The 57,671-nt window shown below is 69.3% G+C and carries 54 protein-coding genes and 1 tRNA gene (2 of these 55 only partly in view); 52 read left to right on the top strand and 3 right to left on the bottom strand.

All coding sequences use genetic code 11. The features are described 5' to 3' along the window. The 48 genes from BN2660_RS14210 to BN2660_RS13980 form a co-directional block, all read left to right on the top strand. Positions 1-1,121, top strand: the 3' portion of a protein-coding gene (locus BN2660_RS14210) for a replication-associated recombination protein A (RefSeq protein WP_091233392.1). It extends 211 nt beyond the left edge of the window; only the last 1,121 of its 1,332 coding nucleotides appear in the window; its start codon lies off the left edge, out of view; it ends in the stop codon at positions 1,119-1,121. Positions 1,122-1,282: 161 nt separating this feature from the next. Next, entirely contained in the window at positions 1,283-1,912 is a 630-nt protein-coding gene (rpsD, locus tag BN2660_RS14205; RefSeq protein ID WP_091233389.1) for a 30S ribosomal protein S4, read from the top strand. A 106-nt stretch (positions 1,913-2,018) separates the two neighbouring features. Continuing rightward, positions 2,019-2,207, top strand: coding sequence for a hypothetical protein (locus BN2660_RS14200; RefSeq protein WP_091233385.1), 189 nt, complete (start codon positions 2,019-2,021; stop codon positions 2,205-2,207). Between the two features lie 61 nt (positions 2,208-2,268). Further along, a complete protein-coding gene (alaS, locus tag BN2660_RS14195) occupies positions 2,269-4,929 on the top strand; it encodes an alanine--tRNA ligase (protein ID WP_091233381.1) in 2,661 nt (886 codons plus the stop codon). Then, positions 4,926-5,399, top strand: coding sequence for a Holliday junction resolvase RuvX (ruvX, locus tag BN2660_RS14190; protein ID WP_091233378.1), 474 nt, complete (start codon positions 4,926-4,928; stop codon positions 5,397-5,399). The genes alaS and ruvX overlap by 4 nt, the downstream gene beginning before the upstream one ends. A gap of 2 nt (positions 5,400-5,401) precedes the next feature. Then, positions 5,402-6,922 (top strand): endolytic transglycosylase MltG, encoded by a 1,521-nt coding sequence (gene mltG, locus BN2660_RS14185; protein ID WP_091233375.1) that lies wholly within the window; start codon positions 5,402-5,404, stop codon positions 6,920-6,922. Next, on the top strand, positions 6,919-7,737 hold the full coding sequence (locus BN2660_RS14180; protein WP_091233372.1) for a shikimate dehydrogenase family protein: 819 nt from the start codon (positions 6,919-6,921) through the stop codon (positions 7,735-7,737). The genes mltG and BN2660_RS14180 overlap by 4 nt, the downstream gene beginning before the upstream one ends. Positions 7,738-7,785: 48 nt before the next feature. Further along, positions 7,786-9,015 carry a chorismate synthase gene (gene aroC, locus BN2660_RS14175; protein WP_091233369.1) on the top strand — a complete coding sequence of 410 codons (1,230 nt, stop codon included), beginning with the start codon at positions 7,786-7,788 and terminating at the stop codon, positions 9,013-9,015. Continuing rightward, positions 8,999-9,517 carry a shikimate kinase gene (locus tag BN2660_RS14170; protein ID WP_091233367.1) on the top strand — a complete coding sequence of 173 codons (519 nt, stop codon included), beginning with the start codon at positions 8,999-9,001 and terminating at the stop codon, positions 9,515-9,517. The genes aroC and BN2660_RS14170 overlap by 17 nt, the downstream gene beginning before the upstream one ends. Beyond that, entirely contained in the window at positions 9,514-10,602 is a 1,089-nt protein-coding gene (aroB, locus tag BN2660_RS14165; protein ID WP_091233363.1) for a 3-dehydroquinate synthase, read from the top strand. Before BN2660_RS14170 ends, aroB begins: the two co-directional genes overlap by 4 nt. Continuing rightward, positions 10,599-11,039 carry a type II 3-dehydroquinate dehydratase gene (aroQ, locus tag BN2660_RS14160; protein WP_091233360.1) on the top strand — a complete coding sequence of 147 codons (441 nt, stop codon included), beginning with the start codon at positions 10,599-10,601 and terminating at the stop codon, positions 11,037-11,039. The genes aroB and aroQ overlap by 4 nt, the downstream gene beginning before the upstream one ends. Positions 11,040-11,112: 73 nt before the next feature. Then, positions 11,113-11,673 carry an elongation factor P gene (gene efp / locus BN2660_RS14155; RefSeq protein WP_091233358.1) on the top strand — a complete coding sequence of 187 codons (561 nt, stop codon included), beginning with the start codon at positions 11,113-11,115 and terminating at the stop codon, positions 11,671-11,673. 3 nt (positions 11,674-11,676) lie between these two features. Beyond that, complete coding sequence (nusB, locus tag BN2660_RS14150) at positions 11,677-12,087, top strand: transcription antitermination factor NusB (RefSeq protein ID WP_091233355.1); 411 nt, start codon at positions 11,677-11,679, stop codon at positions 12,085-12,087. Between the two features lie 55 nt (positions 12,088-12,142). Then, positions 12,143-15,439, top strand: a complete 3,297-nt coding sequence (locus BN2660_RS14145; protein WP_255305176.1) for a DEAD/DEAH box helicase — start codon at positions 12,143-12,145, stop codon at positions 15,437-15,439. A 76-nt stretch (positions 15,440-15,515) separates the two neighbouring features. Then, the gene (locus BN2660_RS14140; protein WP_091233352.1) at positions 15,516-17,111 is read left to right on the top strand and encodes a Rieske 2Fe-2S domain-containing protein; all 1,596 of its coding nucleotides are present in this window, start codon (positions 15,516-15,518) and stop codon (positions 17,109-17,111) included. A 41-nt stretch (positions 17,112-17,152) separates the two neighbouring features. Further along, positions 17,153-18,349 (top strand): hypothetical protein, encoded by a 1,197-nt coding sequence (locus BN2660_RS14135; protein ID WP_091233349.1) that lies wholly within the window; start codon positions 17,153-17,155, stop codon positions 18,347-18,349. A gap of 1 nt (position 18,350) precedes the next feature. Next, complete coding sequence (locus tag BN2660_RS16665; RefSeq protein ID WP_176697202.1) at positions 18,351-18,836, top strand: hypothetical protein; 486 nt, start codon at positions 18,351-18,353, stop codon at positions 18,834-18,836. Next, the gene (locus BN2660_RS16660) at positions 18,833-19,123 is read left to right on the top strand and encodes a WXG100 family type VII secretion target (RefSeq protein WP_176697201.1); all 291 of its coding nucleotides are present in this window, start codon (positions 18,833-18,835) and stop codon (positions 19,121-19,123) included. Before BN2660_RS16665 ends, BN2660_RS16660 begins: the two co-directional genes overlap by 4 nt. After that, a complete protein-coding gene (locus BN2660_RS14125) occupies positions 19,123-19,704 on the top strand; it encodes a hypothetical protein (protein ID WP_091233343.1) in 582 nt (193 codons plus the stop codon). Before BN2660_RS16660 ends, BN2660_RS14125 begins: the two co-directional genes overlap by 1 nt. An 87-nt stretch (positions 19,705-19,791) precedes the next feature. After that, complete coding sequence (gene pyrR / locus BN2660_RS14120; RefSeq protein WP_091233340.1) at positions 19,792-20,322, top strand: bifunctional pyr operon transcriptional regulator/uracil phosphoribosyltransferase PyrR; 531 nt, start codon at positions 19,792-19,794, stop codon at positions 20,320-20,322. Then, positions 20,319-21,284 (top strand): aspartate carbamoyltransferase catalytic subunit, encoded by a 966-nt coding sequence (locus BN2660_RS14115; protein ID WP_091233337.1) that lies wholly within the window; start codon positions 20,319-20,321, stop codon positions 21,282-21,284. Before pyrR ends, BN2660_RS14115 begins: the two co-directional genes overlap by 4 nt. After that, positions 21,281-22,585, top strand: coding sequence for a dihydroorotase (locus BN2660_RS14110; protein ID WP_091233335.1), 1,305 nt, complete (start codon positions 21,281-21,283; stop codon positions 22,583-22,585). Before BN2660_RS14115 ends, BN2660_RS14110 begins: the two co-directional genes overlap by 4 nt. Beyond that, on the top strand, positions 22,582-23,118 hold the full coding sequence (locus tag BN2660_RS14105) for a PH-like domain-containing protein (RefSeq protein ID WP_091233332.1): 537 nt from the start codon (positions 22,582-22,584) through the stop codon (positions 23,116-23,118). Before BN2660_RS14110 ends, BN2660_RS14105 begins: the two co-directional genes overlap by 4 nt. Next, on the top strand, positions 23,115-24,281 hold the full coding sequence (carA, locus tag BN2660_RS14100; RefSeq protein ID WP_091233329.1) for a glutamine-hydrolyzing carbamoyl-phosphate synthase small subunit: 1,167 nt from the start codon (positions 23,115-23,117) through the stop codon (positions 24,279-24,281). Before BN2660_RS14105 ends, carA begins: the two co-directional genes overlap by 4 nt. Beyond that, positions 24,281-27,568, top strand: coding sequence for a carbamoyl-phosphate synthase large subunit (gene carB / locus BN2660_RS14095; protein ID WP_091233326.1), 3,288 nt, complete (start codon positions 24,281-24,283; stop codon positions 27,566-27,568). Before carA ends, carB begins: the two co-directional genes overlap by 1 nt. Next, a complete protein-coding gene (gene pyrF / locus BN2660_RS14090) occupies positions 27,565-28,410 on the top strand; it encodes an orotidine-5'-phosphate decarboxylase (RefSeq protein WP_091233323.1) in 846 nt (281 codons plus the stop codon). The genes carB and pyrF overlap by 4 nt, the downstream gene beginning before the upstream one ends. After that, positions 28,403-29,311, top strand: coding sequence for a guanylate kinase (gene gmk / locus BN2660_RS14085; protein ID WP_091233320.1), 909 nt, complete (start codon positions 28,403-28,405; stop codon positions 29,309-29,311). The genes pyrF and gmk overlap by 8 nt, the downstream gene beginning before the upstream one ends. A 109-nt stretch (positions 29,312-29,420) precedes the next feature. Next, complete coding sequence (rpoZ, locus tag BN2660_RS14080; RefSeq protein WP_091233318.1) at positions 29,421-29,678, top strand: DNA-directed RNA polymerase subunit omega; 258 nt, start codon at positions 29,421-29,423, stop codon at positions 29,676-29,678. A gap of 92 nt (positions 29,679-29,770) precedes the next feature. After that, complete coding sequence (gene metK / locus BN2660_RS14075; protein ID WP_091233315.1) at positions 29,771-30,964, top strand: methionine adenosyltransferase; 1,194 nt, start codon at positions 29,771-29,773, stop codon at positions 30,962-30,964. A gap of 13 nt (positions 30,965-30,977) precedes the next feature. Next, complete coding sequence (locus BN2660_RS14070) at positions 30,978-32,933, top strand: primosomal protein N' family DNA-binding protein (RefSeq protein ID WP_091233312.1); 1,956 nt, start codon at positions 30,978-30,980, stop codon at positions 32,931-32,933. 54 nt (positions 32,934-32,987) lie between these two features. Further along, complete coding sequence (gene fmt, locus BN2660_RS14065; RefSeq protein WP_091233309.1) at positions 32,988-33,908, top strand: methionyl-tRNA formyltransferase; 921 nt, start codon at positions 32,988-32,990, stop codon at positions 33,906-33,908. Between the two features lie 128 nt (positions 33,909-34,036). Further along, on the top strand, positions 34,037-35,422 hold the full coding sequence (locus BN2660_RS14060) for an RsmB/NOP family class I SAM-dependent RNA methyltransferase (protein WP_091233306.1): 1,386 nt from the start codon (positions 34,037-34,039) through the stop codon (positions 35,420-35,422). Between the two features lie 4 nt (positions 35,423-35,426). Then, positions 35,427-36,107, top strand: a complete 681-nt coding sequence (gene rpe, locus BN2660_RS14055) for a ribulose-phosphate 3-epimerase (RefSeq protein WP_091233303.1) — start codon at positions 35,427-35,429, stop codon at positions 36,105-36,107. After that, positions 36,104-36,367, top strand: coding sequence for a phosphoribosyl-ATP diphosphatase (locus tag BN2660_RS14050; protein WP_091233300.1), 264 nt, complete (start codon positions 36,104-36,106; stop codon positions 36,365-36,367). The genes rpe and BN2660_RS14050 overlap by 4 nt, the downstream gene beginning before the upstream one ends. Positions 36,368-36,405: 38 nt before the next feature. After that, positions 36,406-37,245, top strand: coding sequence for an ATP phosphoribosyltransferase (gene hisG / locus BN2660_RS14045; protein ID WP_091233298.1), 840 nt, complete (start codon positions 36,406-36,408; stop codon positions 37,243-37,245). Next, positions 37,245-38,006: an imidazole glycerol phosphate synthase subunit HisF gene (gene hisF, locus BN2660_RS14040; protein WP_091233293.1), complete on the top strand. Its 762-nt coding sequence runs from the start codon at positions 37,245-37,247 to the stop codon at positions 38,004-38,006. The genes hisG and hisF overlap by 1 nt, the downstream gene beginning before the upstream one ends. Beyond that, on the top strand, positions 38,003-38,395 hold the full coding sequence (gene hisI / locus BN2660_RS14035; RefSeq protein WP_091233289.1) for a phosphoribosyl-AMP cyclohydrolase: 393 nt from the start codon (positions 38,003-38,005) through the stop codon (positions 38,393-38,395). Before hisF ends, hisI begins: the two co-directional genes overlap by 4 nt. After that, on the top strand, positions 38,392-38,982 hold the full coding sequence (locus tag BN2660_RS14030) for a Trp biosynthesis-associated membrane protein (protein ID WP_091233286.1): 591 nt from the start codon (positions 38,392-38,394) through the stop codon (positions 38,980-38,982). Before hisI ends, BN2660_RS14030 begins: the two co-directional genes overlap by 4 nt. A gap of 47 nt (positions 38,983-39,029) precedes the next feature. Continuing rightward, positions 39,030-39,275, top strand: coding sequence for an HGxxPAAW family protein (locus BN2660_RS14025; RefSeq protein WP_091233283.1), 246 nt, complete (start codon positions 39,030-39,032; stop codon positions 39,273-39,275). 2 nt (positions 39,276-39,277) lie between these two features. Next, positions 39,278-40,051 carry an indole-3-glycerol phosphate synthase TrpC gene (gene trpC, locus BN2660_RS14020; RefSeq protein ID WP_176697219.1) on the top strand — a complete coding sequence of 258 codons (774 nt, stop codon included), beginning with the start codon at positions 39,278-39,280 and terminating at the stop codon, positions 40,049-40,051. Next, a complete protein-coding gene (trpB, locus tag BN2660_RS14015; RefSeq protein WP_091233275.1) occupies positions 40,048-41,316 on the top strand; it encodes a tryptophan synthase subunit beta in 1,269 nt (422 codons plus the stop codon). Before trpC ends, trpB begins: the two co-directional genes overlap by 4 nt. Then, complete coding sequence (gene trpA, locus BN2660_RS14010) at positions 41,313-42,116, top strand: tryptophan synthase subunit alpha (protein WP_091233271.1); 804 nt, start codon at positions 41,313-41,315, stop codon at positions 42,114-42,116. The genes trpB and trpA overlap by 4 nt, the downstream gene beginning before the upstream one ends. 10 nt (positions 42,117-42,126) lie before the next feature. Further along, entirely contained in the window at positions 42,127-43,155 is a 1,029-nt protein-coding gene (lgt, locus tag BN2660_RS14005; protein WP_091233268.1) for a prolipoprotein diacylglyceryl transferase, read from the top strand. Positions 43,156-43,290: 135 nt separating this feature from the next. Then, the gene (gene gltB / locus BN2660_RS14000) at positions 43,291-47,814 is read left to right on the top strand and encodes a glutamate synthase large subunit (RefSeq protein ID WP_091233264.1); all 4,524 of its coding nucleotides are present in this window, start codon (positions 43,291-43,293) and stop codon (positions 47,812-47,814) included. Continuing rightward, positions 47,807-49,273 (top strand): glutamate synthase subunit beta, encoded by a 1,467-nt coding sequence (locus tag BN2660_RS13995; RefSeq protein ID WP_091233261.1) that lies wholly within the window; start codon positions 47,807-47,809, stop codon positions 49,271-49,273. The genes gltB and BN2660_RS13995 overlap by 8 nt, the downstream gene beginning before the upstream one ends. A 55-nt stretch (positions 49,274-49,328) precedes the next feature. Then, on the top strand, positions 49,329-50,780 hold the full coding sequence (gene pyk, locus BN2660_RS13990; RefSeq protein ID WP_091233258.1) for a pyruvate kinase: 1,452 nt from the start codon (positions 49,329-49,331) through the stop codon (positions 50,778-50,780). Between the two features lie 148 nt (positions 50,781-50,928). Beyond that, a complete protein-coding gene (locus BN2660_RS13985; RefSeq protein ID WP_091233727.1) occupies positions 50,929-51,732 on the top strand; it encodes an alpha/beta fold hydrolase in 804 nt (267 codons plus the stop codon). Continuing rightward, a complete protein-coding gene (locus BN2660_RS13980; protein WP_176697218.1) occupies positions 51,726-52,388 on the top strand; it encodes an esterase/lipase family protein in 663 nt (220 codons plus the stop codon). Before BN2660_RS13985 ends, BN2660_RS13980 begins: the two co-directional genes overlap by 7 nt. A 4-nt stretch (positions 52,389-52,392) precedes the next feature. Here the strand turns inward: BN2660_RS13980 and BN2660_RS13975 are convergent, their stop codons facing one another. Together BN2660_RS13975 and BN2660_RS13970 are read right to left on the bottom strand one after the other, a co-directional pair. After that, positions 52,393-52,605 carry a hypervirulence associated TUDOR domain-containing protein gene (locus BN2660_RS13975; protein WP_091233255.1) on the bottom strand — a complete coding sequence of 71 codons (213 nt, stop codon included), beginning with the start codon at positions 52,603-52,605 and terminating at the stop codon, positions 52,393-52,395. A gap of 61 nt (positions 52,606-52,666) precedes the next feature. Then, a tRNA-Leu gene (locus BN2660_RS13970) sits at positions 52,667-52,752 on the bottom strand. A gap of 102 nt (positions 52,753-52,854) precedes the next feature. On the opposite strand from BN2660_RS13970, the gene BN2660_RS13965 reads away from it, so the two are divergent. Together BN2660_RS13965 and BN2660_RS13960 are read left to right on the top strand one after the other, a co-directional pair. Next, positions 52,855-53,472: an ANTAR domain-containing response regulator gene (locus BN2660_RS13965; RefSeq protein ID WP_025103469.1), complete on the top strand. Its 618-nt coding sequence runs from the start codon at positions 52,855-52,857 to the stop codon at positions 53,470-53,472. A 3-nt stretch (positions 53,473-53,475) separates the two neighbouring features. Further along, complete coding sequence (locus tag BN2660_RS13960) at positions 53,476-54,039, top strand: GNAT family N-acetyltransferase (RefSeq protein WP_091233252.1); 564 nt, start codon at positions 53,476-53,478, stop codon at positions 54,037-54,039. On the opposite strand, the gene BN2660_RS13955 is transcribed toward BN2660_RS13960, so the two are convergent. Further along, complete coding sequence (locus BN2660_RS13955; protein ID WP_091233249.1) at positions 54,014-54,442, bottom strand: hotdog fold thioesterase; 429 nt, start codon at positions 54,440-54,442, stop codon at positions 54,014-54,016. The two genes, BN2660_RS13960 and BN2660_RS13955, sit on opposite strands and share 26 nt — an antisense overlap. A 44-nt stretch (positions 54,443-54,486) precedes the next feature. On the opposite strand from BN2660_RS13955, the gene polA reads away from it, so the two are divergent. Together polA and BN2660_RS13945 are read left to right on the top strand one after the other, a co-directional pair. Then, a complete protein-coding gene (gene polA, locus BN2660_RS13950) occupies positions 54,487-57,120 on the top strand; it encodes a DNA polymerase I (protein ID WP_176697200.1) in 2,634 nt (877 codons plus the stop codon). Between the two features lie 57 nt (positions 57,121-57,177). Further along, positions 57,178-57,671 carry the 5' portion of a DUF885 domain-containing protein gene (locus BN2660_RS13945; protein ID WP_091233243.1) on the top strand. The gene runs 1,183 nt beyond the window's last position, so 494 of the gene's 1,677 nt are visible here — the first part of the coding sequence; the start codon lies at positions 57,178-57,180; its stop codon lies beyond the right edge, outside the window.

Raw genomic sequence — 57,671 nt, 5'->3', positions numbered from 1 at the left:
CCATCGCCCGTTCGTCCGGACGCCGCTTCGTCGAGCTCTCGGCGATCACCGCCGGCGTCAAGGACGTCCGGGAGGTGATGCAGGAGGCGATCACGCAGCGCGACCTCTACGGTCAGACGACGATCCTCTTCCTCGATGAGATCCATCGATTCACCAAGGCCCAGCAGGACGCACTGCTGCCGGGCGTGGAGAACGGATGGGTGATCCTCATCGCAGCGACGACCGAGAACCCGTCGTTCTCGGTGATCTCCCCGCTGCTGTCGCGGTCGCTGCTGCTGACTCTCCAGCCGCTCACCGACGAGGACATCGCCGTGCTCGTCGATCGCGCGGTCGAGGACGCCCGCGGACTCAACGGCGCCGTCTCGTTGGCCGACGACGCGCGCTCCGCACTGATCCGTCTCGCCTCCGGCGACGCCCGCCGGGCGCTCACCGGACTCGAGGCCGCGGCCGCCGTGGCGCTGTCGAACGCGAAGGACGGCACGACGCCCGAGGCCACGGCCGACGACGTGGCGCAGGCGGTGGACAAGGCCCTGCTGCGCTACGACAGGCAGGGCGACGAGCACTACGACGTGATCAGCGCCTTCATCAAGTCGATCCGCGGATCCGACCCCGACGCGGCTCTCCACTACCTCGCGCGGATGATCGAAGCCGGAGAGGACCCGCGTTTCATCGCGCGTCGGCTCGTCATCTCCGCGTCGGAGGACGTCGGTCTCGCCGACCCGCAGGCGCTCTCGATCGCCGTCGCGGCCGCCGACGCCGTCGCCTTCATCGGCATGCCGGAGGGACGCATCCCGCTCGCCGAGGCGACCGTCTATCTCGCGACGACCGCGAAGTCGAACGCCGCATACGCGGGGATCAACGCCGCCATCGCCGACATCAGGGCCGGAGGCTTCGGACGGGTGCCCCTGCACCTGCGCGACGCCCACTACCCGGGTGCGAAGCGGTTGGGGCACGGACGAGGGTACGCGTACCCGCATGACAGCGAGTTCGGCATCCTGCCGCAGCAGTACCTTCCCGACGAACTGCAGGGCAAGCGCTATTACGAGCCGAAGAGCCTCGGTGCGGAACGCGACATCTCCGCGCGCCTGGAGCGCATCCGCCGCATCCTCGACGGCAGCTGATCCGTATCTGTTAGACTGGATCGGCTCGAAACCGAGTTTTCGGGCATCTCCTCGTTCACACCCCACCTTGCTGGCGCCCCGGCGTGCGCTCCAAGGCAGAACGCGGGTGATACGTCCGCGAGTCGCGAAAGCCGCGACCGCGTCATCGGAAGGATAACTTCGTGACCACGAAGTCCCAGGACCGCCGCAAGGTGCGCCTCAGCCGCGCACTCGGCATCCCGCTCACCCCGAAGGCCGCCCGCTACCTCGAGAAGCGTCCCTACGCTCCGGGTGAGCACGGCCGCACGAAGCGCAAGGCAGACAGCGACTACGCCGTCCGTCTGCGTGAGAAGCAGCGTCTGCGCGAGCAGTACGGCATTCGCGAGAAGCAGATGCGCAACACGTTCAACGAGGCTCGCCGCACCGAGGGCCTGACCGGTGAGAACCTGGTCGAGCTCCTCGAGATGCGTCTCGACGCCCTCGTGGTGCGTTCGGGCTTCGCCCGCACCACGGCACAGGCTCGTCAGCTCGTCGTGCACCGTCACATCCTCGTCGACGGCCAGCTCGTCGACCGCCCGTCCTTCCGCGTGAAGCCGGGTCAGCTCGTCCACGTCAAGGCCAAGAGCGAGGGCACCGAGCCCTTCCAGGTCGCAGCGGCCGGCGGTCACGCCGAGGTCCTGCCTCCCGTTCCGGGCTACCTCGAGGTCGAGCTCGACAAGCTCCAGGCTCGCCTGGTCCGTCGCCCGAAGCGCGCCGAGGTCCCCGTGACCTGTGAAGTGCAGCTCGTCGTCGAGTACTACGCAGCTCGCTGAGTTCAGCTTTTCCGCAGAAGGCGTCGGGGTCACCCCGACGCCTTCTGTCGTTTCCGCATACGATGGAGGCACCGCGCCCTCGCGGGTCCAAGGCAAGGATGACGACATGAAGAACGTGCTGTGGTTCCTGATCGGTGTGATCGGCGGCTTCGTCGCGGCGCATTTCATGAACAAGGACCCGCGCGGTCACGACATCCTCGCCGAGGTCGACGCCCGGTTCAACGAGTTCACCGCCATCATCGGCGACGCATACCGCGAGGAGCAGGCGCGGCTCACCGAGCCTGCCGACGACTGACCCTCGCGCCGCTCGCGCGACCCTCTTCCACACCCTGCACGCAAGGACACCTGGCACCCCTATGAACACTGCGGAGATCGCGCAGCGCTACCTCGACTACTTCGAGAAGAACGACCACCTCATCGTCCCGTCCGCATCGCTGGTGAGCGACGACCCGTCGCTGCTGTTCACCGTCGCGGGCATGGTGCCGATGATCCCGTACCTGACGGGTGTCGTCCCCGCGCCGCATCCGCGTATCGCCGATCTGCAGAAGTGCATCCGCACCAACGACATCGAGGAGGTGGGGCGCACCGCGCGCCACGGCACTTTCTTCCAGATGCTCGGCAACTGGTCGTTCGGCGACTACTTCAAAGAGGGAGCGATCCGCTACGCGTGGGAGCTGCTGACGAGTGCGGAGTCCGACGGCGGTCTCGGCTTCGACGAGAAGGACCTCTGGGTCACGGTCTACGAGACCGATGACGAGGCGGAATCCATCTGGCGCGACATCATCGGGTTGAAGCCCGAGCGCATCCAGCGGCTCGGTCGCGCGGACAACTACTGGAACACCGGCCAGCCCGGCCCCGGAGGACCCGACTCGGAGATCTTCTTCGACCGCGGCCCGGCGTACGGCAAGGACGGCGGTCCTGCGGCGGACGACTCGCGGTTCCTCGAGATCTGGAACCTCGTGTTCATGCAGGACTTCATCGAGAACATCCGCGGCAAGACGGAGTTCGACATCGTCGGCGAGCTCCCGATGAAGAACATCGACACCGGCATGGGGCTCGAGCGCGTCGCGTTCCTCAAGCAGGGCGTCGAGAACATGTACGAGACCGACCAGGTGCGCCCGGTGCTCGACCGCGCCGTCGAGCTCTCCGGACGCCGATACGGAGCCGTGCACGAGGACGACGTGCGATTCCGCGTGATCGCCGATCACGTGCGGTCCTCCCTCATGCTGCTCTCCGACGGGGTCCGCCCGTCGAACGAGGGGCGCGGGTACATCCTTCGCCGTCTCATGCGTCGGACGGTCCGCTCGATGCGTCTGCTCGGCGTCGACGAGCCCGTCTTCCCCGAGCTGTTCGCGACCTCGCGCGACGCGATGAAGTCCGCGTACCCGGAGCTCGAGACCGAGTGGTCGACGCTGTCCGCCTCCGCCTTCGCCGAGGAGGAGACCTTCCGCCGCACGCTCGCGCAGGGATCGACCATCCTCGACCTCGCTCTCGATGAGACGAAGAAGAAGGGCGACCAGGCGCTGAGCGGTCGCGAGGCGTTCCTCCTGCACGACACGTACGGCTTCCCGATCGACCTCACGCTCGAGGTCGCCGAGGAGGCGGGCCTGAACGTCGACCGCGCCGCGTTCGACTCCCTGATGCAGGAGCAGCGTTCCCGCGCCAAGGCCGACGCCCGCAACCGCAAGCGCCAGCTCGCCGACGTCTCGGTCTACCGCGACCTCCGCGCTCTCGGCGAGACCGGTTTCGACGGCTACACCGAGCTCGAGGTGGACTCGCGCATCCTGGGCATCCTCGTCGACGGACAGGTCGTGACGAGTGCGGCCGAGGGCCAGATCGCCGAGGTCGTGCTGGCCGAGACGACGCTCTACGCCGAGTCGGGCGGCCAAGTGGCCGACAAGGGCGTGATCGTCGGACCGGGCTTCGAACTCGAGGTCCTCGACGTGCAGCGTCCCGTGCCGGGGCTCATCAGCCACACGGTGGAGGTCGCGCGGGGTGTCGTCGCGGTCGACGACGCCGCGACGACGGTCGTCGATGCGGCCAACCGCCGCGCCGCGCGACAGGCGCACTCCGCGACCCACCTGGTGCATGCGGCACTGCGTGACACCCTGGGCCCGACGGCGACCCAGGCGGGCTCGCTGAACCGCGCCGGGTACATGCGTTTCGACTTCTCGTGGTCTCAGGCGCTGTCCACCGACACGCGCACCGAGATCGAGGAGATCGCGAACCGCGCGGTGCAGGACGCCCTCGAGGTGACCACGCGCATCGTGACGCTCGACGAGGCCAAGGAAGCCGGCGCGATGGCGCTCTTCGGCGAGAAGTACGGCGATGTCGTGCGCATGGTCGACATCGGCGGCCCGTGGTCTCGCGAGCTCTGCGCCGGCACGCATGTGAACACGAGCGCAGAGATCGGGCTCGTCAGCGTCGTGGGGGAGTCGTCAGTCGGAGCATCGAACCGCCGCATCGAGGCTCTCGTCGGGCAGGATGCCTTCCGGGAGCTCGCGGCGGAGCGCGCGCTCGTCTCCCAGCTCACCGCGTCGCTCAAGACCCCGCGTGACCAGCTCGTGGAGCGGATCACCGATCTCTCCGCGAGCCTCAAGGCCGCCGAGAAGCGCATCGCGCAGTTCGAATCCAAGGAACGGGCCGGGCAGGTCCCGGCCATCGCCGACGCCGCCGCCCGGGTGGGCGCTTTCCGGGTGGCCTCGCAGTCGCTCGGCGACGCGGCATCCGCCGACGACGTGCGGGAACTGGTCCTCGGCGTGCGCGATCGGCTCGGCTCCGATGCGGCCGTCGTCGCTCTCGGCGCGGTGGTGAACGGGCGCCCTGTGGTGGTCGTCGCCACCAACGACGCCGCGCGGCTCGCCGGAGCGAAGGCCGGAGCGCTCGCGAAGCGCGCGGCATCCGTCCTGGGCGGTGGCGGCGGAGGTCGAGACGACGTGGCGCAGGGCGGCGGCACCGAATCGGCCGCGCTCCCGGCTGCGCTCGAGGCCGTCGCGCAGGAGCTGCAGTCAGCGTGAGTGGTTTCCGTCGCGGCGTGCGGCTCGGCGTCGATGTCGGCCGGGCGCGCGTCGGCGTCGCTCGGTGCGATCCCGACGGCATGCTCGCCGTGCCGGTCGAGACCGTGCCGCGCGCGGAGGAGGCCATCGACCGCCTCGCGGCGATCGCCGAGGAACACGCGCCACTCGAGTTCGTGGTCGGGCTTCCGGTCAATCTCCGCGGTGCGGACACCGCCTCCACGACCGACGCGCGGGAGTTCGCGGCCGCGCTGCAGCGGCGCACCGGGATCGCCGTGCGGCTCGTCGACGAGCGTCTGAGCACCGTCACCGCACACGCCGCATTGCGATCTTCGGGCAGAACTCAGAAGAACTCTCGTAGCATTGTGGATCAGATCGCCGCGGTGGTTCTGCTGCAGCAGGCGATCGACACGGAGAAGAGCACCGGAAACCCGCCCGGCGCCACTGTTCCGCTCGACGAGGAGTCACCCTGACCATGCCCGAACGTGAGAGTGCGACGCCGCGGCACGATCCGCACGCCCGCCTGGGCGATCTGTTCGAGAACCTGCCCGACCCGACGCCGCAGATCCCGACGGTGGACGACGCTCCACCCGCACCGGGATCGCGGCGCGCCGCCCGCGAGGCGGCGTCACGGGGGAGCGGCGCGCCCTCACCGGACGCCGTATCGTCCACCTCTCCCTCCGAGCGATCTGCGGACGAGGTCGCCGCACAGCCCGCGACGCGTGCGCTGCCGGTCACGACCTCCGAGCGTGATATCCCGGCGCCGCAGCCCGCGACCGCCGCGGCCGCGGATTCGACGGAGGGCACCGCTGCTCCCCGTGACAGCGCCCTCGCAGACGACGTGCCCGCATCGGGCGGACGCCTCGAGGACCTCTTCCACAGCCACGACGACGAGGGCGGCGGAGCGAAGCCGCCGAAGAAGAAGCGTCGCACCGGATGCCTCGTCGCATTGATCATCGTGCTCGCGGTGGTCGGCGGCATCGCCGGTGCGGGCGTCTGGGCCTGGAACACGTACGGCGACAGGATCAGCGAGACGCTCGGCTGGGGCGATCCGAAGGACTGGGAGCCGGGGATCGCGACCGGCGAGGTGCTCGTGACGATCGAGGAGGGCGACACCGGCGGACCGGTGTCGACGGCGCTGTTCGAGGCGGGGGTCACCCGCACGGAGGACGTCTTCTACGACTATCTCGTCGACGAGGGGATCGCCGTCACCTTCTACCCGGGCAACTACCGTCTGCAGGAGAAGATGACGGCGGAGGCTGCTCTCGAGGCGCTGAAGAATCCGGACAACAAGCTCGAGAACTCGGCGAGCGTCGGAGAGGGCGCGACCGTGGCGTCCTCGCTCCCGGGCATCGCCGAATCGCTGGCCATCCCGATCGAGGAGCTCGAGGCGGCGGTGGCCGATCCCTCGGTCTACGGCGTCACCGCCCAGACCCTCGAGGGCTGGCTCTTCCCGGCCGTGTACACGTTCGACCCGGGCGTGACGGCCCCGCAGGTCATCCAGCGCATGGTCGACCGAACCCGCGAATCGCTGGACGCGGCGGGCGTTCCGGCCGAAGAGGCGCAGCGGGTGCTGACGATCGCATCGATCATCCAGCGCGAAGGGCTGACCGCCGACTTCCCGAAGGTCTCGAGGGTCATCGAGAACCGACTCGACATCGACATGCTGCTGCAGATGGACTCGACGGCGCAGTACGGCTACGGCTCCCTGCACGAGGGCGTCGTGTCGAGCTCCGCCGAGGCGCTCGAGGACCCGAACCCGTGGAACACGTACGTCCACACCGGCTTGCCCGCCACGCCGATCGCGAGTCCGAGCGACGCCGCCATCGACGCGGCGATGCACCCCGCCGACGGCCCCTGGCTCTACTTCGTCACGGTCAACCTCGCGACCGGCGAGACCCAGTTCTCCGAGACCTACGAGGAGCACCTCGAGGGCGTCGAGAAGTGGGATCAGTGGTGCAAGGAGAACCCAGACGGCGGCTGCTCAGCCGGATGACGCGTCACCGGCTCGCGGTCTGGGGCGACCCGATCGCCCACTCCCGATCTCCGCAGCTGCACGCCGCGGCCTACGGTGTGCTCGGGCTCGACTGGGAGTACACCCGGCAGCGCGTGGACGAGCCGGGCTTCGCAGCCGCGTTCTCCTCGTTGGACGACTCCTGGCGGGGGCTGTCCCTGACCATGCCTCTCAAGGAGCAGGCCCACCGGGCATCGGCGACCCTCGACCCGCATGCGACGCTCACCGGCGCGGTCAACACACTGCTGCTGGGCGATCGGCCCGCGGGCTTCAACACCGACGTCGGTGGCATCATCGACGCGCTGGCGGACGAGCGCATCACGGCGGTGCGACGTGCGCGGATCCTGGGTGCCGGGGCGACGGCGGCGTCCGCGCTCGTCGCCGTCGCCGAGATGGGTGCGCAGAGCGTGGACGTACGGGCGAGGCGCCCCGAGCGCGCAGCGTCGCTGGTGTCCCTCGGCGAGCGACTCGGGATGGCGATCTCCGTCGACGATCTCACCGCCCACCCGCGCGACGTCGAGCTGACGGTCGCGACACTGCCGAGCGGCGCAGCGCTCGACCGGGGAACGGCGGCCCGGCTGGCCGCGTCCGGCGGCACGCTGTTCGATGTCGCATACTCGCCCTGGCCTTCCTCGCTCTCCGCGATCTGGGGGAGTGAACGCTCCGTGTCCGGCTTGGGGATGCTGCTGCACCAGGCCGTGCGCCAGATCCGCGTCTTCCTGCGCGGCGATCCGCACCTCCCGGTGCCCGACGAGTCGGCCGTGGTCGCCGCGATGCGCGACGCCCTGCGGGACTAGGACGAAACGCGGGCGGAGGCCCACCGAAACGCATGGGAGACTAGAGCAATGCTCCGCGTGCTCACGGCCGGCGAATCGCACGGCCCAGAACTCATTGCCGTCATGGAGGGTCTGCCCTCGGGCGTCCCGGTGTCGTCCGAGGCGATCCAGGCCGATCTCGAGCGCCGCAAGCTCGGCTACGGCCGGGGCTCGCGCATGAAGTTCGAACAGGACGAGCTGACGATCTCCGGGGGAGTGCGCCACGGCAAGACGCTCGGCAGCCCGATCGCGCTCCGGATCGGCAACACCGAATGGCCGAAGTGGATCGAGGTCATGAACCCCGAACCCGTCGAGCTCACCGACAAGTCCCGCGGCCGGAGCGCACCACTGACCAGGCCGCGTCCGGGGCACGCCGACCTCGTCGGCATGCAGAAGTACGACTTCGACGAGGCGCGTCCGATCCTCGAGCGCGCGAGCGCCAGGGAGACCGCCGCCCGAGTGGCGCTGGGCGCCGTGGCCCGCTCCTTCCTCGGAGAGCTCGGCATCCGCCTCGTCAGCCACACGCTCTCGATCGGGCCCGTACGGGTGCCGGACGACGCGGCCCTCCCGACTCCCGACGATGTCGGCGCTCTGGACGCAGACCCGCTGCGCTGCTTCGACGCGGCGACCTCGGCGCTGATGGTCGCAGAGGTCGACGACGCCAAGAAGGACGGCGACACCCTCGGCGGCATCGTCGAGGTGCTCGCCTACGGGCTACCGCCGGGGCTCGGATCGCACGTGCACTGGGATCGCCGTCTCGACGCCCGCCTCGCCCAGGCTCTCATGAGCATCCAGGCGATCAAGGGTGTGGAGGTCGGCGACGGCTTCGAGACCACGCGCCGCCGCGGCTCCGCAGCGCACGACGAGCTCTTCGCCACGGCTGACGGCATCTCGCGCGGCTCCGACCGCGCAGGCGGCACGGAAGGCGGCATGTCGACCGGCACCGTCCTGCGCGTGCGCGCCGGGATGAAGCCCATCGCCACGGTTCCGCACGCCCTGCGCACGATCGACGTCGCGACGGGTGAGGACGCCACGGCGCACCACCAGCGCTCGGACGTCTGCGCGGTGCCCGCGGCGGGCGTCGTCGCAGAGGCCATGGTCGCGATCGAACTGGCTCGTGCCGTGCTCGAGAAGTTCGGCGGCGACAGCGTCCGCGAGACCCGTCGCAATCTCGACGGCTACCTGGCTGGCATCCCGGAGGAGCTGCGGACGACCCCGGCGTCCGAGGCAGCGCTCATCGCGCATGACGAGCGAGGCTGAGCGGCTCACGCTGGTGCTCGTCGGCCCGATGGCGGCCGGCAAGACCAGCATCGGTCGTCGGGTCGCGCGTCGGCTGGGCGTTCCCTTCGTGGACACGGACAAGCGGGTCGCGGCGGAACACGGACCGATCCCTGCGATCTTCGCCGAGCACGGCGAGGCTCGATTCCGCGAATGGGAACGCGCGGCCGTGGCGACGGCGCTCGACGAGGACGGCGTGATCTCGCTGGGCGGAGGAGCCGTCACGGACGCCGACACGCGGGCGTTGCTGCAGCGGCATCCGGTCGTGTTCCTGACCGTGACCCCTGAGGCCGTCGCCGACCGGATCGCGGGGACCGGACGTCCGCTGCTCGACGGAGAGGATCCGCTGAGCAGGTGGAGGAGCATCTTCGAGGAGCGTCGCGCGTGGTACGACGAGGTGGCCACCACGACCTTCGACACATCCCGGCGGCCGATGCAGCGCATCGCCGAAGACATCGCGTCATGGAGAAGAGAACTGAGATGAGCACCACAACCATCAGCGTCACGGGCGACACGCCCTACGACATCACCATCGGCCGCGGAATCCTCGATCGGGTGTCCGCCGCGCTCGAACCGAGCGCGCGCAAGGTGCTCGTCGTCCACCCGCCGACGCTGGCGGCCCGGGCGGCAGAGCTGCGTGACCGGCTCCTCGCCGACGTCTCCAACGGTCAGCGCGAGGTGCTTCTCGCCGAGGTCCCGGATGCGGAGCAGGGCAAGCGCATCGAGGTGGCGGCGTTCTGCTGGCAGGTGATGGGGCAGGCCGACTTCACCCGGACCGACGCCGTCGTCGGCTACGGAGGAGGAGCCGTCACCGATCTCGCCGGATTCGTCGCGGCGACCTGGCTCAGAGGCGTGCAGGTCGTGCAGGTCCCGACGACGGTGCTGGGCTTGGTGGATGCTGCCGTCGGCGGCAAGACCGGGATCAACACCGCCGAGGGCAAGAACCTCGTCGGAGCCTTCTGGGCGCCCCGAGCCGTCGTCGGAGACCTCGACGAACTGAGCAGCCTCAGCCCCAACGAGGCGACTGCCGGCTTCGCCGAGGTCGTCAAGGCGGGGTTCATCTGGGCTCCGGAGATCCTCGACATCATCGAGGCGGATCCGGCACGTGCCGTCGACACGACGACCGACGAGTTCCGCCGCGCGGTCGAGCTCGCGATCGACATGAAGGCGACGGTCGTGTCCGAGGACTTCCGCGAGGCGGGCCAGCGCGAGATCCTCAACTACGGTCACACGCTGGGTCACGCCATCGAACATGCCGAGCGCTATCGCTGGCGGCATGGGGCGGCCGTCTCGATCGGGATGCTGTACGCCGCGGAACTGTCGCGCCTCGCCGGGCGGCTGTCCGATGCGGCGGCCGAGCGCCACCGCACGATCCTCGAGTCGCTCGGGCTGCCGATCTCGTATCGCGCCGGCGCCTGGCCCCAGCTCCTCGCCACCATGCAGCGTGACAAGAAGAGCCGCGGGGGGATGCTGCGCTTCATCCTGCTCGACGACATCGCCAAGCCGACGGTGCTGCAGGCTCCGGACGAATCGCTGCTGTTCGCCGCGTACCAGGAGGTAGGCGCGTGACGACGCGTCGGATCCTCCTCGTGAACGGCCCGAATCTCAACCTGCTCGGCAGCCGGGAGCCGGAGGTCTACGGCACGGCGACCCTCGCAGACGTCGAGCGTCTGACGGCGGACGCCGCCGCGGCGGAGGGCTTCGCGATCCGCGCGATCCAGAGCAATCACGAGGGCGTGCTGATCGACGCGATCCATGCGGCTCGCGAGGACTGCACGGCCATCGTCATCAATCCTGGCGGCCTCACGCACACCTCGGTCGCCCTGCGCGATGCGCTGACCGGGGTGGCCCTGCCCTTCGCCGAGGTGCACATCTCAGACGTGTATGCCCGTGAGGAGTTCCGTCACCACTCCTACCTCGACGACGTGGCGACGGTGCGGGTGGTCGGAGAGGGCGTCGACGGCTACGCGAGCGCCGTGCGGCAGCTCGCAGCACTCATCCCGTAGAATCGACAGTCGGCCCACCCAGTCCACCTGGTTCGAGCGGCCCCGCAGACTCACGAAACGGAATCTCCAGCGCATGGCATCTACCGCAGACATCAAGAACGGCGTCGTCCTCAGCATCGATGGGCAGCTCTGGAGCGTCATCGAGTTCCAGCACGTCAAGCCAGGCAAGGGCGGCGCTTTCGTGCGCACCAAGCTGAAGAACGTGGTGTCGGGCAAGGTCGTGGACCGCACGTACAACGCCGGCGCGAAGATCGAGATCGAGAACGTCGACCGCCGTGACTTCACGTACCTCTACACCGACGGCGACGGCTACGTCTTCATGGACCAGACCGACTTCGACCAGATCACGGTCGGCGCCCCCACGGTGGGCGACGCGAAGAACTTCCTGCTCGAGAACCAGCAGGTGACGATCGCGCTCAACAACGGCAACCCGCTCTACATCGACCTGCCGGCGTCCGTGATCCTCGAGATCACGTACACGGAGCCCGGTCTCCAGGGCGACCGCTCGTCTGCAGGCACCAAGCCCGCGACGCTCGAGACCGGCTACGAGATCCAGGTGCCGCTGTTCGTCGAGGCAGGCACCAAGGTCAAGGTCGACACGCGCACCGGCGACTACCTCGGCCGCGAGAAGTAAGGCGTGGGCGCCCGCACGAAGGCGCGCAAGCGCGCACTCGACATCCTGTTCTCCGCCGACGTCCGCGGCGACGACGTCGCGATCGCTCTGGCAGCCGAGGCCAAGCGCGCCGCGTCGGAGCCCGCACGCGAGGCATCCTGGCTCTACGCCCGCGAGGTCGTCGACGGGATCATCGACAATCGCGACGAGATCGACGAGCTGATCACGACCCACAGTCGCGACTGGAAGCTCGAGCGGATGCCGGCGGTCGACCGAGCGCTGCTGCGCATCGGCGTCTGGGAGATCCTCTTCAACGAGGCCGTGCCGACCGCCGTCGCGATCGACGAGGCCGTCGAGCTCGCCAAGGAGTTCTCGACCGACGACTCCGGTGCCTTCGTGCACGGCGTCCTCGCCCGGGTGGCTCGCGCCGCCTGAGCACGACCCGAGGCGCGGCATCCTCGATGTCCGATGCCGCGGGAAGGATGGGGCTATGCCTGCGCCGCACGTCGATCTCCGCGATCTCATGCAGATCACGGACGCCGGCGGCTACAAGCGCGGTCTCGCCTACTTCCGCGAGGGCAACGTCCTCGACGTCGTGTGGCATGAGGACCTCCTCGAGCTCGAGGGGCACGTGCGCGGCAGCAACGACGCGCAGTACCTGACGGAGGTCGTCTTCGTCGATTCCAACGGCAGACGACGCCTGCGAACGACCGGATGCTCCTGCCCGGTGCGCTCGGGATGCAAGCACGTCGTCGCGACGCTTCTCGCCTCGAACGTCAACGAGTACTCCCAGCAGGCCGCCGCACTCGAGACGCGCCCCGCTCCCGCGGCCGCCGCGCCGCCCGTAGCGCTCGCTGCGGCCTCGTGGCGCACGCTCATCGATCCGGCTGCCGGGAGGCATGCGCTGCCGTTGGCGCTCGGGGTCGAACTGCGTCACCGAGCCAGCCGAGCCGACAACCACTGGGGTCCGCGTCCCGTTCGCCCTGCGACCCCGCGAGACCTCGCGAAGCCCGAGGGCGAGCTGCTCCTCGCCATCCGCCCGCTCATGCGGAGCGCGCAGACGGGAGCCTGGATCCAGGGCCACGCCGGGTGGGACGCGGTGCGTCGCGACGCCGCGCAGTTCGGACGCATGCAGAACCGGTGGTTCGGCGACCTCCTGAACATCTCCCGCGATTCTCTCCTCTCCGGGAACGCCGGGGAGTGGCTGGTGGTCGATCAGATCGAGTCCGCGCTCCTCTGGGGCCACCTGCGCTCGGGGGCCGGGCTCGGCATCCCGATCGTCTCCAGCCAGAAGAGCGCGACGGTCTCCCTCGCCGCGACCGCCGAGGTCACGGCACGCATCGCCCGTGCCGACGACGGCGCGCTCTCCGTCGCGGCGGAGGTCACGGTCGACGGCCGTGAGGTCCCGGAGGGACTGGCGCATCCGATCGGACGCAGCGGACTCTACGTCGCCGAGCTCGTGGGGCGGCGCATGGAGATCACGCTCGCCGAAGCCCCGCTGAGTGAGCAGACCAGAGCGCTCCTCGCGAGTCCTGCGCCCATCGTCGTTCCGGCATCCGACGAGCAGGCCTTCATCGACTCCGCCTATCCGCTTCTCGCCCGGCGCGCAGCGGTGCGCACCGTCGGGACGGTCTCCCTCCCCGACATCCCTTCGCCGACGCCGACGCTGGCCATCGCGTTCGAGCGGGGCGACGTGGTGAGCTACACGTTCCAGTGGTCGTACGGCGCCTTCGGCACGGTGCCGTTCGCGTGGAACGACTCCGCGGTCCGAGACGCTGCGGCCGAGGCGACCATCCGTGCCGAGATCGAGACCGTGTGGCAGCAGCACCGCACCACCAGCTTCCGTCCGGCCGGATCGCTGCACGACATCGACGCGGCCGCGTTCGTCGCCGAGCTGGCTCCCGCGCTCGAGGCTGCGGGCGTCGCGGTGACGACGTCGGGCGAGCGCAAGGAGTATCGGGAGCTCACGGGTGCGCCCGACGTCACGGTCACCACGGTGGAGACCACGGACTCCGACTGGTTCGATCTGGGCATCCTCGTGACGATCGACGGCCGCCGCATCCCCTTCGGTCCGCTGTTCACGGCGTTGACCAAGGGCAAGAAGAAGCTGCTGCTCGCCGATGGGGGCTACTTCTCGCTGAACCACCCCGCACTCGACCGCCTCCGCGACCTCATCGAGGAGGCGGGCGAGCTCGACGAGTGGGAGACCGGGCCGCGCATCAGTCGCTATCAGACCGACCTCTGGGAGGAGTTCGAGGACCTCGCGGACGAGGCGCAGCCCGCGGTCAGCTGGCGGGCGACCGCGCAAGGCCTTCGCGAGGCCACCGGCGTCCCGGCGACGCCCCTGCCGGTGGGCGTGCATGCCGAGCTGCGCCCGTACCAGAAGACGGGGTTCGACTGGCTGGCCTTCCTCTGGCGTCACCGGCTCGGGGGCATCCTCGCGGACGACATGGGCCTGGGGAAGACACTGCAGCTGCTCTCCTTCGCGCAGCACACGCGAGAGACCGGCGAGACGCGACCGTTCCTCGTGCTGGCCCCGACCTCCGTGCTCAGCACCTGGCGATCCGAGGCCGCGCGATTCACCCCCGGCCTGCGCGTGGCGATCGTCGACAGCACCAGCGGCAGGCGGGCGGGGGCGCTGTCGGAGGCTGCCGCTTCGGCCGACCTCGTCGTCAGCTCGTACACCGTCGCCCGTCTCGACGAAGACGAGTTCCGCGAGATCGAATGGGCCGGTCTCATCCTCGACGAGGCGCAGTTCGTCAAGAATCCGCAGACCAAGCTGCACCGCGCCATCGCGACCTTCCGCGCCGACGTCACCTTCGCTGTGACGGGCACGCCGATGGAGAACAGCCTGTCGGAGCTGTGGGCGCTCCTCAAGCTCGCGGCCCCCGGACTCTTCCCCTCTGCGCGTAAGTTCCGGGACCGCTACATCCAGCCGATCGAGAAGGGCAAGGTGCCTGAGAACGAGGAGGGCGGCGAGTACCGCGCCCGACGGCTCGCGCAGCTGCGACGGCGCATCCGGCCCCTCATGCTGCGACGGACCAAGGAGCTCGTCGCATCGGACCTCCCGGCCAAGCAGGAGCAGATCCTCGAGGTCGAGCTCAACGCCGAGCACCGGGCGCTCTACGACGTCGTGCTCCAGCGCGAGCGGCAGAAGGTGCTCGGCCTCCTCGACGACCTCGACCGTCATCGCTTCATCGTCTTCCGCTCTCTCACGCTGCTGCGGATGCTGAGCCTCGCGCCAGGGCTGGTCGATCCGAACGACGCCGAGATCGGTTCGAGCAAGCTCGACATCCTGCTCGATCGCGTGGTCGAGCTGCAGGCGGAGGGCCACCGCGCGCTGGTGTTCAGCCAGTTCACGTCGTTCCTCGACCTCGCGGCCGAGCGCTTGCGGGCGGCCGGCATCCCGTATGCGCACCTCGACGGATCGACGAGGCGCCGGCAGGACGTGATCGACGGATTCAAGTCGGGGGAGCAGCCGGTCTTCCTCATCAGCCTGAAGGCGGGCGGGTTCGGTCTCACCCTCACCGAGGCCGACTACGTGTTCCTCCTGGACCCGTGGTGGAACCCCGCGGCGGAGGCGCAGGCGATCGACCGCACGCATCGCATCGGTCAGACCAGCCAGGTGTTCGTGTACCGGATGATCTCCACCGGGACCATCGAGGAGAAGGTGCTGCAGCTGCAGCAACGCAAGGCGCGGCTCTTCACGGCCGTGATGGACGATGAGGAGCTCTTCGCCCAGTCGCTCACGGCGGACGACATCAAGGGCCTGTTCGACGAGCAGTGATTTCTCCCGGCCGGTCACCGCGGCCGCACAGGGGGTCGCCGTTAGACTCGAACGGTTCACTTTTCAGGAGGAATGCATGCGGATCACGGGACTCGGCCACGCCGGGATGTTCATCGAGACGGTCGGCGGGAACATCATCTGCGACCCCGTCCTCGGGCCGTCGTTCTTCGGCTCCTGGTTCCCCTTCCCCGACAACCGCGCCCTCGACTGGGAGCGTTTCGGCCGCGAGGCGGACTTCCTCTACATCTCCCACCGTCACCGCGATCACTTCGACCCGGCACTGCTGGAGCGGTACATCCGCAAGGACATCGAGGTGCTGCTCCCCGAGTACCCGATCGATGACCTCGAGCGGGACATCCGCGCTCTGGGCTACACGAACATCACGTACGCACCCGCCGGCGAGATCATCGAGCGCGGCGACCTCAAGATCATGATCACGCCGCTGCGGGCTCCGAGCGACGGGCCGATCGGCGACTCCTCTCTCAGCGTCGACGACGGAACGGGGTCGGTGCTCAACCAGAACGACTCGCACCCGCTCGACCTCGAGAAGCTGCTGCACTTCGGCAAGCCGGATGCGTACTTCACCCAGGTCTCCGGCGCGATCTGGTGGCCGATGGTCTACGACCTGCCCCTCGATGCGAAGCAGAACTTCGCGAAGCTGAAGCGCGACGCGCAGAACAAGCGCGCGATGTACTACATCGACAAGGTCGACGCCCCGCACGTCTTCCCGATGGCGGGCCCCCCGATGTTCCTGCGCGACGACCTGTTCGACTTCAACGGCATGGGGCGCAACGGCGAGTCGATCTTCACGGATCAGAAGCAGTTCCTCGCCCACATGAAGGAGCTGTCGCCGCAGTACGCCGGGCACCTGTTCGTGCCGGGGACAGTGGTGACTGTCGACGGTGGCGAGGTCACGACCGAGCAGTCGCTGTACACCGAGGCCGAGCTCGCGCACATCTTCGACGAGAAGTGGGACTACCTCGAGGAGCAGCGTGCGACCCGTCAGCAGGAGGTCCGCGACGAGGAGGCCTCGCGTGCCGACGTCCTGCCGCCCGCGGAGATCCTCGAGGCGCTCAAGAGCTGGTGGGAGCCGCTCCTGAAGAAGTCGCGGACGATCAGGCTCGGCGTCGGCGGATGCGTCCGCTTCCGCATCGGCGACCTCGACATGGTCGTGGACTTCCCCCGCGCCAAGGTCCGCGAGTACGCGGGCGAGGAATGCATCTACTGGTACACGATCCCCGCCGATCTCGTCTCGACGAACATCCGCGACCACGAGATCGACTGGTCGAACTCGATCTTCCTGTCGATGCAGTTCAGTGTCGGACGCAGCGGCAAGTTCAACGAGTTCCTCACGACGTTCCTCAAGTGCCTGTCGGTCGACCGGATCGAGTACGTGGAGAACTGGTACCAGGAGCAGACGGACCAGACCGAGGACGCGGAGATCGGCGACTGGGTCGTCCAGCGTCGCTGCCCGCACCTGCGCGCCGACCTGACGCGCACCGGCACGGTTGACGACGACGGCATCCTCACGTGCAGCATGCACGACTGGAAGTGGGACCTGAAGTCGGGACGCTGCCTGTCGACCAGCGGCCACCCCATCCGCTCGACGAGACGCCCTGAGCCGATCGTGCATCCCGACGGAGTGGACGAAGAACTTCCCGCCGCGTCCTGAGCGTCCGCTACGCTGACTGTCGATACACCCAGGGGGGGACCATGGACATCATCCTGTCGAACATGTCGCTGGCGACGCAGGTTCTCGAGCGCCAGGAGGGGCATGCGCAGGCCGTGCGCGAGCACCTCAACACGTATGCGCGGCTGACCAACGGCGATCTGGGGCTGATCCTCCAGCTGCTGCAGCCGTTGAACGAGGCGGTGGTCGATGCGGGCGAGAAGGTCGCGGAGTTCTCCGGCAAGGCGTTCGGTGCCGGCGCGGAGAAGATGACCCAGACCCGCGAGATCTATCTCGAGGCGGACCGCCAGGCGTATGAGGCCGCCAGTGCGGTCGCGAGTTCGCTGGGAGCCCACGTGCCCTCCTACACCGCGCCCTCCTCTCCGACGCTCGGGGGCGCGCAGCAGCAGGCACCCTCACGCTACGACGACGCCGACGGCAACGTGTTCAACCAGGCGTTCTGGGACGGCTACTCGATGGCCGAATGGGCCGACGGCACGGGGGAGCGGGCCGGTGGACGGATCCCGGAAGGGCTGTCGTCCTCGCGCTCGGTCTCTGAGATCGTCGACGTGCGCTCGTATCTGCCCGCTCCGCATGCGGAGGACCCCGAGATCGAGAGCATCCGCTGGAAGGCGGGCGTCATCTTCGGCTCGGTGGACTGGCTGTTCGAGCAGCTCGCCGGGTTCTCGCTCCTCGAGGAGGCCACGAAGCCGTTCGCCGGCAACTGGGTGCGGATGCGCGAGGCGTCCTTCGCCTGGAAGCACACCGGCGACGCGCTCAAGGGTCTCGGTCAGAACGCGATGGGCCTGCTGCCGCCGATGTCCTCGTGGACCGGACAGGGTTCCGAGGCGTTCCTCGCCGCGGCAGGGGTGATGTCGCAGGTGCACACGGTCGCCGCGGGTCCCGCCGGCACCGTGAGCACGGCGCTCAAGGCGATCGTGATGCTGAGCAAGGAGATCGCCGGCCTCATCCTCAAGGTGCTCAAGAACCTCGAACGCAAGCTCATGCGCATGGCAGCGGAGGCAGCGGTGCCTCTCGTGGGCTGGGCGGCCGCGGCCGTCGAGGCGGGCTTCGCGGTCTACGACCTCATCAACTACGCCATGACCATCTACAAGTGGCTCAACCGCATCTACGATCTCGTCTCCGGCATGGCGTCGAGCGTCGCAGACGTCGCCGACAACTACTTCCGCATGGCGGACCTCTACGAGGGTCTCGTGCGCGGCGCGGCGGCGAGGGTCTGACATGGCACACGGATTCATCCCCGACGAGGCGCCGATGCCGACCGACTTCGCCGAGTACACCATGGAGCTGATGCGCCGGGTCCAGGCGGAGCACGCACTGCTCGACGCGCAGGAGGCCGAGGAGCGCGAGGAGGAGCAGCGCGCCGACGAGGAGCGGGCCGAGCGAGCGCGCAGCGGCGAGCTGGGGCCGGAATGGCGCACGGTCCAGCAGCGCATCGATCTGCACCAGACGACCCTCGAGGACGTCTTCTCCGGTGCCGACGAGACCACGGCGGCCGCGACCCTCCGGGGCCGCGCGCGAGACAACCTCAGCCAGCTGCGCGAGCTGTGGGAGGAGCGCGAGGACGAGACGGACGAGCCGACGCCGCTCGACCTCCTGAACGGCGCGCGCGGAGAGTCGGCGGCTCATCTGCGCGCCGCGGCCCAGCACATCCAGGCTGTGATCGCCGATGTGCAGCGGCGACGAGACGAAGGGAACCTGGCATGACCGACTACTCCGTGAAGCCGCCACAGGTCGAGGCGCTCGGGACGGCGCTCGACGCCGCGGCGAGCGGGATCGAGGATCGACTCTCCGCCCTCTCCCGCGCCGCAGGAACCCTGGCGGGTCAGTGGCTGGGCGAGGCATCCACCGCGTACCAGGGGCAGCAGTCCGGGTGGCTGCAGGAGATGGGCGCGCATGCGGGCGCTCTGCACGCCGCCGCAGACGCCGCCCGAACCGCGGCGGAGGCGTACTCGAGCGCCGACGAGCGAGTCGGCGCACTCTGGAGCATCTGATGGCCCGCCCCCGGCGGGACGGTGTGGGAGCCGACGCGCGATTCTCGCGACTGGCGTACAGCGGGCCCCTTCGGGGAGCGCGGCTCGTCGTGCGCTACTCGTCGGAGGATGCGGTGCGGCTGGCCGTCGAACAGCTCGTCGCCCAGGGGTTCGTCGTGCGGCAGGACGGCTTCGACGCACGCGTGCGAGCCCAGGGCGGCGGATGGCAGGCCGTCGCGCTCGAGATCGGCGATGCGAAGCGATCGAAGCGGACGTTCTGGACCGGGCTGATCGCGGACGAGTTCCCGTTCCCGCTGCCCAAGGCGCTGCAGCACAGCATCCCGCCGACGCTCGTCGTGGCGACCGCGCGGCCTGCAGCCGACGGCACGACCGAGCTGGTCGTGTTCCCGCACGCCTCGCGCGACGGCGACCCGGAGTACTCGTGGGCGGCCGCGCCGCGGATCACCGCAGCGGTCGACGCGATCACGGCGACGGCGACGTCGTCCGGGGCGCTCGTGGACCACGAGGTCATGCGCGGCATCGCGAACGACGGGTGCCCGGCATCGCAGCAGGTCGTCCGCGATCTGCTCGGCTGGCGCTGACGCACGGGATGCACCGCTCGCACCGCTAGACTGGTTTCGTCAAGCAACCTTTAACACCGTCCTGTGAGGCGGAGAAGGGAGCGGCTGATGAGTGCACGCACCGTCCTGCACGAAGCCGATATCTCGCGGGCTCTGACCCGTATCGCACACGAGATCCTCGAGTCGAACCGAGGGGCTGAGAACCTCGTCCTGCTGGGCATCCCGACCCGCGGCGTCACTCTCGCCCGTCGCCTCGCCGCCGTCATCGGCGAGATCGCCGGCACGTCCATCGCCGTCGGCGCTCTCGACGTCACGATGTTCCGTGACGATCTCGCCAAGCATCCGACGAGGTCGCCGAGACCGACCGACATCCCCGCTGGCGGCATCGACGGCAAGACCGTCGTCCTCGTCGACGACGTCCTGTTCTCCGGTCGCAGCATCCGCGCGGCGCTCGACGCACTGCAGTCGATCGGCCGACCGGCGATCGTGCGGCTCGCCATCCTCGTCGACCGCGGCCACCGCGAGCTCCCGATCCGTCCCGACTTCGTGGGCAAGAACATCCCGTCGTCCCGCCTGGAGCGCGTCAACGTGCGGCTGACCGAGGACGACGGCGCGGAGGAGGTGACGATCGAGGCATGAGGCACCTTCTGGACACCCGCACCCTCGACCGCGAGACGGCCCTGCGCATCCTCGACGTCGCCGAGGACATGTCGGACACGCAGTCGCGTGAGATCAAGAAGCTCCCGACGCTCCGGGGGAAGACGGTCGTCAACCTGTTCTTCGAGGACTCGACCCGCACCCGCATCTCCTTCGAGGCCGCTGCGAAGCGCCTGTCGGCGGACGTCATCAACTTCGCCGCCAAGGGATCGAGCGTCTCCAAGGGCGAGAGCCTGAAGGACACCGCCCAGACGCTGCAGGCGATGGGGGCGGATGCCGTGGTCATCCGCCACCCCGCCTCCGGCGCGCCGCAGACGCTCGCGACCAGCGGCTGGATCTCGGCCGGCGTCGTGAACGCCGGCGACGGCACGCACGAGCATCCGACCCAGGCGCTCCTGGACGCGTTCACCATCCGCAAGCGGCGCTTCGGAACGGAGAGTCGCGGCCGCGACCTGTCCGGCATCCGCGTCGTGATCGTCGGGGACGTGCTGCACTCGCGCGTCGCCCGCTCGAACGTCTGGCTGCTCGCCACCCTGGGAGCGCAGGTCACCCTCGTCGCGCCGCCGACCCTCGTGCCCCAGAACGTCTCGCTCTGGCCCGTGCGCGTCGTGTTCGACCTCGACAGCGCGCTCGCGGACGGTCCGGACGCCGTCATGATGCTGCGCATCCAGCTCGAGCGCATGAACGCCGCGTATTTCCCCACTGAGCGGGAGTATTCCAGGCGATGGGGTCTCGACGCACTGCGAGTGGCCGGCCTTCCGGACGGTAGCATTGTGATGCACCCCGGACCCATGAACCGCGGCTTGGAGATCTCCTCCGAAGCTGCCGATTCCCCGCGCTCGACCGTGCTGGAACAGGTGACGAACGGGGTGTCCGTCAGGATGGCGGTGCTGTACCTGCTGCTGGCAGGAGAACGAGACGACGAACGAGGGGGAGACCAGTGAGCGAGACCCTCGTCATCACCGGCGCACAGCTGCTCGGTGCCGAGAGCGCCGACATCATCGTGGAGGACGGCCGGATCGCCGAGATCGGGTCGGGTCTCAGCCGGACCGGCGCACGCGTGATCGACGCGGCGGGCCTCGTGGCCCTGCCGGGCCTCGTCGACCTGCACACGCACCTCCGCGAGCCCGGATACGAAGCCTCCGAGACGATCCTCACCGGCACCCGCGCCGCGGCAGCCGGTGGTTTCACCGCAGTCTTCGCGATGCCGAACACGTCGCCGGTCGCCGACACCGCCGGCGTCGTCGAGCAGGAGCTCGCCCTCGGCGAGGCCGCGGGCTATGCCACCGTGCAGCCGATCGGCGCCGTCACGGTGGGGCAGAAGGGCGAGCGGCTCGCCGAGCTCGGCGCGATGGCGACATCGCGGGCACAGGTACGCGTCTTCAGCGACGACGGCTTCTGCGTGTTCGATCCGCTGATCATGCGCCGGGCTCTCGAGTACGTGAAGTCGTTCGACGGCGTCATCGCCCAGCACGCACAGGATCCGCGCCTCACGGAGGGCGCCCAGATGAACGAGGGCACCGTGTCTGCCGAGCTCGGCCTCGCCGGGTGGCCGGCCGTGGCCGAGGAGTCGATCATCGCGCGCGACGTGCTCCTCGCCGAGCACGTGGGGTCGCGCCTGCACGTCTGCCACCTGTCGACCGCGGGATCCGTCGACATCATCCGCTGGGCGAAGAAGCGGGGGATCGCCGTCACCGCCGAGGTCACGCCGCACCACCTGCTGCTCACGGACGAACTCGTTCGCGGCTACGACGCCCGTTACAAGGTCAATCCGCCGCTGCGCCGCGAGGAAGACGTCCTGGCGGTGCGCGAAGGGCTCGCCGACGGCACGATCGACATCGTGGCGACCGACCACGCCCCGCACCCGAGCGAGCACAAGGCGTGCGAGTGGCAGGCGGCCGCGAACGGCATGGTCGGTCTCGAGAGCGCGCTGCGCGTCGTGCACCAGTCGATGGTGCAGACCGGCCTCATCGGCTGGCAGGACGTGGCGCGGGTGATGAGCGCCGCGCCGGCGAGGATCGGTCGTCTCGACGGGCACGGCACACCGCTCGAGGTGGGCGCTCCCGCCCAGATCACGCTGTACGACGCATCGGCCGCCGGCGTCTTCACCGAGGCCGACCTGCACGGGCGCAGCGTGAACTCGCCCTACCTCGGACGCGATCTCCCGGGTCGCGTGGAATACACGGTGCACGGAGGCACGCTGACGGTCGTCGGCGGCTCCGTGGTCGAGGAGCTGAACGCATGATCCCCCGCGAACTGGCCATCGCCCTCATGATCGCGCTGGCAGCCCTCGTGCTGCTCAGCATGCTGTTCGCGTGGCGACGACGACTCCGACGCGACGCCGGACTCGCAGCGCCGCTCGGTGTGCCGGAGCACGCGGAGGTCCTCGACCGCCACGGGGTCCTGTACGTGTCGACCACCAAGCACGACCAGCCGCTCGAGCGCCTCACCATGCCGCCGCTGGCGTACCGGGCGAGGGGCGAGGTGGCCGTCACCGATCGCGGACTCGCGCTTTGCCTCGACGGCGCACCCACCGTCTTCCTCGCCTCGTCGCGTCTCACCGCCGTCGACCGGGCGACCGTCACGATCGACCGCGTCGTCGAACCGGGCGGCCTCGTCCGAGTGGCCTGGAACGTCGACGACGACACGGTCGTCGACTCCTACCTCCGCCTCACCGACGGCGACCCGAACACCTTCATCTCTGAACTGCAGCGACTCGTCCCCGCTTCCGGCGCATCGGACGACACCGCCGCCCCCGACACAGGAGCAACGTCATGACCTCTTCGACACGCTCAGGGAGCCAGCTCCCCGAACCCGCCGTCCTCGTCCTCGAAGACGGCACCCGTCACGTCGGCCGTGCCTACGGCGCGCTCGGCACCACCCTCGGCGAGGTGGTCTTCGCGACCGGCATGTCCGGCTACCAGGAGACCCTGACCGACCCGTCGTACGCAGGGCAGATCGTCCTGCAGACGGCGCCGCACATCGGCAACACCGGAATGAACGACGAGGACACCGAGTCCCGCCGCATCTGGGTCGCCGGCTACATCGTGCGCGACCCCTCGCGGGTCGTGTCGAACTGGCGGGCGAACGCGTCGCTCGACGAGGTCCTCGTACAGGACGGCATCGTCGGCATCAGCGGCATCGACACCCGGGCGATCACGCGCCACATCCGCTCCGCGGGCTCGATGCGCGGCGGCATCTTCTCGGGCGAGGCCGCGCGCATCGCCGAGGAGGAGCAGGTGCGCATCGTGCGCGAGGCGCCGCAGATGGCCGGGCAGAACCTGTCGGCACAGGTGTCGGTCGAGGTCGCCACGGTCACGCCTGCGGTGGGCGACAAGGTCGGCAACCTCGCGGTGCTCGACCTCGGAGTCAAGCAGGCCACGATCGACAACCTCGCCGCTCGCGGCTTCGAGGTGCACGTCCTCCCACAGGACGTGACGATCGACGGCATCCGCTCGATCGACCCCGTCGCGGTCTTCTACTCGAACGGTCCGGGCGACCCTGCGGCGTCGGGCGACCACGTCGAACTCCTCCGCTCGGTGCTCGACGACGGACTCCCGTTCTTCGGCATCTGCTTCGGCAACCAGCTGCTGGGCCGCGCTCTCGGCCTCGGCACCTACAAGCTGCCCTTCGGCCACCGCGGCATCAACCAGCCGGTGCTCGACAAGTCCACCGGCCGCGTGGAGATCACCGCGCACAACCACGGGTTCGCGGTCGAGGCTCCGCTGGACGGATCGTTCGACAGCCCGAACGGGTACGGCAAGGTCGAGGTCAGCCACGTCGGCCTCAACGACAACGTGGTCGAGGGCCTCCGCGCGCTCGACATCCCGGCGTTCTCGGTGCAGTACCACCCGGAGGCGGCCGCAGGCCCGCACGACGCCAACTACCTCTTCGACCGGTTCCGCGACCTGGTCCTCGCCAGCCAGAAGGACGCCAAGTAATGCCCAAGCGCGACGACATCAGCTCCGTTCTCGTCATCGGCTCCGGCCCGATCGTCATCGGTCAGGCCTGCGAGTTCGACTACTCAGGCACCCAGGCCTGCCGTGTGCTCCGCGAGGAGGGCGTCAGGGTCATCCTGGTGAACTCCAACCCGGCCACGATCATGACCGACCCCGACTTCGCCGATGCGACGTACATCGAGCCGATCACCCCCGAGGTCATCGAGACGATCATCGCCAAGGAGAAGCCCGACGCCATCCTGCCGACCCTCGGCGGGCAGACCGCACTCAACGCCGCCATGGCGCTGCACGACCGCGGCATCCTCGAGAAGTACGACGTCGAGCTCATCGGCGCCAAGGTCGACGCCATCCGCAAGGGCGAGGACCGGCAGATCTTCAAGGAGCTCGTGCTCGAAGCGGGCGCGGACGTCGCGAAGAGCGTCATCGCGCACACGATGGACGACCTCCTGGCCGGTGCCGAGAAGCTGGGCTACCCGCTCGTCGTCCGGCCGTCGTTCACCATGGGCGGCCTCGGCTCCGGATTCGCCTACGACGAACAGGATCTGCGCCGCATCGGCGGCGCCGGCCTGCGCGACTCGCCGACCACCGAGGTGCTCCTGGAGGAGTCCATCCTCGGCTGGAAGGAGTACGAGCTCGAGCTCATGCGCGACACCGCCGACAACACGGTCGTCGTCTGCTCGATCGAGAACGTCGACCCGGTCGGCGTGCACACCGGTGACTCGATCACGGTCGCCCCGGCGCTCACGCTCACCGACCGCGAGTACCAGAAGCTCCGCGACATCGGCATCGACATCATCCGCGCGGTGGGCGTCGACACCGGCGGCTGCAACATCCAGTTCGCAGTGGATCCGGCCACCGGACGGATCATCGTCATCGAGATGAACCCCCGCGTCTCCCGCTCCAGCGCGCTCGCATCGAAGGCCACCGGCTTCCCGATCGCGAAGCTCGCCGCCAAGCTCGCGCTGGGCTACCGCCTCGACGAGACCCCGAACGACATCACCGGCGTGACCCCGGCGAGCTTCGAGCCCACGCTCGACTACGTCGTCGTCAAGGTGCCGCGCTTCGCGTTCGAGAAGTTCCCCGCCGCCGACGCGACCCTCACCACCACCATGAAGTCCGTGGGCGAGGCGATGGCGATCGGCCGCAACTACGCGACAGCGCTGCAGAAGGCGCTCCGCTCGCTCGAGAAGCGCGGCTCCAGCTTCCACTGGGGCACCGAGGACCGCTCGGTCGAGGAGCTGCTCGAGATCTCGCGGATCCCCACCGACGGACGCATCGTGACCCTGCAGCAGGCGCTGCGCAAGGGCGCGACGATCGAGCAGGCCTTCGAGGCGACGGCGATCGACCCCTGGTTCCTCGACCAGATGGTGCTCATCAACGAGGTCGCCGAGATCGTGCGCACGGCTCCCGAGCTCGACGCGGCGACACTTCGCTACGCCAAGGAGCACGGCTTCTCGGATGCGCAGCTCGCCGAGCTGCGGGGTGAGAAGGAGGCCGAGATCCGCGGCGTGCGCCACGGCTTCGGCATCCGCCCCGTGTACAAGACGGTCGACACCTGCGCCGGCGAGTTCCCGGCGCTCACGCCCTACCACTACTCGAGCTACGACTTCGAGACCGAGGTCCAGCCGTCCGACCGCACGAAGGTCGTGATCATCGGCTCCGGCCCGAACCGCATCGGTCAGGGCGTCGAGTTCGACTACTCGTGCGTGCATGCGTCGTTCGCGCTGTCGGATGCCGGCTTCGAGACCGTCATGGTGAACTGCAACCCCGAGACCGTGTCGACCGACTACGACACGTCCGACCGCCTCTACTTCGAGCCGCTGACCCTGGAGGACGTGCTGGAGGTGCTCGACGCCGAGGCGGCGAGCGGCACGATCCTCGGAGTCGTGTGCCAGCTCGGCGGCCAGACCCCCCTGGGTCTCGCGAAGGGCATCGAGGCCGCAGGCTACACCGTGCTCGGCACGAGCCCCGAGGCCATCGACATCGCCGAGGAGCGAGAGCTGTTCTCGCAGCTCCTCGACTCGGCGGGTCTGCTCGCCCCCCGTCACGGCACCGCGATCGACGCCGACGGCGCGGTCACGATCGCCGAGGAGATCGGCTACCCCGTTCTCGTGCGTCCGAGCTTCGTGCTCGGCGGCCGCGGCATGGAGATCGTCTACAGCTCGGAGTCCCTGCGCGACTACTTCGTGCGCACCGCGGGGGAGGTCGTGATCGAGGAGGGCAAGCCCCTGCTCGTCGACCGCTTCCTGGACGACGCGATCGAGCTCGACGTCGACGCACTGTACGACGGCACCGACCTGTACATCGGCGGCGTCATGGAGCACCTGGAGGAGGCCGGCATCCACTCCGGCGACTCGAGCTGCACCCTGCCCCCCGTGTCGCTGGGACGCACCGACATCGATCGCGTCCGCGAGGCGACCCTGGCGATCGCCGAGGGAGTCGGCGTGCGCGGCCTGCTGAACGTGCAGTTCGCGATCAGCGCCGGCGTGCTCTACGTCATCGAGGCGAACCCGCGCGCCAGCCGCACGGTCCCGTTCGTGTCGAAGGCGCTGGGCATCCCGATGGCGAAGGCCGCCAGCCGCATCATGGTCGGGTCGACGATCGCCGAACTCCGCGCCGAGGGCATGCTGCCCGAGCAGGACGGTTCGCGGGTGCCGCTCGACGCGCCGGTCTCGGTCAAGGAGGCCGTGCTGCCGTTCAAGCGCTTCCGCACCGCTGACGGCAAGACCGTCGACTCCGTGCTCGGCCCGGAGATGCGCTCGACCGGCGAGGTCATGGGCATCGACCGCGACTTCCCGACCGCCTTCGCGAAGAGCCAGGCTGCGGCGTACGGTGGCATGCCGACGTCGGGCACGGTCTTCATCTCCGTCGCGGACTCCGACAAGCGTGCCGTGATCCTGCCCGCGCATCGCCTCCAGCAGCTCGGCTTCACCATCGTGGCGACCGAGGGCACGGCCGAGATCCTCTCGCGCAACGGCATCGCGGTCACCGTCGTCGAGAAGTACAGCGAGACGCAGGAATCGGGTGCGCGGAACATCGTCGACCTCATCAACGACGGGGAGATCGACATCGTCGTGAACACCCCGTCGGGTGGCGCTGCGCGTGCCGACGGCTACGAGATCCGCGCGGCGGCTGTGGCCGCCGACAAGGCGCTGTTCACCACGATGGCCGTTCTCGGCGCCGCGGTGAGCGGAATGGATGCCGCGCACGAGGGCTTCGAGGTGAAGAGCCTCCAGGAGTACGCCCTCGACCGCAGGGCCGCAGTGTGAGCGAACACTTCGGTGAGCGGGTCCGCGCAGTCCTCGACGCGCGCGGGCCCCTCTGCGTCGGCATCGATCCGCACGAAGGCCTCCTGGTCGACTGGGGGCTCGGCGTCGACGCAGCGGGCGTGCGTGAGTTCGGGCTCCGCACGGTCGAGGCCGCCGCGGGTCGGGTCGGGATCGTCAAGCCCCAGGTGTCCTTCTTCGAGCGCTTCGGATCCGCGGGCTTCGCCGCGCTCGAGGAGGTCATGGCCGTTGCACGTGCCGCAGACCTCCTCGTGATCGCCGACGCCAAGCGCGGCGACATCGGCTCGACGATGGACGCCTACGCCGCCGCATGGCTCAGCCCGGGGTCGCCTCTCGAGGCCGACGCTCTCACCGTGAACCCCTTCCTCGGTGTCGGAGCGCTCGACGGCGCGTTCCGAGTGGCCCAGGAGCACGGGAAGGGACTCTTCGTCCTCGCCGCCACGAGCAACCCGGAGGCCACCGTCCTGCAGCGGTCGGTGTCGGTCAACGGTCGCGCCGTCTCCGCCGACATCGTCTCCGTGGTGTCCGCTCGCAACGCCGAGCAGGTCACGCCGGGGGAGTGGGGGAGCTTCGGCTTCGTCATCGGTGCGACGGTCGACTGGACGGATGCGGGCATCGCGGCCTTCACGCCACCCACACCCATCCTCGCTCCGGGCTTCGGCGCTCAGGGCGCCACGCCGGACGATCTCCGCCATCGGTTCGGCTCGATGAGTCGCTCCGTCATCGCGAGCGAGAGCCGCAGCATCCTCTCGGCCGGTCCTGCCGGGCTCGCCGAGGCCATCGACGCCCGCGTCGCGCAGTACAGGGAGGTCGATCGTGGCTGAAGCTCGTCCGGTACCCGAGGTCGACCGCGCCGCCGCGGCGCGCAAGGCGGTCGAGCGCCGCCGTGCGCGCGCGTCGCTCAAGCGCGATCTGACGACGCGCGTGGTGACCCCGCAGAAGGTCCTCGCGAAGGCCGTGGCCGATGCCGACTCGGTCGAGGGCTCGATGCGGATCACCGACTTCCTGCTCGCCCTCCCGGCGATCGGGGCGGGCAAGCGCGACCGCATCCTCGACGAGCTGGGGATCTCTCCCGTCAAACGCCTGGGCGGACTCGGCGTGCGGCAGCGCGTCGCACTCTCGCGGTGGCTCGACGGGCGTTTCCCGGTGCTCGAGCCGCGAGGCGCCCGCAGCCGACTGCTCGTGCTCGCCGGTCCGACCGCCGTGGGCAAGGGCACCGTCGCAGCGCACATCCGCGAGCACAACCCCGAGATCCACCTGTCGGTCTCCGCGACGACACGCCCGCCCCGTCCCGGCGAGATCGACGGGGTGCACTACTACTTCGTCGACGATGCCGAGTTCGATCGGCTGATCGCCGACGACGAGCTGCTCGAGTACGCGGTGGTGCACAACCGCTCGCGCTACGGCACGCCGAGGGCCCCGATCGACGCCGCCCTCGCCGCGGGGAAGACCGTGCTCCTGGAGATCGACCTGCAGGGCGCACGGCAGGTGCGCAAGGCGGAGCCGTCGGCGACGCTCATCTTCCTGCTGCCCCCGACGTGGGACGAACTGGTGCAGCGACTGGTCGGTCGTGGCACCGAGGGCGCGGAGGAACGAGCCCGGCGACTCCGCACCGCGAAGGTGGAACTGGCGGCTCAGAACGAGTTCGACCACCTCATCGTGAACGAGGACGTCGCCGCGGCAGCCGCCGAGGTCGTAGAATTGTCTTCAAGCTCTGCGCGCTGACACGATTCCGAGGCTCTCGCAGCACCTGGGTCCCTGAGCTTGTCGAAGGGTCGCGCGCCTATTGCACCGTCTTCGCGACGATCCCGTCGCCTGATCAGGAGGTCTCATCATGGCCGGACACCACAACAACGGCATCATCGATCCCCCCATCGACAACCTTCTCGACCGCGTCGACTCCAAGTACGAGCTCGTGATCTACGCCGCCAAGCGCGCCCGCCAGATCAACGACTACTACTCCGACCTGCACGAGGGCAACCTCTTCGACAACGTCGGCCCGCTCGTCGACTCGTCGGTCGAGGACAAGCCGCTCACCATCGCTCTGCACGAGATCAACGAGGACAAGCTCCGCCTCCGTCACGCGGAGTGACCTTCGATGACCGTGCCGCCATCTGATGTCGGCGGCACGGTCCAGACTGGGGATCACCCCCTTCCGTCGTACGATCCCGTTCTGGAGCACTGATGAGCGCCCTGCGTCTGTTCACGTCCGAATCCGTCACCGAGGGGCACCCGGACAAGATCTGCGACCAGATCTCGGACAGCATCCTCGACGGGCTCATCGCGAAGGACCGGGATTCCCGCGTGGCGGTCGAGACGCTCGTCACCACGGGCCTCGTCCACGTCGCCGGTGAGATCCGGACCGAGGCGTACGTCGACATCCCGACGATCGTGCGGCAGGTCGTCAACGGCATCGGCTACACGTCGAGCGACACCGGCTTCGACGGCGACTCCTGCGGTGTGAGCGTGTCGGTGGGCGAGCAGTCCACGGACATCGCGCACGGCGTCGACAACGCCCAGGAGCACCGCGACGGCTCGTCGGTCGATCCCCTCGACGGGCTGGGCGCCGGCGACCAGGGCATCATGTTCGGCTTCGCCACGAACGAGACCCCGCAGCTGATGCCGATGGCCGCCTGGACGGCGCATCGCATCGCCGAGCGCCTCACCGAGGTGCGTCGTTCGGGTCTCCTGCCCTTCCTCCGTCCTGACGGCAAGACGCAGGTCACCCTGGGCTACGAGGGCTTCACGCCGAAGACGGTCGACGCGGTCGTGCTCTCCACACAGCACAACCCGGACATCTCACAGGACGACCTCAAAGCTCAGGTCCGCGAGCACGTCATCGACCCGATCCTCGCCGAGACCGGTCTCGAACTCGACGGCCTCACCTACTACATCAACCCGGCGGGTCCGTTCGTCACCGGCGGGCCGAAGGGCGACGCGGGTCTGACCGGCCGCAAGATCATCATCGACACCTACGGCGGTGCGGCTCGCCACGGCGGCGGCGCCTTCAGCGGCAAGGACCCGTCGAAGGTCGATCGCTCCGGAGCGTACGCGACGCGTTGGGTCGCGAAGAACGCGGTCGCCGCCGGGCTGGCGGACCGGCTCGAGGTGCAGGTCGCCTACGCCATCGGCGTGGCACGACCCGTCGGCCTCTACGTCGAGACCTTCGGCACCGGCAAGGTGTCGGACGAGGTGATCACCCGCGCGATCAGCGAGGTCTTCGACCTCCGTCCGCAGGCCATCATCGAAGAGCTCGACCTGCTGCGTCCGATCTATGCGCAGACCGCGGCATACGGGCATTTCGGGCGCGAGCTTCCCGAGTTCACCTGGGAGCGCACGGACCGCGCAGAAGAGCTGCGGCGCGCTGCCGGTCTCTGACGGGCCGACCGCCATGACGCAGAGCCGGCGCATCGCGCGCGTGCTCCTGGACTCGCCGCTCCCGCAGCTCGACAGGCTGTTCGACTACGCCCTCCCTCTCGAGCTGGGCGACGTACCGCTCGGCGTGCGCGTCCGAGTGCCGTTGCGCACGGCGGGACGAGTGGTCGACGGCTACGTCGTCGGGATCGGCTCCGAGGATGACGCCGACCGGCCGCTCTCCGAGGTGGAGAGCGTCGTCTCTCCCGTGTCGGTGCTGCCCGACAGGCTCCATCGTCTCGCGCGTCGGGTGGCCGATCGCGCCGCAGGATCGGAATCCGACATCCTGCGCCTGGTGATCCCCAAGCGCCAGGTGCGGGTGGAGAAGGCGTGGACCGACGATTCGACGCCCGTCGCTCCCGATGCGGACGCCCTCACCGCGGCGGATGATCTGATCGCCGCCTACGACGGCCTCGGAGAGGTGCTGGGCGGCGGAGGCCGTGCCGCCGTCGAGGCCATCCCCGTCGCACACGAGGGGGAGCAGGGATGGTCTGCCCTGCTCGCGGCCTCGGCAGCGCGGATGCTCGGCGACGGGCGCTCCAGCATCCTCATCGTGCCGGATCACCGCGATCTCGATCGCCTGCTCTCCGCGCTCGAGGTCCTGGTGCCTGCGGAGGCCGTGGTGCGCTACGACTCGCGCCAGACGAACCCCGAGCGCTACCGGGCCTTCCTGCGCTCCCTCGAAGACGCGCCGTGCATCGTCGTCGGCAACCGCTCGTCGGTGTACGCCCCCGTCCGCGCCGGGCTCGTCGCCGTCTGGGACGATGGCGACCCCCTGCTCGGCGAGCCCCTGGCGCCCTACGTCAACGCCAGGGACGCGGCCCTTCTCCGTCAGGAGCAGGAGGAGTCCGCGCTGCTCTTCGTCGGGCACACGCGCACGACCGACGTCGAGCGACTGGTGGCGCACGGGTGGCTGAAGGATGTCCGCGCCGCGCGTCGGGTTCTGCCGCGGATCGTGCTCAGCACTCCGCACGAGATGGAGCAGCCGACGGCCCAGCGGATGCCGTCCTCCGCGTTCCTCGCCGCGCGTAACGCCGCAGCCGACGGGCCGGTGCTGGTGCAGGTCTCCCGCCCGGGCTTCGCGCCCTCGCTCGTGTGCGCCGAATGCCGCGCCCCGGCTCGCTGCGCCCACTGCGGAGGCCCCCTCGGGGCGACGCATCGGGGCGCGGTGCCGGTCTGCGGCTGGTGCGGGCGGGGAGCGCGGGCGTGGGCGTGCCCCGCCTGCTCCTCGACGAAGCTCCGCCTCGCGTCATCCGGAAGCGAGCGCACCGCAGACGAGCTGGGCAAGGCGTTCCCCGGCGTCCGGGTCATCGTCGCCGACAGCGCCCACCCCGTCGAACGCGTCGCCGACAAGCCGGCGCTCGTCGTCGCGACGCGGGGCGCCGAGCCGATCGCGGACGGCGGGTACCGTGCGGTGGTGCTCCTCGACGGACCCCGGATGCTGCAGGCGCCCGATCTCCGCATCGGCGAGGCCTGCCTGCGCTGGTGGTCGAACGCGGCGGCGCTCGCGGCGCCCGGCGCGCCCGTGCACCTGGTCGGCGTCGACGGAGGCGTGGCCAGGGCGCTCGCGACCTGGACGCAGTCGACCTACGCGAGAGCCGAGCTGGCGGAGCGCGGGCCTCTGCACATGCCCCCGGCGGCCCGTGTCGCGCTCGTCGAGGGCACCACGGCCGCCGTCGCCCGCGGTCTGGCCGCGCTCGACGAGCTCGCGCTTCCGTCCGACGCGGTGCTGGGGCCGGTCCCCGTGGAGTCTGACGACGTCCCGCCTCGGGTGCGCGCGCTCGTGCGGTTCGACTACGGCGCGGGCACGAAGGTCGCGACCACGCTGCGCGCCGCCGTCGTCGCTGAAGCGGTGAGCTCGAGACGCGGCAGGGCCAGGTCGGCTCGGAGCCCGCTCACGGTTCGCCTCGATATCCTCGACCCAGAGCTCTGACCCGTACCGGTCACGGCTCTCCCGATCCACCTCGCATCCCTCCGGAGCACCTTCATGCGTCTCGTCTTCGCCGGCACACCCACCGCCGCGGTCCCCACCCTCCGTCGCCTCGCGACAGAGCACGACGTCGCCGCGGTCGTCACGCGCCCTGATGCGCCGCTCGGGCGCAAGAGGCAGCTGACGCCCTCGCCGGTCGCTCAGGCGGCGGCCGAGCTCGGACTGCCCGTCATCAAGGCCGCGCGGCTGGACGAGGAGGCCACCGCGCGCATCGAGGCCCTCGATGTCGAACTCGGCGTGATCGTGGCGTACGGCGGTCTCGTCCGCGAGCCGCTGCTGTCGACGCCGACGAAGGGCTGGATCAACCTCCACTTCTCGCTGCTGCCGCAGTGGCGGGGCGCCGCGCCCGTGCAGCGAGCGCTGATCGCCGGCGACGAGCAGCTCGGCGCCAGCGTGTTCCAGCTGGTGCCGGCCCTCGACGCGGGCGACGTCTTCGCGATGAGGACGGTCGACATCGCGGCCGACGCGACAGCGGACGCCGCCCTCGAGGCCCTCGCCGTCGACGGAGCGGAGCTCACGGCCGAGGTCGTCGCAGAGATCGCCGCCGGGACGGCGGTGGCCGTGCCGCAGGTCGGTGAGCCGACGCTCGCACCGAAGCTCACGCTCGACGACGGACTCCTGGACTGGAACCTGCCGCTGGCCGAGGTGTATGCACGCCTGCGCGGAGTGACGCCGGAACCGGGAGCGCACACGACTGTCGGCGGGCAGCGGGTGAAGATCCTCGAGGCACGGCCGGGCGCGAGCGAGCACACGCTCGTACACGGTGAGATCCGCCCGACCAAGGACGCCCTGCTCATCGGCACGGCCACGGATCCGCTCGCCGTCACCCGCGTGCAGCCGGCGGGCAAGGGGGCCATGAACGCCGTCGACTGGTGGCGCGGACAGCGCGGATCCGAGAGTCTGCGAGCCGGAGCGTGAGCGGCCCCCAGGACCGAGCGGGCAGAGCGGGATCCGGCCCGCGCACGCCCGGGCGCGCGCCGTCTCGGAATCAGCGCGGCGGTGAGGCGCGATCGGGCGCATCCCGCTCACCGCAGCGCACCCGCACCGTGCAGCCGGCGCGCCGGGTGGCCTACGACGTCCTCCGCGCCGTCTCGGAGTCCGACGCGTACGCGAACCTCATCCTGCCCACCGCCATCGCCGACGCGGGCCTGAACCCGCAGGATGCCGCGCTGGCGACCGAACTCGCCTACGGCACCCTCCGACGGCGGGGCACCTATGACGCGATCATCGCGACGGCTGCCGACCGGTCGGTCGACGACATCGACCCGGCCGTTCTCGACGCCCTCCGGCTCGCGACGCATCAGCTGCTCGCGACACGCGTGGCGTCGCACGCGGCGGTCAACGAATCGGTGAACCTGGCCTCGTCCGCGCAGGGGCGCGGCGCCGGGAGCTTCGCGAACGCCGTGCTCCGGCGGATCTCGCGGGAGACCCCCGGCGAGTGGCAGGAGCGCATCGAAAGCGCCGCCCGATCCGACGACGAGCGGCTCTCCCTGCGATCGGCGCACCCCGTCTGGGTCATCCGCGCCCTGCGGCGCGCTCTCGCCGCGGAGGATCGCGTCGACGAGCTCGAGGCGCTCCTCGAGGCGGACAACGTCTCTCCGGAGGTCACTCTCGTCGCGCTTCCCGGCCTGGCGGAGCCGGGTGAGCCCCGTCGGCCCTATGCTCCGACGGCCTACGGATCGCCGGGTGGTGACCCGCATCGGGTGATCGCGGCATCCGGAGGCACGGTGCGCGTGCAGGACGAAGGCTCGCAGCTCGTCGCGCTGGCCCTCGCCGGCGCCGCACCCATCCGCGAGGGGGAGCGCTGGCTCGACCTCTGCGCAGGACCCGGTGGCAAGACCGCCCTTCTCGCGGCGATCGCCCGGAGAAGCGGCGCGGCGCTCGAGGCGAACGAGATCGTGCCGACCCGGGCCCGGCTCGTGCGCAACGCGCTGAGGGCCGTTCCCGGTGACGTCGTCGTGCATGAGGAGGACGGCCGGTCCTTCGCCTCGTCGCGCCCGGGCGAGTTCGATCGCATCCTCGTCGACGCGCCATGCACGGGGCTGGGAGCGTTGCGCCGCCGCCCCGAGGCGCGGTGGCGCAAGTCCCCGGCCGATGTCGCCGAGCTCGTGCCGCTGCAGGTCGAACTGCTGACTGCGGCGCTCGACGCGCTCGCACCCGGCGGGATCGTCGCCTACGTCACATGCTCACCCCATCTCGCCGAGACGACGGGCGTCGTCCAGGAGGCGCTCCGCGGTCGCGACGACGTGAGCGAGCTCGACGCGCGCAGCGTGATGCAGTCGTCGGCGTCATCGCCGATGGACCTCGCCGACGACGGCTCGGGCCGGGTGCAGCTCTGGCCCCATCGCCACGGGACCGACGCGATGTTCCTGGCGCTCCTCCAGCGGAGCGCGACCCAGGTGGACGGCGACACCGCCGCGGAAGGAGACTAGACCCGTGGAACTTCCCGGCGCACCGCGCATCAACCCCAGCATCCTCGCCGCCGACTTCGTGAACATGCAGCGTGATCTCGCGAAGATCGCGACCGCCGATTTCGCGCACGTGGACGTCATGGACAACCACTTCGTGCCGAACCTCACGTTCGGTCCGCAGATGGTGGAGCGGATCCAGGCGACCAGCCCCATTCCTCTCGACGTGCACCTGATGATCACGGATCCCGACCGCTGGGCGCCCGGCTATGCCGAGATCGGCGCGGCGAGCGTGACCTTCCACCTCGAGGCGGCGGCTGACCCGATCTCGCTCGCGCGCCAGCTGCGGAGCATCGGCGCGAGAGCCGGCGTCGCGATCAAGCCCGACACTCCCGCCGAGGGGCTCTACAGCGTGCTCGAGGAATTCGATCAGATCCTCGTCATGACGGTCGAGCCCGGTTTCGGCGGGCAGGGATTCATGTCGGAGACCATGCCGAAGCTGCGCGCACTCGCGGACGAGGCGAGGCGTCGCGGATCGACGGTGTGGCTGCAGGTCGATGGCGGCATCTCCGACTCGACGATCGAGCAGGCGGCCGAGGCGGGCGCCGACACCTTCGTCGCGGGCTCCGCGGTGTTCGGTGCCGACGACGTCGAAGCCGCCGTCACCCGGCTCAGGGACCGCGCCAGAGCCGCTAGCCTGGAATCGTGAAGACTTTCGACGAGCTGTTCGCCGAGCTCAGCGTCAAGGCCGAGACCCGCCCCGAGGGGTCGGGCACCGTCGCGGAGCTCGACGGCGGCGTCCACACGATCGGCAAGAAGATCGTCGAGGAGGCCGCCGAGGTGTGGATGGCCTCCGAGTACGAGTCCGACGACGCGGCGGCCGAGGAGATCTCCCAGCTGCTGTACCACCTGCAGGTGATGATGATCGCGAAGGGCCTGACGCTGCAGGACGTGTATCGACATCTGTGATGCCCGCCATCACATTCGAATCGATCTGAAAGCTGTTCATGCTGCGCATTGCTGTTCCCAACAAGGGCTCCCTCTCGGAGACCGCCGCCGAGATGCTCGCCGAGGCCGGGTACGCCGGTCGTCGCGATCCCAAGACGCTCCACGTCGTCGACGCCGAGAACGACGTCGAGTTCTTCTTCCTCCGTCCCCGTGACATCGCGACCTACGTCGCCTCCGGCGCACTCGACGTCGGGATCACCGGTCGCGACCTGCTGCTCGACGTGCAGCAGCCCGCACGGGAGATCGAGCAGCTCGGCTTCGGCGGCTCCACGTTCCGCTTCGCGGGCGAACCCGGTCGTTTCTCGACGATCCAGGACCTCGACGGTGTGCGTGTCGCGTCCGCGTACCCGGGTCTGGTCGGCGCGTTCCTGCGCGAACACGGCGTGTCCGCCGAGCTCGTGCAGCTCGACGGCGCCGTCGAGTCGGCCGTGCGGCTCGGCGTGGCCGATGCTGTGGCCGACGTTGTGTCGACCGGCACGACGCTGCGCCAGGCCGGACTCGAGATCTTCGGTCCGGTGATCCTCGAGTCGGAGGCGGTCCTGATCAGCCGTCCGGGCGATGCCGAGGGCACCGAGACGCTGCTCCGTCGCCTCCGCGGCGTGATGGTCGCGCACCGCTACGTGCTGCTCGACTACGACCTCCCTGCGGAGCTCGTCGACCAGGCCGTCGCCATCGCGCCCGGCCGCGAGTCGCCGACGATCTCGCCGCTGCGCGACCCCGCCTGGGTCGCGGTGCGGGTGATGATCCCGAGGCGTCGGGTCAACCAGCTCATGGACGACCTGTACGCGCTGGGCGCACGGGCCATCCTCGTCACCGCCATCCACGCAGCAAGGCTGTGATGACGCTCGCCAGTCGCGTCATCCCGTGCCTGGACGTCGCGGCGGGACGCGTGGTCAAGGGCGTCAACTTCGAGAACCTCCGCGACATGGGCGACCCCGTCGAACTGGCCCGCCACTACGCGGCGCAGGGCGCCGACGAGATCACCTTCCTCGACGTCACCGCGACGGTCGACGCGCGGTCGACGACGTACGACGTCGTCCAGCGCACGGCCGAGCAGGTGTTCGTGCCGCTCACGGTCGGCGGGGGAGTGCGCAGCGTCGACGACGTGTCCCGCCTGCTGTCGGTCGGCGCCGACAAGGTCGGCGTGAACTCGGCGGCCATCGCCCGCCCCGACCTTCTCGGCGAGATCGCCGATCGCTTCGGCGCACAGGTGCTCGTGCTCTCGCTCGACGTGAAGCGCGCGGACACCACGCGCTCGGGGTTCGTGGTGACGACCCACGGTGGCCGGACGCAGACGACCCTCGACGCCCTCGACTGGGCGCGCGAGGCGGCCGAACGCGGTGCCGGAGAGCTGCTGGTCAACTCGATCGACGCCGACGGCACGAGAGACGGATTCGACCTGGAGCTGGTGTCGCTCATGCGCGAGACCTCGTCCGTGCCGGTGATCGCCTCGGGCGGTGCCGGCAAGGCGTCTGACTTCGCGCCGGCCATCAAAGCGGGGGCGGATGCCGTGCTGGCGGCGAGCGTGTTCCACACGGGCGCGCTGACGGTCGGCGACGTGAAAGACGCGCTGCGCGCAGAGGGAGTGCTGGTTCGATGAGCGACACCGAGCAGAGCGACACCGAGCAGAGCGACACCGTCGAGCAGCGCATCGCGCAGGTCGCCTTCAACGCCGACGGCCTCGCACCCGTCATCGTGCAGCAGTGGGACACCCAGGAGGTGCTCATGCTCGCATGGGTCGATGCGGAGGCGCTCCGTCGCACCCTGACCACCGGGCGTGCCGTCTACTGGTCGCGCTCGCGCCAGGAGTACTGGCGCAAGGGAGACACCTCGGGTCACATCCAGGTCGTGCACGAGGCCCGTCTCGACTGCGACGGTGACGCGATCCTGCTGCGGGTCGACCAGACGGGTCCGGCATGTCACACCGGCACGCGGACCTGCTTCGACACGACCGATCTCGGGGCCGTCGACGGCGAGTCCGTCCTATGACGCTGGTGCGCCGCGGCCGCTCGATCGCCGTTCTCGGCTTCTTGCTCGCGGGGGCCATCGGGATCATCGCGTCCACGCAGACCTGGCTGACCGTCGAGCGCGCCGACGCCGGCGAGGCGATCCTGGTGCCCGGCGCCTCCGCGCTGCCCCTCCTCGCCCCGCTCAGCCTCGCGGTGCTCGCCCTCGGGCTCGCGCTGTCGATCGTGGGCCCGATCGTGCGCCTGGTGCTCGGAGTGCTGGCGACCGCTGCGGCGCTGTTCCTCGGCTGGACGACGGTGCAGCTGCTGCTGTCGGAGCCGGTCGACGCGGTGGCGCCGACGGTGACGGAGACGACCGGACTCGCCGGGGACGCGGCGATCGCGGATGTGGTGCAGACGATCGAGCTGTCCGCCTGGCCCGTCGTGACGCTGATCGGCTGGGTCCTTCTGCTCGCGGTGTCCCTTCTCGTGCTGGTGACGGGGCGGTCGTGGAGGTCCGGTGGCCGTCGCTACCGCACGGACGCGGCGCACGAGACGCAGACCGCCGGCCCGGTCGACGCCATCGACTCCTGGGACGACCTGTCGCGCGGAACCGACCCGACACGCTGACCCCGATAGACTGAATCAGATCCCGCACGTCGTCCCCGGAGGAGACCATGACCAACCCGATCGCTGACCCCGGCCACGGACACTCGCCTGCAGCCTGGACGGCCGTGATCATCATGCTCGCCGGCTTCACGCTGGCGACGCTGGCCTTCTGCCTCGCCGAGTTCAGCCCGGTCTGGATCACCCTGATCTACGTCTTCGCGGCTCTCATCCCGATCGGCGCGATCGTGGGCTGGGCGCTCGCGCGTGCCGGGTATGGCGTGAAGGGCCCCAAGTACTCGCCGAAGGCGCACTAATGGTGCTCGCCGACCTCACGGCCGGCGCAGTCGCAGACGCTGAGCGTCGCGCTCTCACCCGGCCGCTGGCCGAGGTGGAACGCGACGCTCTCGCGCGCCCCGCCGCCCGAGACGCCCTCGCTTTCCTCGCTCCCGCCGAACGCGTGAAGATCATCGCCGAGGTCAAGCGCGCGAGCCCGTCGCGCGGCGCCCTCGCCGAGATCCCCGATCCGGCTCACCAGGCATCGTTGTACGAGACCGGGGGAGCGTCAGCGATCAGTGTCCTCACCGAGGAGCGCCGCTTCGGCGGAAGCCTCGCCGACCTCGAGGCCGTCACGGCCCGGGTCTCGCTCCCCGTGCTCCGCAAGGACTTCATCGCCACCCGCTACCAGGTGCTCGAGGCCCGCGCCGCCGGCGCCGACCTGGTGCTCCTGATCGTCGCCGGGCTCGAGCCCGCTGTCCTGCGGGATCTCTTCGGCTTCATCGCGGAACTGGGCATGACCCCTCTCGTCGAGACGCACTCGGCAGATGAGCTCGAGGTCGCGATCGACCTCGGCGCGCCGCTCATCGGGGTCAACGCCCGTGATCTGAAGACCCTCGAGCTCGACCGCGACCTCTTCGGGCGCCTGGTCGACCGCATCCCCGACTCGGCCGTGAAGATCGCCGAGTCCGCGGTGCTCACCCCCGCAGACGTGGCGCACTATCGTTCCGCGGGCGCGGACGTCGTCCTGATCGGTGAGGCGCTCGTCACGGGCGACCCCGTCGCCACTTTGAAGAGCTTCCTGGAGGTCTCGTGAGCCTGCGCGATCAGCACGGCCCCCTGTTCGGCGACTACGGCGGACGCTACATGCCGGAATCGCTCATCGCAGCGATCGACGAGCTCTCGGCCGCGTACGCCGAGGCGATCGTCGATCCGGCCTTCCGCGACGAGCTGGCGTCGCTCCTCAGCTCGTATGCGGGTCGTCCGTCGCCGCTGACCGAGGTGGCGCGCTTCGCGGAGCACGCCGGGGGAGCGCGCGTCTTCCTGAAGCGCGAGGACCTCAACCATACGGGATCCCACAAGATCAACAACGTGCTGGGCCAGGCGCTGCTGACCAAGCGCCTCGGCAAGACCCGTGTGATCGCCGAGACCGGAGCCGGGCAGCACGGTGTCGCCACGGCGACGGCCGCCGCCCTGTTCGGACTCGACTGCACGATCTACATGGGCGAGGTCGACACCGAACGCCAGGCGCTCAACGTGGCTCGGATGCGCCTGCTCGGCGCCGAGGTCGTCGCGGTCACGTCGGGTTCCCGCACCCTGAAGGACGCCATCAACGACGCGTACCGGGACTGGGTCGCCTCGGTCGAGACCACCAACTACATCTTCGGCACGGCAGCAGGCCCCCACCCGTTCCCGGCGATGGTGCGCGACTTCCAGAAGATCATCGGCGAAGAGGCGCGTCAGCAGCTGCTCGACGAGGTCGGACGCCTGCCCGATGCGGTCATCGCGTGCGTCGGCGGCGGATCGAACGCCATCGGCATGTTCGACGCGTTCCTGGACGACGAGGGCGTGAAGCTCTACGGCGTCGAGGCCGCCGGTGACGGCGTGGACACCCCGAAGCATGCCGCGTCGATCGAGCGCGGTCGCCCCGGCATCCTGCACGGAGCGAAGACCTACGTCCTCCAGGACGAAGACGGTCAGACCGTCGAGTCCCACTCGATCTCTGCCGGGCTCGACTACCCGGGCGTGGGTCCCGAGCACTCCTGGCTCGCCGACATCGGCCGTGCGGACTACATCCCGGCCACCGACGACGAGGCGATGCAAGCGCTGCGCCTGCTCAGCCGCACGGAGGGCATCATCCCGGCGATCGAGTCGGCGCATGCTCTCGCCGGGGCGCTGCGTCTTGGACGGGAGCTCGGGCCGGATGCCGTGCTCGCGGTCTGCCTGTCGGGTCGTGGGGACAAGGACATGGACACTGCCGCCCGCTACTTCGATCTCTACGACGCCGAGGCGCTCGAGCACGACGTGACCGAGGAATCCGCCGAAGAGGAAGCGGCGTCGAAGGGGGAGCCGCAGCTATGAGCCGCGTCGAACAGGCCATCCGCAAGGCCGAGGCCGCGGGTCGCAGCGCGTTCGTCGGCTACCTGCCCGTCGGGTTCCCCGACCTCGACACGAGCATCCATGCCGCGATCGCCCTCGCAGAGAACGGCGTCGACATCATCGAGCTCGGCCCGCCCTACAGCGACCCGGTCATGGACGGTGCGGTGATCCAGGAGGCGACGACAGCCGCGCTCGCGAACGGCTTCAAGATGAAGGATCTGTTCACCGCGGTGCGCGCGATCACCGAGGCCACCGACGTGCCCGTCCTCGTCATGACCTATTGGAACCCCGTGTTCCAGTACGGAGTCGATCGATACGCCGACGATCTCCTCGCCGCCGGTGGGGCAGGACTCATCACGCCGGACATCACACCCGAGGTCGCGGGCGAATGGATCGCCGCCAGTGAGCGCACCGGCCTCGATCGCGTCTTTCTCGCGGCCCCGACCTCGTCGGACGAGCGTCTGAAGCTCGTCGTCGAATCGTCGACCGGGTTCGTCTACACCGTCTCCACGATGGGCATCACGGGCGAGCGCGCCGAGCTCGACCGTGCCGCTCGCACGCTCGTCGCCCGGCTCCGCGAGCAGGGCGCCACGCGCGCCTGCGTCGGCATCGGCATCTCCACCGCCGAGCAGATCGCCGGCGTCTCGGAGTACGCCGACGGTGCCATCGTCGGCACCGCGCTCGTCCGAGCCCTCCGCGACGGCGGCATCCCCGCTCTCGCGGAGGTCACCCGCACCCTGGCCGTCGGCACGTCGTCGGCGCGCCCCGTACACGAGAACTAGAATCGCACTCATGTCCCTCGCGCTCCACAGCACCTTCAGCGGCGTGCTCGCCAGCATCCCCAGCCCGCCGGTCTCGTACATCGATCTCGGTCCGCTGCGCATCCACTTCTACGCGCTGTGCATCATCGCCGGCATCATCGCCGCGGTCCTGCTGACGAACCACCGTCTGACGCGGCGTGGGGCCGAGCCGTGGGTCGTGATCGACATCTCCATCCTCGCGGTGCCGCTCGCGATCATCGGTGCGCGCATCTTCCACGTGCTCACCCACCCGGGCTTCTACTTCGGCGAGGGCAAGAACACCTGGAACCCCTTCGAGCCCGGATCCGTGTGGGCGATCTGGGAGGGCGGCATCGCCATCTTCGGCGCCCTCATCGGCGGCGCGGTGGGCGCGTACCTCGGCTGCCGCTGGACCGGCATCCGCTTCTGGACCTTCGCCGACGCCCTCGCGCCTGGACTCCTGCTCGCCCAGGCCATGGGCCGCTTCGGCAATTGGTTCAACAAGGAGCTCTATGGGCTCCCGACGGATCTGCCCTGGGGCCTTGAGATCCCGTCCGACAACCTCGCCTTCCCCCCGGGCCTTCCCGAGGGCACGCTGTTCCACCCGACGTTCCTCTACGAGGTCATCTGGAACGGTCTCGGCGTCATCGTCCTGCTGTGGCTGAGCCGCAAGGCGACCGCCCTGCAGTGGGGTCGCCTGTTCGCGATCTACCTCATCTGGTACAGCGCCGGCCGCGTCGTCTGGGAGTCGATCCGCATCGATCCGAGTGAGATCATCCTGGGCCTGCGCAGCAACGTCTGGGCCGCGATCATCGGCATCGTCGTGGGCCTCGTCATCCTCGTCGTGCAGTCGCGTCGCCACCCCGGACTCGAGCCTTCGCCGTACCAGCCCGGGCGCGGACGGAAGGATCTGGACGCTGATGTAGAATCGCAGAACAATCCCTCCGACTTCGTGGACCTGAGTGAGCCTCCGTCCGATGAAGTCGCCGCAGGAGCCAGCGCCACAAGCACCGCTCCCACGGACACCGAAGGCTCCCGATAGCCGATCGGTCCGTGCGGACCCCATCGCATCCACCCGGCCAATGACGCCCCCGGGTCATCCGAAGATCTGAGGACGGTACTGGTGTATTTTCAGCCTCCCTACGGCGCCTCCGGCGCCTACCCGCCGAAGCAGGGCATGTACAACCCGGCGTTCGAGAAGGACGCCTGCGGCCTCGCCATGGTCGCGACCCTGCGTGGCGAAGCAGGCCACGACATCATCGCGCTGGCGCTCGAAGCGCTGCGCAACCTCGAGCACCGCGGTGCGATCGGCTCGGATGCCGGCACCGGAGACGGTGCGGGCATCCTGACGCAGATGCCGGATGCGTTCCTGCGGGCCGTGGTCGAGTTCGAGCTCCCGCCGGTCGGCGAGTACGCCGCCGGGTTGGCGTTCCTCCCACGCGACTCGAGCCAGCGCCGGCAGCAGAAGGCCGGCATCGAGAAGATCGCCCGCGCCGAGGGACTCCGCGTCCTCGGATGGCGCGAGGTCCCCACCGTCAACGAGCACCTCGGCAAGCTCGCAGACGAGGCGCGCCCGGCCTTCGAGCAGCTCTTCGTGAGCGCCGGGGGAGCGACGCACGCCGACGCCCCGCTCACCGGGATCGCGCTCGACCGCGTCGCCTATCGGCTGCGCAAGCGCGCGGGTCATGAACTCGGCGCCTACTTCGTGTCGCTGTCCGCCAGGACCCTCGGTTACAAGGGCATGGTCACGACGCTGCAGCTCGAGCCGTTCTACCCCGATCTGCAGGACGAGCGGTTCATGTCCGAGCTCGCGGTCGTGCACTCGCGCTACTCGACCAACACGTTCCCGTCGTGGCCGCTGGCGCAGCCGCTGCGGATGCTCGCCCACAACGGCGAGATCAACACCGTGGGCGGCAATCGCAACTGGATGCGCGCGCGCCAGTCGCAGCTCGAGTCCGAGCTGCTCGGTGACGTCGCACCGCTGCTGCCGATCTGCACCGACGGCGCGAGCGACTCGGCATCCTTCGACGAGGTGCTCGAGCTCCTGACCCTCACCGGCCGCAGCCTGCCCCACGCCATCATGATGATGGTGCCCGAGGCGTACGAGAAGCAGTCGGACATCTCGCCGGAGCTGCGTTCGTTCTACGAGTACCACTCGAACCAGATGGAGCCGTGGGACGGCCCGGCTGCGCTGATCTTCACCGACGGCACGCTGGTCGGTGCCACGCTCGACCGCAACGGCCTGCGCCCCGGGCGCTGGACCGAGACGACCGACGGACTCATCGTCATCGGATCAGAGACGGGCGTCCTCACGTTCGAGCCCGAGCGCATCAAGCGTCGCGGACGCCTGATGCCGGGCAAGATGTTCCTCGTCGACACGGCGCAGCGACGCATCATCGAGGACGAGGAGATCAAGCACGACCTCGCGACCCTGCACCCGTGGCAGGAATGGCTGGATGCCGGGTCGGTGCGTCTCGCGGATCTTCCCGAGCGCGAGCACATCGTGCATCCGCCCGCATCGATCACTCGTCGTCAGCGCACCTTCGGCTACACCGAGGAGGAAGTCCGCATCCTGCTGACCCCGATGGGTCAGAACGGCATGGAGCCCCTCGGCGCCATGGGCTCGGACACGCCGATCGCCGTCCTCAGCAAGCGCCCCCGCCTGCTCTTCGACTACTTCACGCAGCAGTTCGCGCAGGTCACCAACCCGCCGCTCGACTCGATCCGCGAAGAGGTCGTCACCAGCCTGAAGCTCGGTCTCGGTCCCGAGAGCAACCTGCTGTCGTGGGGCCCCGACCACACGCGCACGGTGTCGCTCGACTTCCCGGTCATCGACAACGACGAGCTTGCGAAGATCCGCCACATCGACAAGGCCCTGCCCGATCGCTCGAGCGTGACCATCAAGGGCCTCTACCACTTCGACGCCGGCTCCAACACGCTCGAGCAGCGCCTCAGCGAGATGTGCGACGAGGTCGACGAGGCCATCGCCCAGGGCGCGGAGTTCATCATCCTGTCGGACCGCGACTCCAACAAGGACCTGACCCCGATCCCGTCGCTTCTCATGGTGTCGGCGATCCACCACCACCTCATCCGGCGTGAGAACCGCATGAAGGTGGGCCTGATCGTCGAGGCAGGCGACGTCCGCGAGGTGCACCACGTCGCGACGCTGATCGGCTACGGCGCGTCGGCGATCAACCCGTACCTCGCGATGGAGACCGTCGAGCACCTCGTCCGCACCGGCTACATCACGGGGATCAGCCCTGAGAAGGCCGTCAAGAACCTGATCTACGCGCTCGGCAAGGGCGTGCTGAAGATCATGTCCAAGATGGGCATCTCGACCGTGTCGTCGTATGCGGGAGCCCAGGTCTTCGAGGCCGTCGGCCTCAGCGACGAGTTCATCGACAAGTACTTCACCCGCACCGAGTCGAAGCTCGGCGGCATCGGGATCGAGGAGATCTTCCGCGAGAACCAGGCGCGTCACGACTACGCCTACCCCGAGGACGCCGCGGCCCGTGCGCACGAGCGCCTGTGGTCCGGCGGCGAGTACCAGTGGCGCCGCGACGGCTCCCCGCACCTCTTCAGCCCCGAGACCGTGTTCAAGCTCCAGCACTCCACTCGGGAGCGTCGTTACGACCTCTTCCGCGAGTACACGAAGCTCGTGGACGATCAGGCATCGGAGCTGAAGACGCTGCGCGGACTGTTCAAGCTCCGCACGGGGACGCGCAAACCGGTGCCGCTCGATGAGGTTGAGCCGGTCTCGTCGATCGTCAAGCGCTTCTCGACGGGGGCGATGAGCTACGGCTCCATCTCCCGCGAAGCGCACGAGACCCTCGCGATCGCCATGAACCGGATCGGCGGGAAGTCGAACACCGGTGAGGGTGGCGAGGACGCGGACCGTCTCGTGGATCCCGAGCGCCGCAGCTCCATCAAGCAGGTCGCGTCCGGTCGATTCGGCGTCACGAGCCTCTACCTCACCGAGGCGGACGACATCCAGATCAAGCTCGCTCAGGGCGCCAAGCCGGGCGAGGGCGGTCAGCTGCCGCCCCAGAAGGTGTACCCGTGGGTCGCGCGGACACGCGGAGGGACGCCGGGCGTGGGTCTCATCTCTCCGCCCCCGCACCACGACATCTACTCGATCGAGGATCTCAAACAGCTCATCTTCGACCTGAAGCGTGCGAATCCCGACGCTCGCATCCACACGAAGCTCGTCAGCCAGTCGGGCATCGGCGCGGTCTCGGCGGGTGTTGCCAAGGCTCTCAGCGACGTCATCCTCGTCTCGGGACACGACGGCGGCACCGGTGCGAGCCCTCTCAACTCGCTCAAGCATGCGGGCACCCCGTGGGAGCTGGGCCTCGCCGAGACCCAGCAGACGCTCATGCTCAACGGCATGCGCGACCGCGTGGTGGTGCAGGTCGACGGCCAGCTCAAGACCGGTCGAGACGTCGTCATCGGCGCCCTGCTCGGAGCCGAGGAGTTCGGCTTCGCCACGGCGCCGTTGGTCGTGAGCGGCTGCATCATGATGCGCGTCTGCCACCTCGACACCTGCCCCGTGGGGGTCGCCACGCAGAACCCCGCACTGCGGGAGCGCTTCACCGGCAAGCCGGAGTTCGTCGTCAACTTCATGGAGTTCATCGCCGAGGAGGTGCGCGAACTCCTCGCCGAGCTCGGATTCCGCTCGATCGACGAGATCGTCGGTCGTGCCGAGCTCATCGAGGTCGACGCCGCCGTGGAGCACTGGAAGGCGGAGGGACTCGACCTGAGCCCCGTGCTCGACGGGCCGGCGTTCCCCGCAGGGGAGCCGCGCCGCAGCCGCCGGACGCAGGATCACGAGCTCGAGAAGCACTTCGACGTCCAGCTCATCGACATCGCCAAGGGCGCGCTCCTCAACGGGGAGCCCGTGGTCGTCGAGCTGCCCATCGCGAACACCGAGCGCGCCGTCGGCACCATGCTCGGGCACCAGGTCACCTCACGACACGGAGCGGCGGGGCTTCCTCGGGGAACCATCGACGTCACGCTGCACGGCACGGCCGGGCAGTCGCTCGGTGCCTTCCTCCCTTCGGGGATCGTGCTGCGCCTCGAGGGCGACGCGAACGACTACGTGGGCAAGGGGCTCTCCGGCGGCGACATCTCGATCAGGCCGGCGCGCGGAGCGCGGATCGCTCCGCAGGAGAACGTCATCGCGGGCAACGTGATCGGATACGGCGCGACCGCCGGGACGATGTTCCTGTCGGGCGTGGTCGGCGAGCGGTTCCTGGTGCGCAACTCCGGTGCGACCGCGGTGGTCGAGGGTGTGGGCGACCACGCGCTCGAGTACATGACCGGAGGCGTCGCGGTGATCCTCGGCTCGACCGGTCGCAACCTCGGCGCGGGTATGTCCGGGGGAGTGGCGTACATCCGCAACCTCGAGACCGGCAAGGTCAACGCGCAGTCCCTGGGCAGCGGCGAGCTCATGCTCGAGCCGCTCGACCGCGCCGACCTCGAAGTGCTGCGCAGCCTGATCGCGGAGCACGTGGAGCGCACGGGCTCACCGCTCGGCGCCGACATCCTGGCCGGATTCGATGACATCGCCGGTCAGTTCACGAAGGTGCTTCCGCGGGACTATGCCGCAGTGCGCAACATGCGCGAGGAAGCAGTCGCCGAGGGGATAGACCCTGACGGCGACATCGTCTGGAACCGCATCCTGGAGGTGACCGGTGGCTGATCCCAAAGGTTTTCTGAAGGTCACAGAGCGTGAGCTTCCCAAGCGACGCCCCGTGCCGGTCCGCATCATGGACTGGAAGGAGGTGTACGAGCCCGGTGACCAGGCCGTGCTCCGCCGTCAGGCAGGCCGTTGCATGGACTGCGGCGTGCCGTTCTGCCACTCCGGATGCCCGCTGGGCAACCTGATCCCCGAGTGGAATGACCTCACGTGGCGCGGCGAGGGCCGCGCTGCGATCGACCGCCTGCACGCCACGAACAACTTCCCGGAGTTCACGGGACGTCTGTGCCCCGCCCCGTGCGAGAGCGCCTGCGTCCTGGGCATCAACCAGCCCCCGGTCACGATCAAGCAGATCGAGGTGTCGATCATCGACGAGGCGTTCGCGAAGGGCTGGGTCGAACCGCAGCCTCCCGCGCGCCTCACCGGCAAGACCGTCGCCGTCGTGGGCTCCGGCCCTGCAGGCCTCGCGGCCGCGCAGCAGCTCACCCGTGCGGGACACACCGTCGCGGTCTTCGAGCGCGATGACCGCATCGGCGGGCTGCTGCGCTACGGCATCCCCGACTTCAAGATGGAGAAGGGGCAGCTCGAGTCGCGCCTCCGTCAGATGCAGGAGGAGGGCACGCGGTTCCGGGCGGGCGTCACGATCGGCAAGGACATCTCCTGGGCGGACCTCCGCGCGCGGTACGACGCCGTCGTGATCGCGACCGGATCCACGGTGCCCCGCGAACTCGCGATCCCCGGTCGGGATCTCGACGGGGTGCACTTCGCGATGGAGTACCTCGTCGAGTCCAACCACGCCGTCGCCGGCGACAAGGTCACCGACCAGATCACCGCCGAGGGCAAGCACGTCATCGTCATCGGCGGCGGCGACACCGGAGCCGACTGCATCGGGACGGCCCACCGTCAGGGCGCGCTCAGCGTGACGAACCTCGCCATCGGCAAGCAGCCGGGAACGGACCGTCCCGGTCACCAGCCCTGGCCGATGATGCCGACCGTCTTCGAGGTGCAGTCCGCGCACGAAGAGGGCGGCGAGCGGGTGTTCCTCGCGTCCACGGTCGAGTTCCTCTCGAACGAGGTCGGCGAGGTCCGCGCGCTGCGCGTGGCCGAGACCGAGTACATCGACGGCCGACGCGTCCCGAAGAGCGGCACCGAGCGGGAGATCCCCGCAGACCTGGTGCTCATCGCGATGGGCTTCACGGGTCCCGAGCAGGACGGATTCACCGAGGACACGCGTCCGCAGGTGACCGACCGCGGGGCCTTCCAGCGCGACTCGTCCTACGAGTCCACGATCCCCGGCGTGTTCGTCGCGGGCGACGCCGGCCGTGGTCAGTCGCTCATCGTCTGGGCGATCGCCGAGGGCCGTGCGGCCGCGGCGAACGTCGATCGCTTCCTCATGGGGGAGACCGTGCTGCCCGAGCCGGTGCGTCCCCACGATGTCGCGATCGGCCTTCAGCCCGCGTAGGCTGAGCCCGGCATCGTCGCCCTGATTTCTATCCCCCTCTACCCTGGAGAATCTGTTGAGACGCGCGAAAATCGTCGCCACCCTGGGCCCTGCAACTTCCACCTATGAGACCGTGCGTGCACTGATCGACGCGGGTGTGGATGTCGCTCGCCTGAACCTCAGCCACGGCGACTACTCCGTGCACGAGAACAACTACGCGAACGTCCGCCGCGCCGCCGACGACGCAGGCCGCGCCGTCGCCATCCTGGTCGACCTGCAGGGCCCGAAGATCCGTCTCGGCAAGTTCGAGGCCGGTCCCTACGAGCTCGCCGAAGGCGACATCTTCAAGATCACGACCGAGGACATCATCGGCAACAAGGACATCTGCGGAACGACCTTCAAGGGTCTGCCGCAGGACGTCAAGCCCGGCGACTTCCTGCTCATCGACGACGGCAAGGTCCGCGTCGAGGTCGTCGAGACCGACGGTGTCACCGTCACGACGCGCGTGATCGTCGCCGGAGCGGTGTCGAACAACAAGGGCATCAACCTGCCCGGCGTCGCGGTCAACGTACCCGCTCTGAGTGAGAAGGACGAGGACGACCTCCGCTGGGGCCTCCGCACCGGCGCCGACCTCATCGCTCTCTCCTTCGTGCGCAACGCCGAGGACGTCACCCGGGTTCACGAGATCATGGCCGAGGAGGGCGTGCGCGTCCCCGTCATCGCCAAGGTCGAGAAGCCTCAGGCCGTCGACGCGCTCGAGGGTATCGTCGACGCGTTCGACGGCATCATGGTCGCACGTGGCGATCTGGGTGTGGAGCTTCCGCTCGAGGCCGTACCGATCGTCCAGAAGCGCGCGGTCGAGCTCGCCCGCCGCAACGCGAAGCCGGTCATCGTCGCGACGCAGATGCTCGAGTCGATGATCAACAGCCCGGTCCCGACGCGCGCCGAGACCTCCGACGTCGCGAACGCCGTGCTGGACGGCGCGGACGCGGTCATGCTCTCGGGCGAGACCAGCGTCGGCGACTACCCGGTCGTCGTGGTCGAGACCATGGCGCGGATCATCGAGTCGACCGAGGAGCACGGGCTGGAGCGCATCGCGCCGCTGACCACGAAGCCCCGTACCCAGGGCGGTGCGATCACTCTCGCCGCCCTCGAGGTCGCCGAGTTCGTCGATGCCAAGTTCCTGTGCGTGTTCACCCAGTCGGGCGACTCCGCCCGCCGTCTGTCGCGTCTGCGTTCGCGTATCCCGATGCTCGCGTTCACCCCGGAGCCCGACATCCGTCGGCGCATGGCGCTGACCTGGGGCATCCGTTCGACGCTCGTCGACATGGTGCAGCACACCGACCTCATGTACCTCCAGGTCGACGACTACCTGCTCAAGAGCGGCCTGGCCGCCGAGGGCGACAAGGTCGTCGTGATCTCCGGTTCCCCTCCCGGAATCGTCGGGTCGACCAACGACATCCGCGTCCACAAGGTCGGCGACGCTGTGAACGGCGCAGCGCCCATCTACAAGGAAGCGACCGTCTGATCGGACGGTGCGTCAGAAGGGGCGGGACTTCGGTCCCGCCCCTTCTGCGTGCCCGCGGACGTGCGGTTCATGATGGTCAACTGGGGCGGCGAGAGGGTGCTGTCAACCCGGTCCTCCCGATCGCGGAGCCGACGATAGGGTGGCGCGCATGAGCACACTGCGCAGGCGGATCGTCGTCGGCGGTCACGCCGTCCGTCTGCACGAGAGCGGCGTGACCGGACCGTCGGACGCCGTGACCTATCTGCTCGTTCACGGCGTCGGCATGTCCCATCGATACCTGCGTCCGCTCCACGAGGCTCTGCCCCAGAGCGCACGGCTGATCTCGGTGGATCTGCCGGGTTTCGGCGGGTTGCCGAAGCCCGTCGACGACCTCGACGTCCCGACGATGGGGCGGCTACTGGGAGAGCTGCTCGGGCTGCTCGGCGTCAGCCGCTGCATCCTCGTCGGACACTCCATGGGGGTGCAGTGGGCGATCGAGGCGGCGAGGTCGGCGCCCGACCGCGTCGCGGGCGTCGTTCTCATCGGGCCGGTCGTCGACGAGCGTCATCGCACGCTCGTCGCCCAGAGTCGCGCCCTCGCGGTCGACACGCTCGGCGAGTCGCCCGCTGCGAACGCCGTCGTCTTCACGGACTACGTGCGATGCGGCATCCGGTGGTATCTGCGTCAGGCGCGCCACATGGTGGCGTACCCCACCGAGGATGGGATCGTGCGCCTCTCCGCGCCGGTGCTCATCATCCGCGGCGGGGACGATCCGGTCGCCGGACCGGCCTGGTGCCGACGTCTGCGGTCCCTCGTGGACGGCGCTCTCGTGGAGCTGCCAGGTCAACAGCACAACGTGCAGTACTCGGCACCGGAGGCGGTGGCCGCCGCGATCGAGGGTCATGTGGCCACGATCAGCGCAGGTGCGGTGTCGCCGCGCGACGAACGGAGGAGTCCGGCATCGACATCGTGAGAGCGGCGGGCTGGTGGCTCGCCGATTACGCGTACGCGGCGTACTGGCAGACGAGGGCGACACTGGACCGGACCGACGCACAGGCGTTCCGCACCGGTGACGGGGTGCCGGTGGTGATCATCCCGGGCGTCTACGAGACCTGGCGCTTCATGCAGCCTCTCATCACGACGCTGCACGCACGGGGCCACCCCGTCTTCGTCGTCGACAAGCTACGGCACAACAGAAGGCCGGTCCCGGAGGCGGCAGCGGTCGTCGCGGCGTTCCTCGAATCGGAGGATCTCGACGACGTGGTGCTGGTAGCGCACAGCAAGGGCGGACTCGCCGGCAAGCTGGTGATGAGCGGGGCTGCCGGAGCGCGGGTCAGGGCGATGGTCGCCGTCGCGACGCCGTTCGGCGGATCCCGCTACGCCCGACTGTTCCTCATCCCGTCGATCCGATCGTTCTCGCCCTCCGACCCAGGCATCCTCGAGCTGGCTCGCAACGTCGCCGTGAACGAGCGGATCGTCTCGATCTTCGGCCAGTTCGATCCGCACATCCCTGAGAGCAGCGAGCTCGACGGGGCGAGGAAGAACGTGCGCCTCGACACCGGGGGGCACTTCCGGGTCCTCGCGGATCCCCGCGTGATCGCCGAGGTCGTCGCGGTGGCGGAGGAATGACGCGTCAGGACTTCAGTCTGCGCAGCGCCGCCCCTCGATGCGCGGCCTGGTCGCCGGACTTCTCCGACTCGACGATGTACGACGGCTCCTCATCGGATGCCGTGAAGTGCCGTCCCGCGAAGGTGAAGTCCCGGGTCTTGCGTTCGACCACCTTGCCCCGGGTCCGGCCCTGGGAGGTGTTCCAACTGACGCGGTCGCCGATCGAGATGTCTGTCATGCGGGCGAGCCTAGGCGCACTCTCATCGGAGTGGCGCGGGGGTTGACGACGTCTCGATCACTGGTGCCGGCGGTGGGACTCGAACCCACACGCCCTTTCGGACAAAGCATTTTGAGTGCTCCGCGTCTGCCATTCCGCCACGCCGGCTCGTGTGTCGCGCCTTCGACTGTATCGCAGAGCAGGACCGGACGAGGGCCACGCGCGGAGCACCTCAGAGTCCTCCGAGCCGCTCTCCACTAGGATGGTGGTGTGACCGAGCAAGAACAGGCTGAGCAGCCCACGGCATCCGCACCCCGACGCGTCGTCGTCGCCGAAGACGAATCGCTGATCCGTCTCGACATCGTCGAGATCCTCCGCGACAACGGCTTCGATGTCGTCGGCGAGGCCGGCGACGGCGAGACCGCCGTCGCGCTGGCGACCGAGCTGCGTCCCGACCTCGTCATCATGGACGTCAAGATGCCGCAGCTCGACGGCATCAGCGCCGCCGAGAAGCTCCACAAGGGCAACATCGCGCCGGTCGTGCTCCTGACCGCCTTCAGCCAGAAGGAGCTCGTCGAGCGGGCCAGCGAAGCAGGCGCCCTCGCCTACGTCGTGAAGCCGTTCACCCCGAACGACCTGCTTCCGGCGATCGAGATCGCGCTGGCGCGTCACGAGCAGATCATCACGCTCGAGGCCGAGGTCGCCGACATGGTCGAGCGCTTCGAGACACGCAAGCTCGTCGACCGCGCCAAGGGGCTGCTGAACGAGAAGATGGGCCTTTCCGAGCCCGAGGCCTTCCGCTGGATCCAGAAGGCGTCGATGGACCGTCGCCTCACGATGCAGGACGTCGCGAAGGCGATCATCGAGCAGCTGGCACCGAAGAAGTAGTCCGTGCTGCCGCTCGACGCGGATCACACACTTCGACTCGTGCGTGCCGGCGACGGCGCGGAACTTGCGCGCGCGTACCTCGAGAACCGTGAGCACCTGGCTCCCTGGGAACCGCTGCGTGACGAGGACTTCTTCACCGACGCGTGGCAGGAACGGCACGTGTCCCACTGTCTGGCGGATGCCGCTGACGGGCGCGGCGCGCGCTTCGTGATCGAGTCCTCGGACGGTCGCATCCGCGGGCGGATGAATCTCAACAACATCGTCCGCGGCGCGTTCCGGAGCGCCGACCTCGGGTACTGGGTCGACCGCACCCGACTCCGCCGCGGTCTCGCGTCACGGGGCGTCGCCCAGGTCGCCGCCTACGCGCGCCGGGAGATCGGACTCCATCGTCTGCAGGCCGCGACGCTGATGCACAACACGGCCTCGCAGCGCGTGCTGACGAGCGCGGGGTTCGAACGCATCGGGACTGCGCCGCGCTACCTGCACATCGCAGGGGAGTGGCAGGACCATCTGCTCTTCCAGCTGCTGCTGGAGGAGCCGCTCAGCTCGCCGCGGGAGCGTCCTTGATCATGTTGGTGATCCGGATCGTCGAGCATCGGCGGCCCTGATCGTCGGTGACCACGATCTCGTGCACCGTGATGCTGCGTCCGAGGTGCACCGGCGTGCACACGCCGGTCACGACCCCGGAAGTGGCCGACCGCGTGTGCGTGGCGTTGATGTCGACGCCGACCGCGAGCCGTCCGGGCCCCGCGTGAAGGTTGGCCGACATGGAACCGAGCGATTCGCCGAGGACGACGTAGGCGCCTCCGTGCATGAGGCCGACGGGCTGGGTGTTGCCCTCGACGGGCATGGTCGCGACGCTGCGCTCGACGCTGAATTCGACGAACTTCAGCCCCATCTTCTCGGCGAGAGCGCCCATCCCACGGGCGGTCGCCCAGTCGAGTCCGGGATCGGTCGTGGTCTCGCTCATGGCTCTCCTCAGCGGGTGTCAGTGGTCCTCGTTAGGCTGACAGGGTGACGGACTCCGCAAAGCCTACCCTCATGGTCGTCGACGGCCACTCGCTCGCCTATCGCGCCTTCTTCGCCCTCCCGGTGGAGAACTTCACCACGAAGGACAACCAGCACACGAACGCCATCTACGGCTTCCTGTCGATGCTGGTCAATCTCATCAAGGCCGAGCAGCCGACGCACATGGCGATCGCCTTCGACACCTCCCGCCACTCGTTCCGCACCGACGAGTATCCCGAGTACAAGGCGACCCGATCTGAGACGCCGCAGGAATTCCGCGGGCAGATCCCTCTCCTGCAGGACTGCCTCGCCGCGATGTCGATCCCGGTTCTGACGAAGGAGGGCATCGAGGCCGACGACATCCTCGCGACGCTCTCGACTCAGGGCGCCGAGCAGGGCTACGACGTCCTCGTCGTCTCCGGCGACCGTGACACGATCCAGCTCGTCACCGACGACATCACGCTCCTGTACCCGAACGTCCAGGGTGTCTCGCAGCTCAAGCGCTACGACCCCACGACGGTGCAGGAGCGGTACGGCGTCCGTCCCGAGCAGTATCCCGACATCGCCGCGCTCGTCGGTGAGACCAGCGACAACCTGCCGGGCGTCCCGAAGGTGGGGGAGAAGACCGCGGTCAAGTGGCTCACCCAGTTCGGTACCCTCGACGAGCTGCTCGACCGGGCAGACGAGATCAAGGGCGTGGTGGGCGGCAACCTCCGCGATCACATCGAAGACGTGCGACGCAACCGCAAGCTGAACCGCCTGCTGCGCGACGTCGAGCTGCCGGTCGCGCCCGACGATCTCGTCGTCACCCCGATCGACGCCCAGGCCGTGCGCGACATCTTCGCGCGTCTGGAGTTCCGCACCCTTCTTCCGCGTGTCTTCGAAGCCGTCGGCGCGGGGGAGGTCGCCGACGATCCCGCTGCCGTCGTCGAGATGCCGGTGCCCGTGCAGGCGACACCGGCCGAATTCGTGGCCTGGGCTATGGGCCAGCAGGCAGACGTCGCACTCCGCGTGCTGACCCAGGGCGGGGTGCCGACACGTCTGGGCGCGGCGACCGATTCTGAGCTGCGCGAGCTCGACTGGAACGACGAGGCCGCGTCGACACTGCGCGACTGGCTCGAATCCGACAGCCCGAAGGTCCTGCACGACGCGAAGCCGCAGGTGAAGGCACTGCTGCGGCTCGGCATCCGCTTCGGCGGCCTCGCCTACGACACCAGCCTGGCCGGCTGGCTGCTGCGACCGAGCTTTCCCGACAAGACGCTCGGAGACCTCGTCGAGCGCTACCTCGGCGAGAAGCTCCCCGAGGCCGACCCCTCCCAGCTGGTCCCCGAGACCGAGGGTGCCACGCCGTCGCAGGAGGCGTGGTTCGCGCTCCGTGTGGCCGGGGCGCTGCGCGACGACATCCCCGAGTCCGTGGCCGCCGTGCTCACCGACATCGAGCTGCCCACGCTGCTCACCCTCGCCGACATGGAGGTCGCGGGGGTCGCCGTCTCTCATGAGATCCTCTCGACGTTCTCCGGTGAGCTCGCGACGCGGGCCGACGCGCTCGCTCAGGACGCGTTCGGAATCGTCGGACGCGAGTTCAACCTCGGTTCGCCGAAGCAGCTGCAGGAGGTCCTCTTCGACGACCTTCAGCTGCCGAAGACACGCAAGACGAAGACCGGCTACTCCACGGATGCCGCGGTGCTGGCCGACCTCCAGGAGTCGCACCCGCATCCGTTCCTCGGTCTGCTGCTGCAGCACCGAGAGGCGACGAAGCTGCGTCAGATCATCGAGTCGCTCGACACGGCGATCGGCGCCGACCACCGTGTGCGCACGACCTACGTGCAGACGGGAAGCCAGACGGGACGCCTGTCGAGCACCGACCCGAACCTCCAGAACATCCCGGTGCGCACGGAGGAGTCGCGGCGCATCCGCAGCGCGTTCCAGGTCGGGGAGGGCTACGAGTCGTTGCTCACCGCGGACTACTCGCAGATCGAGATGCGGATCATGGCCCACCTCTCCGGTGACGAGGGGCTCATCGAGGCGTTCAACAGCGGAGAGGACCTGCATCGGTTCGTCGGCGCGCGGGTCTTCGGCGTGGGCCCCAGCGAGGTCACCGCGGCCATGCGCACCAAGGTCAAGGCCATGTCCTACGGCCTTGTCTACGGGCTGTCGGCGTTCGGCCTCTCGAAGCAGCTGCGCATCGAGCAGTCGGAGGCCAAGCAGCTCATGGTCGAGTACTTCGCCCGCTTCGGCGCGGTGCGAGACTACCTGCGGGCATCGGTGATGAAGGCCAAGGAAGTCGGCTACACCGAGACGATCTTCGGCCGCCGGCGGCCCTTCCCCGACCTCGCGAGCCCCAACCGCGTGCTCCGGGAGAACGCGGAGCGCGCCGCGCTCAACGCCCCCATCCAGGGCAGTGCCGCCGACATCATGAAGATCGCTCTGCTGCACATCCACGACGACCTGCGCACGGAGGGTCTCGCATCCCGCGTGCTGCTTCAGATCCATGATGAGCTCGTGGTCGAGGTCGCTCCGGGGGAGTGGGACGCGGCCGAGCGCATCGTGCGGTCGCGCATGGGCGATGCCGCCGATCTCTCGGTGCCGCTCGACGTGCAGGTCGGGCGCGGCCACGACTGGAACGAGGCCGCGCACTGACCGCATCCTCCCCATCGGTCCATGTGCTGCGTCGATGGGGCGGGCTACGCTGGAGGGATGACCTCATCTCCGCGTACCCCCTCCGCCATCGACAAGGTCGCCGATGAATGGGTCGACACCATCGCGGTGCTCGCACCCACCCTCGGCACGTACATCGGTCGTGACGAGGTCAATGACCGGTTCGGTGACCTGAGCCCGGCGGGGCACGACGAGATCGCAGCCGCGACCCGGTCGACCCTCGCCGCGCTCTCCGCCCTCGAGCCGGTCGACGCGATCGACGAGGTGACGAAGGCCGACCTCTCCGCCGAGCTCAGCCTCGACCTCGAACTGCATGAGGCGCAGTGGCATCTGCGCGACCTGAACGTCATCGCCTCGGCCGCGCAGGACGTGCGCTCCGCCTTCGACCTCATGCCCACGGCATCCGCCGACGACTGGTCGGTGATCGCCACGCGCCTGGCCGCCGTGCCGGATGCGCTGCGCGGGTACACCGAGACGCTGCGGGCGGGCATCGCGGCCGGCGTCACCCCGGCGCGACGCCAGGTGGTCGAGGT

The sequence above is a fragment of the Microbacterium sp. 3J1 genome (assembly GCF_001049495.1).
Classification (GTDB): Bacteria; Actinomycetota; Actinomycetes; order Actinomycetales; family Microbacteriaceae; genus Microbacterium.
The sequence above is the reverse complement of the archived record's forward strand: the minus strand, read 5'-3'. Positions and strand labels throughout refer to the sequence as shown.

Coding starts and splice junctions, on each gene's coding strand:
- BN2660_RS14135 (WP_091233349.1), top strand. CDS start 17,153: ATGGACATCATCCTGTCGAACATGTCGCTGGCGACGCAGGTTCTCGAG.
- BN2660_RS14115 (WP_091233337.1), top strand. CDS start 20,319: ATGAGGCACCTTCTGGACACCCGCACCCTCGACCGCGAGACGGCCCTG.
- BN2660_RS16665 (WP_176697202.1), top strand. CDS start 18,351: ATGGCACACGGATTCATCCCCGACGAGGCGCCGATGCCGACCGACTTC.
- BN2660_RS14145 (WP_255305176.1), top strand. CDS start 12,143: ATGCCTGCGCCGCACGTCGATCTCCGCGATCTCATGCAGATCACGGAC.
- BN2660_RS16660 (WP_176697201.1), top strand. CDS start 18,833: ATGACCGACTACTCCGTGAAGCCGCCACAGGTCGAGGCGCTCGGGACG.
- BN2660_RS13985 (WP_091233727.1), top strand. CDS start 50,929: ATGAGCACACTGCGCAGGCGGATCGTCGTCGGCGGTCACGCCGTCCGT.
- mltG (WP_091233375.1), top strand. CDS start 5,402: ATGCCCGAACGTGAGAGTGCGACGCCGCGGCACGATCCGCACGCCCGC.
- hisF (WP_091233293.1), top strand. CDS start 37,245: ATGACGCTCGCCAGTCGCGTCATCCCGTGCCTGGACGTCGCGGCGGGA.
- BN2660_RS14200 (WP_091233385.1), top strand. CDS start 2,019: ATGAAGAACGTGCTGTGGTTCCTGATCGGTGTGATCGGCGGCTTCGTC.
- BN2660_RS13955 (WP_091233249.1), bottom strand. CDS start 54,442: ATGAGCGAGACCACGACCGATCCCGGACTCGACTGGGCGACCGCCCGT.
- pyrR (WP_091233340.1), top strand. CDS start 19,792: ATGAGTGCACGCACCGTCCTGCACGAAGCCGATATCTCGCGGGCTCTG.
- BN2660_RS13975 (WP_091233255.1), bottom strand. CDS start 52,605: ATGACAGACATCTCGATCGGCGACCGCGTCAGTTGGAACACCTCCCAG.
- hisI (WP_091233289.1), top strand. CDS start 38,003: ATGAGCGACACCGAGCAGAGCGACACCGAGCAGAGCGACACCGTCGAG.
- aroB (WP_091233363.1), top strand. CDS start 9,514: ATGAGCACCACAACCATCAGCGTCACGGGCGACACGCCCTACGACATC.
- lgt (WP_091233268.1), top strand. CDS start 42,127: ATGTCCCTCGCGCTCCACAGCACCTTCAGCGGCGTGCTCGCCAGCATC.
- rpoZ (WP_091233318.1), top strand. CDS start 29,421: ATGGCCGGACACCACAACAACGGCATCATCGATCCCCCCATCGACAAC.
- BN2660_RS14105 (WP_091233332.1), top strand. CDS start 22,582: ATGATCCCCCGCGAACTGGCCATCGCCCTCATGATCGCGCTGGCAGCC.
- aroC (WP_091233369.1), top strand. CDS start 7,786: ATGCTCCGCGTGCTCACGGCCGGCGAATCGCACGGCCCAGAACTCATT.
- BN2660_RS14030 (WP_091233286.1), top strand. CDS start 38,392: ATGACGCTGGTGCGCCGCGGCCGCTCGATCGCCGTTCTCGGCTTCTTG.
- carA (WP_091233329.1), top strand. CDS start 23,115: ATGACCTCTTCGACACGCTCAGGGAGCCAGCTCCCCGAACCCGCCGTC.
- efp (WP_091233358.1), top strand. CDS start 11,113: ATGGCATCTACCGCAGACATCAAGAACGGCGTCGTCCTCAGCATCGAT.
- BN2660_RS14180 (WP_091233372.1), top strand. CDS start 6,919: ATGACGCGTCACCGGCTCGCGGTCTGGGGCGACCCGATCGCCCACTCC.
- trpA (WP_091233271.1), top strand. CDS start 41,313: ATGAGCCGCGTCGAACAGGCCATCCGCAAGGCCGAGGCCGCGGGTCGC.
- BN2660_RS14170 (WP_091233367.1), top strand. CDS start 8,999: ATGACGAGCGAGGCTGAGCGGCTCACGCTGGTGCTCGTCGGCCCGATG.
- carB (WP_091233326.1), top strand. CDS start 24,281: ATGCCCAAGCGCGACGACATCAGCTCCGTTCTCGTCATCGGCTCCGGC.
- BN2660_RS14025 (WP_091233283.1), top strand. CDS start 39,030: ATGACCAACCCGATCGCTGACCCCGGCCACGGACACTCGCCTGCAGCC.
- BN2660_RS14070 (WP_091233312.1), top strand. CDS start 30,978: ATGACGCAGAGCCGGCGCATCGCGCGCGTGCTCCTGGACTCGCCGCTC.
- gltB (WP_091233264.1), top strand. CDS start 43,291: ATGTACAACCCGGCGTTCGAGAAGGACGCCTGCGGCCTCGCCATGGTC.
- BN2660_RS14140 (WP_091233352.1), top strand. CDS start 15,516: ATGCGGATCACGGGACTCGGCCACGCCGGGATGTTCATCGAGACGGTC.
- hisG (WP_091233298.1), top strand. CDS start 36,406: ATGCTGCGCATTGCTGTTCCCAACAAGGGCTCCCTCTCGGAGACCGCC.
- BN2660_RS14125 (WP_091233343.1), top strand. CDS start 19,123: ATGGCCCGCCCCCGGCGGGACGGTGTGGGAGCCGACGCGCGATTCTCG.
- alaS (WP_091233381.1), top strand. CDS start 2,269: ATGAACACTGCGGAGATCGCGCAGCGCTACCTCGACTACTTCGAGAAG.
- metK (WP_091233315.1), top strand. CDS start 29,771: ATGAGCGCCCTGCGTCTGTTCACGTCCGAATCCGTCACCGAGGGGCAC.
- fmt (WP_091233309.1), top strand. CDS start 32,988: ATGCGTCTCGTCTTCGCCGGCACACCCACCGCCGCGGTCCCCACCCTC.